We start from the raw sequence: 57,671 nt of genomic DNA on the forward strand, positions 1-57,671 counted from the left end.
CCCCCACCAATCAATAGAATGAACATGGGCCATTCTGTGTAAGGTAAAAGGGAGGATATAAAATCGTTGATTGCGTCCATAAAGTCAAAACGCCGAATTTATGGATTTTGCTCGGTTTAGTCCCTAGTGAAAAAGGAATATTAAGTTTAGTTTGGAAAAGAAGTAAAAAGGGTTGTATATTTGCCGTCCACATCGCGGGGTAGAGCAGTAGGTAGCTCGTCGGGCTCATAACCCGAAGGTCGCTGGTTCGAGTCCAGTCCCCGCTACTACATCAGAAGCCATTCACCTGAAAAACAGATGAATGGCTTTTTTTATACCTGACCGGGAAGGGTCGACCGTAGTGTCCGACACGCTATTTGGGGACTAAATCCAAATCACGCATTCACAGGATGATGTTTTTCCTTTACGATTTTTTCCTGGATGTTTCCTGGAACGGGCTCAAATGCCGAAAAGGTAGCCTGGAATGTGGCTTTGCCCTGTGTAAGCGACCTTAGCTCGGTAGAATATCCGTAAAGTTCCGCTTCAGGAACGGTACACCGTAGAATCTGATATTGATCGGCACTTTCAATTCCCAAAATAACGGCCCGACGCGATTGCAGATCGGTCATGACCTGCCCAACAGCATCTTCCGGAACTTTTACATTAAGGTTACGGATGGGTTCCAGAAGTTTGGGTCTTGCATTCAAAAAGGCGGCCTTGAAAGCGTGGGCTCCCGCGATCTTGAAAGCAATGTCATTGGAATCGACCGTGTGCATCTTGCCATCGTAGACCATGACACGAACGTCACGGATATAGGATTCGGTCAAAGGACCGGATTCCATCACTTCCAAAATTCCCTTTTTTATCGAAGGTAAAAACCGCAGATCGATAACACCGCCAACAATACAGTTATAAAAGACCAATTTACCGCCCCAAGGTAGTTCCACCTCTTCTTTTCCCCTTATATTAAAGCCCTCGGGCTCGGCCATATCCTGGTACCAGGGTTCGATCTTCATATGTACCTGCGCAAACTGACCAGCCCCGCCCGATTGTTTCTTATGGCGATAGCTAGCCGTAGCAGGCTGGGTTATGGTTTCGCGGTACGCAATACGGGGTCGCGAAAAATTGGCCTTGACTCCATACCCGTTTTCTAAGGTCCATTTGATAACGGATAGTTGTAACTCGCCTTGACAGGCCAAGATCTGCTGTTTTAACTCATTGGAATAAGAAACCACCACCGTGGGATCTTCGCTGTGTATTTTTTTAAGGGCCTCCATCATTTTTTCCTCATCATGCTTTTCAACAGCGGCCACCGCCCTCCGGGCACGGGCCTCGGGATATTGAATAGGCTTGATGGTTACCGGATGTCCTTCGGTGTGCAAAGTATCGTTGGTTTCGGTATGTTTTAGTTTGAGCGAGGCACCGATATCACCGGCGCTCAATTTTGAAACTGGCCGGCGCTCCTTGCCGTCCATGATAAACAATTGATTGAATGTCTCCGTTTCATCGTTCCGGGCATTGACCAGCTTGTCGTTTGTTTTGAGTTCTCCGGATTTTACCTTAAAAAATGTAATCTGGCCCACATTTGGCAAAAATTCCGTCTTAAATACGAAAAGCACAGTAGGTTCCGTAGGCAATGGCTTTACGGTTTTACCCTCGACGCTCTGCTCCGGTTTCATATCGCCCGCGGCCGGGGCAACATTATCTATAAAGCCCATAAGTCGGCCGCTGCCCATATCCTGAAGGGCCGAAACGCAGAAAACGGGAAAGAGTTCATGATTGAGCATGCCTAGTTTAATGCCTTGTCGCAGTTCTTCTTCGCTCAACGTTCCCTTCTCCACAAAGAGTTCCAATAGGTCCATGTCGTTTTCGGCGGCCTTTTCGACCAATTCGTTGTGCAATTGGTTTGCCAGTTCTTTTTGGTTATCGGGGATCGGCAATTTTTCGGGTTTTCCGCCGTCGGGACCAAATTTGTAAAGCTTCATTTTAAGTACGTCCACAATACACTGCGCCCCATCGATGATCAATGGATATTGAATTTTTACGGCATTGGATCCGACAAGGGAGCGGATTCCTTTAAAACTATTCTCGAAATCCGCATTGGGATGATCAATCTGATTGATGACAAATATGGTGGGTTTGTTGTAGCGGGCAATATAGTTCCAAATGATCTCTGTGCCTATCTCCGCACCATACCGAGCATTAATAACGGTCACGATAGAATCGGCCACACGAATGGAAGAAAGGATCTCTCCGATAAAATCGTCAAGTCCGGGGGTGTCGATAATGTTGATCTTGTAGTTGCGCCACTCGGTATGCAGTGGGGTGGCAAGGACCGATGTCCCGCGTTCGTGTTCTATGTCATGGTGATCCGATACGGTATTCTTGCTTTCTACCGTTCCACGGCGGTTGATCAGGCCAGCCTCGAACAGCATGGTTTCGGCGAGTGTGGTTTTACCGCTTCCATGGGCACCTACGAATACCACATTCTTGATATGTTTGTCATCGTAAACTTTCATGATTGTTATTTGTTTTTTCAGTTCGCATCTTTAAAAATAAAGGTGCGGATTTAAAAAAAACATGACTTTTATCCATGTTGATCAATAAAAAAAGAGGCTTGGTGAACAAAACAGATATTAATTGCCATGAAAATATAAATCCAATAGCTATTCTTTAGACATGTACCCAAAGCGTTTTGGCCTGAAATAAGGAAGCTAATAAGGAGTTTACTGAAAAACGAACAGATAAAGGTGTCCATAGTTTTATAGATACCCATATTAAAGGCAGACCATTGGATTGACACCAAATTATAAAGGTGTTTTGAAGATGCTGTAAGTAACATATGATTTAGTGTTTCAACATCTAATATTGATTATTTTTAAAAGTTCAAATAAACGATGTGATTCAGGTCATTGTTTTTTGTAAGCTCCGAAAATATTTTTATCAAATAATAACGGTAAAATGTCTCGGAGGTTTTTCACATACATGGCTGTAGCATTCATAGCCTTATTCGCCTTTTCCAATTGTAGTGGCGATGACTCATTTGAATTTTCACCAGACCCTACATGTGGCCGAAACATCAACTTCATTGTTGAAGTAATACCCCAAGGAGCTGGAATTGTCACTAGATCGGAATATGTCAATTCATTTGGGCTTAACGGGTTAATGCCTTTTCAGGTTATCGAATACTTTGCCATTCCTGCAGATGGGTATCAGTTCATAAAATGGGACTTGGCCCCAATAGCGGATAGAGAAGAAAATCCCATTTCCTTGATTCCATGTGATATAAATCCTGTTTATACCACCGTAAGAATCAAGGCCATTTTTGAAATACGGGAAGAATAGTGAATCCCCTGTAGTTGTAAAAATAATTTGGGAACGGTGTCGTCTATTCCAAATTTGCAAAAACTCAATTACCTTCTTTGGGATGTAGGATACTAAAGCGTCAAAGTTCGAATAAACGATGATTTGGATGAAATTTTAGAAAAATCTATGTAGGGGAAGCTTACAATTCATTGTAATGAGTTCCACAATCAAACTTTAAATTAAGTACCCTTTGAATTGTTATGTAATGCGACCCTGTTTTTTATCGAAAAAAGAGCTCGTACAGTATACCTATTTCCAAAAGGAATCACTTATAAATTTTAAGCCCACTGGCAAAGACTCACGCCAAAAAGGCCAAGTGTGTGCACCATCCCGGACCCTGTATTCATGAGGTATTTGCCTAACTACCAGCTCTTTGTGCAATTGGGCATTTCCGAGCGTAAGAAAATCGTCATCCCCACAATCAAAATATATTTTAACTGTTTTTAAACGTTCCGGATCCTTGTTTTTCACCAACTGAATCACATCATATTCCCTATAGCTTTCACCTAATCTTTTTTTACCCTTGGTGCCTACCATATCGGGCATTGCTTTTGAAATATACCCATCCATGGCTTCTTGGTCGGAAGCAGTAACGGATTCCTCCGTAAATATAGCAGAGCTATATGCGGCACATGCCCCAAAATGTTCGTCATATTTCAATGCCAGTTTTAAGGAACCGGCCCCGCCCATGGAAAGGCCGCTAATCCCCGTATATCGTTTTCCTGTACGAATACGGTAATTGTTTTGAATATAGGGGAGCAATTCCTTCATAAACATATCCTCATATGGGTAAGTGCCGTCCGATCTGTTCATGTAGAGTCTGTCATCCCCATCCGGCATTACAATCACCATTTTTTGGATATTTCCCTGTTCTATTTCACGATCAACTATCCATTGCATTGCTCCAGATTCAATCCAACTTGTTTCGTCACCTGTATAACCGTTCAATAGATAAACTACGGGATAATAGCGTTCGGAATTTTCATAGCCATCCGGTAAGTAAATGGAATATCTGACCTCTGTCTTTAAAAGGGCACTCTTCATAACCTGGCTTTCCATGACCTTACTTTGACCAAATAGCGTGCTATTGATAACAAGCCAAAGAAGAAGCAGTGAGTATTTTTGCATAAATATTGATATTTTCAATTAAAGTACCCGATCTAATATAAGGTGTACTTAGGCCATTCATCACAAATCCATTTTTGAAAGATAACAAAAAACGATAAATAATATTCATTAATGATTTAATCCCAATGTTCAAATAAACGATTGCCAAACACCCCAAAAAACCTTACCCTTAATTTATTTAGCCACCCTAATTTCATAAAAATCATATCTTTAGAGAAACCAACCTCTAATGATCAAGTTCTTTAGAAAAATTAGACAAAAGTTACTTTCTGATAACAAAATCAGCAAGTATCTGATTTATGCTATCGGTGAGATCATTCTTGTGGTAATCGGTATTCTAATAGCCATTCAGCTAAACGATTTTAACGGAGATAGAAAAGAACGTGAAAAGGAACTATCCTTTCTTCAAAAACTGAAAGATGATATCAATTTGGATATACAGGATTTAACGTTGAGAGATTCCATTTTAGCTGTTTATCAATCCAATCAAGAAAAAGGGTGGGAATTATTACTTGAAGCAAAATCAGTAAAGGACATTTTAACCCTTGATTCCCTCATTCAATTCCGTTGGCAAAGTTTTGCAGTAAGTAGAAAGACCTATGATGAAATGATTAATACCAGTGGTATTTACATTATTACGAACAGGGTTTTGCTAAATGATTTGAGTGATCATTATGCTTTGATAGAATTGTATCAACAAAACTTTAGAGAGATCAATGAAGATTCACGGGAGTATTATAAAGCCTCCAATTTAGACCATTTTGATTTTATAAAGAGGCACTACAGAGACGAATCATTCGATATTACAAGTATTGATACCACTTGGATCAGCAATCATAATTCACCTACCTATTTAGCCTTATCCAGATTCTATGGTCATGTGATAAACGCTGTTAATGGAGTCCAGCGAAGGTACATCACAGAAATACTTGCAAATAGCAAAGAATTGGTAGCTGAAATAGACCTGGAATTAAGAAAAAATAATATCAGAAATTAACGAAAGTACAACAATGTATATGCGGAGTGCGACCGCATTAACTTTACGTTGCCAAAGTTCAAATAAACGATGCTAAAACTGGATTAATCCTGATTATGAACTTAATCCATATACTCCTTTAGAAGGTTTATTTTTGAAGATTTACGTAATCTTTTCAATGCTTCTATTTTAATCTGCCTAACCCTTTCTGTTGTTAGGTCCAAATCATTGGCAATTTGCTCTATTCCCACAGGATTTTCCCCGCAAATTCCATACAGCATCTTAATCACATAAGCCTCTTTATTGGACAGTAATTCCAAAATTCCGCCAACTTCTATCTGTAATGAAGTATTAACCAAGTTTTGATCTGGACTATTAAAACCATCGGATTCAATAATATCGTATAAACTATAGCCTTCCTCTTCAGGTCGCAGGGACTTATCCATGGAGATTGGCCAAGAAGAATGTTCCAAACAAAGTTGGATTTCAGAAAGCGAAAAATCAATCAATTCTGAAATTTCATCAGCAGTTGGAGGTCTTTGGTGCGATTGCTCAAACTTTGTTGTTACCTCATTTATTTTATTTATGACATTTATTTTGTTCAAGGGTAACCGGACCATTCTAGATTTATCTGAAACGGCATGAATAATGCCTTGGCGAATCCACCATACGGCATAGGATATAAACTTAAACCCCCTGGTCTCATCATATTTGGAGGCAGCCTTTACCAATCCATGATTGCCTTCCATGATAAGGTCATGTAAAGTGAGGCCTCGAGACTGATACTGTTTTGCAACGGATACCACAAACCTCAGGTTTGAAACAATAAGTTTCTCCAATGCCTTGGCATCACCATTCCTAATCCGAACGGCTAGTTCCACCTCTTCTTCCGCAGTAATCAACGGAATTCGACTTATATCATTGAGATATTTTGACAGGATATGATTTTCCCTGTTGGTAATCTGTTTGGATATGGTAAGTGCTCTCATAAATTAAATTTTAAACCAATGACTTTACATAAATCAGGTTACCATTGCCCTTGGGATTTTTTCGTGTTTCAATTTGAATTTGGTTGATGGATTTTACAAGCGGAGTCAGTTTTCTAAACCCAAAATTCCGAGCATCGAAATTGGGTTGTTTTTTTTGTAATAGGGCACCTACCTCTCCTAAAAAGGCCCAGCCATCTTCATCCTCCAAATCCGAAATAGTGGCAAGAATCAAATGGATGACCTGTTGGGTTATTTTATCAACAGGATCAATTTTCGCCTTTTTAATTGTCTGGAATTCATCAGTAGTGCTTTTATGTAAGATTTCAAGATATATGAACTTATCACACGAAACTATGAAAGGGTCAGGTGTCTTGCGTTCACCTATTCCAAAAACGGTCATTCCTGCCTCCCTCAATCGAATGGCCAATCGAGTGAAGTCACTATCACTAGAGACCAAGGAAAACCCATTGACTTTCCCAGAGTAAAGTATATCCATGGCATCAATGATCATCGCACTGTCAGTGGCATTCTTACCAGTGGTGTATCCGTACTGTTGAACAGGTGTAATGGCATTTTTAAGGAGTACATCCTTCCATTTCACCAGACTTGGTTTTGTCCAATCACCATAAATCCTTTTGATACTAGGGTTGCCATATTTTGCGATCTCCTCCAACATTTCCTTGACATATCTCGATGGAATATTATCGCCATCTATTAAAACAGCCAAGTTTAAATCCTTTTCCATCAATCTATTCCTCCTCCTTTAGTTTATATTCATTGAGGTAAACCGCTTTGGCCATCTGTTCCCTTTTCTCCTTTGATTTTTTTGTAAACTCTTTATTGTCCCGAATTTGTTTTAGCTGTTTGGTATTTCGAACCTTCTTCCGATATCTTTTGAGAGCCCTATCAATATTCTCTCCAGGTACAATTTTAATTTTAAGCATATAGCATATTTTAGAAATGATGTACAAACCATTATGAAGCTGAAAGCAAAAAAGAGTCCAGTATAGGTTTGGAACTTTAAGGTGGATAACAACTATAATTTCGTTGAACGGCCTAACAGCCTACGAAATTCGAATATTGGTACAAGCGAAAAATAATTAAGAAGTGGCCCTTTATGAATTAAGGTGATATGTTGGGCAGTCTTTTTTATTTAAGGACAGGTATAATTTTCGTCCATAATTTTATTGTGGCGTAAAGTAACGGATTTAAATCGGATTTAAGTTATTTAAAATCAAATAAATGTATCCAATCAGATCATAGTTGGATATTACGGCAACACTATTTAATTGATAAGGAATTGAGAAAAGAGGTTAATACTTTACTACCTTGAAGATAACAAAACCATCTCTTACCTTTAAGCCAAGTACGGTCCAGTTTTAATTGAAGGTTGATATACCACAGATGTGAAAGATGGTAATGATTTCGTGGAGAAATACAAAAGCCGATTTAATCTAAAGTTCAAATAAACGATTACTTTTTGGTGGGTTCATCCATGATCAAAGTTTTGGCGGTTTTCTGTGATGGGTACCCTGCTCATAGGAGTAGGCCAGTTTTATCAAAACAGGTTCGGCGTACATCCTTCCCAAAAACTGGATGCCCGCAGGCAAATTGCCACTTGTGTATCCCATGGGCACCGTAAAGGCAGGTTGACCGGTATGGGGTGAGATGACCTGATTGTTGTCGCCCCTATACTCTTCCTGAAACTTGTCTATATGTGCTGGCTTGTTGTTCCACGAAGGGTAAACCACGGCATCCAGTTTCAAGGAGTCCATGGCGTTTTCCATGGCTTTCCTAAAAGCGATTCTTTTAATATCGTGATACGCATCTCCACAAGGCACATCCGAATCGCCCCATCTACCATCATGGTCTTTTTGTGAGGATAGCCGTTGTTTGGCAAATTCAGATTTGGTACCTATCCGAACAATGTCTTCCAAGGTTTGTATGGTATCCCGTTTTACATAGGTGGCCAAAAAATGCTCCAAATCCTTCTTGAAAGTTGCGCACCATTGATCTTGACGCAAGGTGTCAAAACCAGGCACATCAAAGGGATCCACAATTTCTGCTCCCAAAGAATCCAAATCCAGTAGCGCCTGTTCAAACAAGGCTTTTATCTCTGGGTCCACCTCATGTTCGCTCAATTCACGCAGCACCCCTATTCGTGCTCCCTTGAGCCCATCTTTCACAAGAAATTGCCGGTAGTCGGTATATGTTTTTCCTCTGGAATGCTCGGTAATGGGATCCTCTGGGTCAACCCCGACCATAACCTCCATAACCCTTGTGGCATCTTCCACGGTACGGCACATGGGCCCCACCACATCGTTTCTTAGGTACAGGGGAACTATTCCTGTCCTGCTGATCAATCCAAGGGTGGTCCTAAACCCGACCAAGGCGTTGTGGGAAGATGGTCCGCGAATAGAGTTTCCTGTATCCGTTCCCAAACCGGCCGTCCCGAAATTGGACGCCACCGAAGCTCCCGTACCGCCACTGGATCCCGCCGGAACGTAATCCAGATTGTATGGGTTGCGTGTAGTCCCGTGTGTGGAACTTTCCGAGTGCATGGGCGAAAAGGCCCACTCGGCCATATTGGACTTTGCCAAAACAATGGCACCTGCTTGTTTCAGTTTTTTGATGATGGGAGCATCCTCTTCAGGAAAGTAATCGGCAAGAGCCAAGGAACCCGCCGTGGTAGGCATTCCCTCTGTGTTTATGTTGTCCTTTACAATGATCGGAATACCCTGTAGGGGGCGCAGGACACCTGTTTTCTCAAATTCGGCATCCAACTGTTTGGCAATGTCAAGTGCCTCTGGGTTAATGGTGGTCAATGCATTGGTATTGCTATCCAGCAGAGCAATGCGCTCCAAATAGGCCTTGGTCAATTGCTGTGCAGTGAAAGTGCCGCTTTTATAAGCGTCGTGAATCTCTGAAATGGTCAGTTCCGTAACATCGATCGGTTCGGCGGGTTCACTGGTTTTACATCCGAGCAAAGTGACAAGCAGCAACAGGAAAACAAGAGGGTTACGAATCATAGGGGATGGTTGGTTTTATATTTTTCTATTGTTCTTTTTTAGGATGTCAAGGTTCCCTTTTTCGCAATAAAAGCAATATTGGGATTCATTTTTCTTGTGAGCAAGGTTTGTCCTTGACCTTAAAAAGGTACAACATTCGAAACATTGCCGCCATCCATTTCCCATAATGTTTTTTTGTATGGACATTTTGGAATTGAATAAAATCCGAAACCGACAGTCGTTTTGGACCGTTGTCAATGTTCCATTTTCGAGAAATATAAGGTGCAATTCGCTTTTACCGAACTTATACACCGATCTTCTAATTTTATAAATATCATATCTTTAGGGAAACCAACCTCCAGTGATAAAATTCTTTAGAAGAATAAGACAACCCTTGTTGGCTGAAAACAAATTCAGCGGATATCTGATTTATGCTATTAGCGAAATTGTTCTTGTGTTCATTGGGATTTTATTGGCGCCACAAACCAATACATCGAATATACATCAGTTTGGAAATGTTCAAACAGTACATACAACGCAATGAACATATTAGAAATGATCAAACCTAACTTCAATTTATAAAGCATATGATTAAGAACTATTTAAAAATTTTAGTGGTAGCTGTACTTTTTTGTAGTTGTGACAACGACAAAAGGTCAAACGCAGACATCGTTGAGGTTGACCAAACTACGATTGGTAAACAGATTGAACGTCTGGCATCGGATGAATTTCTAGGGAGAAAACCATTTACCGAAGGTGAAGTGAAGACCGTGAACTATTTAAGGGACGAATTTGAAAAATTAGGCCTTTTACCCGGTAATGGCAATAGCTTTTCTCAAGATGTTCCCATGGTGGAAATAACAGGAACACCCTCCGAGAACATGGTGATTTCAGGTAAAAATGGAAATATCAATCTGGAATACTTAAAAGATTTTGTGGCCACAACAAACAAACCCGAAACTGAAGTCGGCCTTGACAATTCAGAGCTTGTTTTTGCAGGTTATGGGGTTGTTGCCCCCGAATATGGATGGAATGATTATGAAGGTATCGACTGGAAGGGTAAAACGGCTGTGGTGCTGATAAACGACCCAGGTTTTAAATCTGGGGATTCAACCCTGTTCAAAGGCAATGAAATGACGTATTACGGACGTTGGACATATAAATATGAGGAAGCTGCCAGGCAAGGTGCTGATGGACTTATCATTATACACGATACCGAACCGGCCGCTTATGGATGGAATGTGATAGAATCTGGCTGGAGCGGTGCTCGGTTGACCATAGAAAGTGATATGCCTCTTTTAAATGTCGAATCCTGGATAAGTGGGGAAAGTGCCGAAAAAATGTTCAATGCCTCCTCCATGAAGGGTCAGGATTACAAAACCCTGGCCAGGAACAAGGACTTTAAACCGATTCCGTTGGATCTGAGTGTTACGGTGGACATTAAAAATGAAATCAAAAAAGATAACTCTAAAAATGTAGTGGCACTTATACCGGGAACCGAAAGAAAGGACGAATATATTATCTACTCCGCGCATTGGGATCATTTTGGTATTGGTAAGGCCATTGATGGCGATTCAATCTATAATGGTGCTGTGGACAATGCATCCGGTACTGCAGGTTTATTGGCTATAGCAGAAGCGTTCAAGAAAAATGGCCCTACAAAACGTTCCATTGTCTTTATTGCCGTTACTGGAGAGGAACAAGGGCTGTTAGGCTCCGCCTATTATGCCGAAAACCCCATTTACGACCCCAAGAAAACAGTGGCGGACATTAATATTGACGCTCTGGACAGTCCGGGAAAAATGAAAGACTTGACCATTACCGGTTATGGTCACTCTGAAATGGATGAATATGCCAAGGAAGCTGCCGAAAAACAAGATAGGTACGTTATTCCAGATCCAGAGGCGGAAAAGGGATACTTCTTTAGATCGGACCATTTTAATTTTGCCAAAATCGGAATCCCGGCCTTGTATGCAAGTGGTGCTTATGAAGGATTTGATATTAGCATTGATGACATCAAAAAGTATAATGATAATTATCGTTTGCACAAGTACCATCAGCCATCTGATGAATACGATGCTGAAACCACGGAATTAAGTGGAGTGCGATTGGACCTTCAGTTACTTTTTGAGGTCGGATTGAAATTGGCCAACGATGATTATTTTCCAAAATGGTACGATGGCAGTGAGTTTAAAGCGGCGCGTGAATAAAGGGTGGCCATTGCTTGGAACCAAAAAGTTCAAATAAACAATTGCCACAATCCAAACTTTTACTAGCCAGAAAGAAAGCCATCAGCGCAGGTTCACGGCTTTTTCCTTTATAGAAAATCCTAACCAGCAAATAAGCCATTTTTTATTTTTTACATTTATAAGGAATGTAAATGCATTGATTTTGCACCAATTGGTGTATAATCGATTAAAATTTCAATCAAATCCTCACACAAACCGGTACTTTGAAAATTGTAGGCTTACAAATAAAAGTAAAAACACTGTTCCCACTATTGCTTTTGTTTTGCTGCAATGTCATGTTTTCACAAGAACAGTCGGGCGAACAACTATTCACCCTAAACGAATATAAAGCCGCCTCCAAGGCCATATTCACCTCTGTATTTTTTCTAGGGGCCTTTTTGGTTATGGGGGTTTATATGCTGCTTTTGTATATCCAAAACAAGAAAAAAGATTACCTATACTACGCAGTTTACCTCATAATTTTCACCATTTACTTTTTCCTGAGAACAGATTCGGTTGTAAAGTTTGATTTGTTCAATTTAGGGCAATCTTATTACTACTATTTACTCACGCCTTTGCTATTGGTCATTACCGGGGTGTATGTAAAGTTCATCAACATTTTTGCGGAGATTGAAAAATATGACAGGGCGTTCGCATCCAGGCTCAATATATTTTCCAAGCTACTGTACATGATTGCCGGACTCATTTTTTTGTTTACCCTTTTTACCGATCAATTGGAGGTCGTGGAACGGTACCAACATTTTGTGATGATACCCATGCACCTTTATACTTTAATGGCATTGATCAGGGCATTTTTGGTGATCAAGTCAAATTTGAGGTATTATGTGCTCTTTGCCAACCTATTTCTATTTGCCTTTTCAATTTTAGGAGTTTATGCCGCACAAGGACATAATTTCTCGGAAAACGTTACCTCTCATCATCTTTTGGGCTTTTACACTTTTAATGCCTCCCAATTGGGTACATTTTTGGAAATGATATGTTTTTCCTTAGGGCTCGGATACAAGTTTAGCCTAATTGAAAAAGAAAAGGATGAGGTAAAGCAAAAATATATTGAGCAGCTTAAGGAGAATGAAGAGGTCTCCAAAAAATTAAACGAGGAACTCTCCGAACTCGTAGCCGAAAGGACAAAAGAACTGGAAAAGAAAACCTCTTTATTGGAGAAGGAACAACAATTAAAATCCAAGCTCTATGTAGATATTTCCCACGAGTTTAGAACCCCTTTGACATTGATTTCGGGACCGACCGAAGCAAAATTGAGAGAAGGCAATCTATCTGATGCCGATTACAATTTGTTTTCCATGATAAAACGTAATGCCAGTCGTCTTTTGTCCTTGGTAAATCAACTGCTCGATCTTGCAAAACTCGACAAGGGAAGGTTAAAGTTAAAGGTCAACCAGGGCCACTTAGGTCTTCTCATAAACTTTATAGCCAGCTCTTTTGAATTCAAGACAAGTGCTAAAAAAATACAGTATTCCTACAATATTCAATCCATCCCAAAGGCATGGTTTGATGAGGATATCATAGAAAAAATTGTTACCAATTTACTTTCCAATGCACTCAAGTATTGCCCTGAAAATGGCATCTGTGAACTGGATGCATTGAAAAAGGACAAGAAACTGTTTCTTAAAATCCGAAATTCGGTAGATGATATTTCCGAAATACCCCTGGATAAGTTATTCAACAGGTTCTACCAAAACAATGAGTACGCTGAGGGAGCCGGAATTGGGTTATCATTGGTCAAGGAACTGGTGCAATTACACAAAGGAAGTATTGATGTTTCGGCCAAAGAAGACAATACCATTGAGTTTACCGTTCAGATTCCCATAAGCAAAACATCGTTCTCACCGAATGATTTTGTAGCTGTTCCCCAAAAGACTCCAAAATTAATGGTGGAAAATAATGGGTCAGTAGAAAATCGGTCTTCCCATTTGGAGGAAACCAAGGATGGACTCCCTATTTTACTTGTGGTCGAGGACAATAAAGATGTACGGGATTTTATAAGGTCCTCGCTTAAGACCAACTATTCCATTTATGAAGCTAAAAATGGTCAACTTGGAATCGAAGAAGCATTACGGTTGATACCCGATGTAATTTTATCCGATATTAAAATGCCGGTAATGGATGGGATCACGATGTGCAATCAACTAAAACAGGACCAAAGAACGAGTCATATCCCAATTGTCTTGCTTACGGCAGGAGTAGGCGAAGAACAGGAGCTTAAAAGCTTAAAATCCGGGGCGGACGATTTTATAGTCAAACCTTTCAAATTGCCCATTTTGGAAAAACGGTTGGCTAACCTTATTGAAGTAAGAAAAGCTCTTCGTGATAGATACAGTAAGGAGTTGGTTTTAAAACCAAATGACATTTCCATAACCTCTGCAGAGGAGGCCTTTTTGAACAAAATTCAAAAGATTTTGGACAAAGAACTTTCCAATTCAGATTTTAATGCGGCCAAACTAAGTGAAATGCTTGGAATCAGCCGAATGCAGTTGCATCGGAAATTATTGGCCTATACCAACCTATCGACTTCCAACTTTATAAGATCACAAAGATTGAAACAAGCCTTGGCCATGTTGGAGAATTCAAAAGCCAATATAAATGAGATTGCTTACTCCGTTGGCTTTAACACCCCTTCCTATTTTATAAAATGTTTTAAGGAGACTTACAACAAAACACCATTGGAGTACAGCCAATCCATTCATAATCAATAACAAACCATTGTTACATTTCTTCCATCAATTGTTACATATTGCATATCACTAATGGGTAATGGTGCTTATTATTGTAGTAAGCCATTGACTATAAAAATATATAGTAATCTAAATACATTGATGTTTCGAACAGCCTCCAATCCTACCAAACAAACACAATAGTAAACCGTTGACCATGCGATTTTTCAAAGAGTCATAATTTCAATTTTTGATTTATGGTGTCTCCAAATACTCTTGAAATTTCGCGAAGGGTCACGGTTATAAGAACAAATCAGACTTTAGTACTTACACGAACCTGATCGCTTAATGGGAGGCTAATGCAAATGGATACCTGTTTGTTTTTAATCCTTTGATGGTGAAAAAATTATTCATACTCCTGTAATCGAAAAATGCAGGGAACACTAAAAATTAAAACCTCAGAACAATGAACACTAAGAAAGTAATTTATTCAATCTTGATTGTATTATTTGTTGCACAAGGAGCTAACGCACAATTCTTTAAAAAACTAAAGAAAAAAGTTTCGGATAGAGTTGAGCGGACCGTAACGGATAAGGTTGCCGATAAGGCTGCCCAAAAGGCCAGTAAGGCAATGGACAAAATGTTGGATCCCGAATTCAACAAAAACAGCCCGGTCCCAATAGGTGGAGAAATGGGAAACATGGATGATGTTCCCGATGAATACCAATTTGAGTGGGTATATAAAATGAAAATTGATGCGGCCAGGTCCAAAAGCGAAATGGACATTGCATATTACCTGAAAAAAGATGCGCCATACTGGGGTGCAAAAATGAACCAAGGCATGGATATGTTCATGATCTATGATATGTCCAAGCTCTTAACGGTCATTTTTATGGACAACGATGGGAATAAATTTGCCTCCGTGACAAAAATCCCTGATGATATCAATGTAGAAGAAATGAACGAGGATATGGACATTTCCAATTACACCATGACCGAAATAGCGGGCAAAACAGTACTGGGGTACGACTGTAAAGGCTATGTAATGGAAAATGACAAATACAAGTTTACCCTTTACAATACTTTTGATACCGAAGTAAGCTTTATCGACATATACGGTAAAAGCAATCAGATGCCCAAGGGCTTCCAAGTAGATTGGTTAAAAGAAGGTGACAATGAAGGCTTGGTCATGGAAATGATCATGGAGGACAAGGAGAATGACAAAAACAACATGACGATGACCTGCGTGCAATTGGAAGAGCAACCATTCTCTATTAAAAAAGCTGATTATTCCACGTTTGGTAATCAATAATCAGAAAACCTCTCAAACAATTCTATTTACAACACCTTAATGAATATGAAAAAAACAGCCTTGTTATTGCCACTCCTACTGATCGGCCAATTCGTTTTGGCCCAACAAGATTTTACAGGAACAATTCCCGATTGGGAAGTTGGCTCTGGGGACATTATAACTGGTCTGATGCAACCAAAAGTAATCGGTTCCGTTGATGATCAAGGTAACTTTAAAATTCCTTTAAACCCCAATTTTTTGGATTATGTAAAAAAGGAACTCGAAGAAGAGAACAAAAAGGATAACGATGGTTGGACTGCATCTTTAATGACCGTCGACAAGTTGTTCAACTGCTTTGGAGATTCCCTAATGGTGGAAAACGGTAACCAACCCATTTCCAGATTATCCCAAATGGGAGCGTTTATGTTGGTGAATATGAGTGAGAAAAAACGATTGGGTTACTTCTTTGCGGTCAACTCAGCTGAGTTTGCAAAATCTTTAATGAACATTGGCACCTATGCCTTTACACCAGGATATTATGTGGACTGGTATTTTGTGGATCGTCCAGGGGCTGTTAAAGGCAACTGTAAACAAAAAGCTTACGCACTTAACCAAGAGGAATTTTATGAGAAGAACACAACCTATAATCTGGAGTTTAAAGAAGGTTGGAATATTGTAAAATATGAAATCAAAAAAGTTTTTAAAGATAAAGAAGGTAAGACCTATCCTCAGGAAATTGAATATATAACACTGCCCGAAATTCCTAAAAACATCACCTATTCATTTATTAAGGATGATTGAGATTTTATAAAAAACCATCTTGAAAGAGCTGAGAAGATTTTTTCAGCTTTTTTATGGGTTACCCTAGAAAACCTTGCTGTTACTCATGTTTGAAAGGTAAACTTTTATCGGGGCTTACCCAGTTTAATAGTTTGTTAACGTTTTTAACGTCTTATTTTCATAAATTGTTAATGCCTAATTCATCATCAATCAAAAATGAGACAATTAACCAACTATATTGTCTTACTATTTCTGTGGCTAAACTCCATGTTAGCCTTTGGCATTACCGTTAGCAGTGGTTATGCAGGCATACCTACGCCTACCGCCGAAACTTTTAAGGATTCCCTGGATTGGGCCGACTACTATTTCAATATCCATCGTTTTGAAGAAGCAGTTCCCATATACAAAAAGAACCTTGAGGCAACCAATGAGGAAGAAAAAATCCACATTCTAAAAAAGTTGGCGCTTAGTGAGGCCGCATTGGACAATACAGAAGAGTCCATCTCTTACATTTACGACTATTTTAAAATAGATTTTCAGCCCACATTTTTGTTGCATGAGGATTTTGATGGTATCCGAAGAGAACAAAGCTTCGCCAAACTATCCGGAACAGTATTGCCGAAATTCACAGGTTGGTCCATTTTTTACCTTTTTGTTTGCTTAATTGGTTTTTATGTCACTTTTGTCCTGTTGATCAATAAAAAGATCGACAAGCAGGCCAGGATTCTTATTGCAACTTTTGTCTTTATTCACTCTCTGTTTATTTTAAACATATGTGTCAACCAAACCAATTATGTGTTCGAGTTCCCACATACCTACCTCATGTCCACTTGGTCCTCCTTTTTATACGGCCCGCTCCTTTTTTTATATTACAAAAGGGTATCCAAATCAAGCGACCTTAACAAAAAAGATCTTTGGCACTTTTTACCTACCGTTGTGCTTACCATATATTTATTTTTCACAGTTTATGGCTTTTCCGGTGCCCAAAAGGTAACACAAATGTTGCAGCGACTGGAAGAAGGCTTAAACCCAGGAGACTCGACCAAACTATTGTTATTGGTTTCTCTAAAAGCAATTTCGTTGGGGGTCTATGCTTTATTTGTGCATTGGATTCTGACCAGAAACAAAGAAGGTTTGAATAAAAAAACCAGGATTTGGCAAAAAAACATCTACTTGATCCATGTTAGCTATGTAGCGGTGTATCTAGTTTATGGAGCGTATATTATTGCTGGTATAAACAGTGGTATATTCTATCATGCACCCATAGTTCTGATGAGCACTATGGTCCTTTATATTGGGTACGCAGCAAACGTGCAACCCGACGTATTTAGCGGACGTTACTCCTATACCAACCGATTATTCCCAAAATACGTGAAATCCGGTCTCACGGAGAGCCTTTCCCAAGAACTTAAACAAAACTTAAGCGACCTTTTCCAAAAGGAAAAATTATATCGGAACAACGACATCAACTTGGATATGGTAGCCGATAAACTGGATACCACCCGCCATAATGCATCTCAGTTGATCAATGAACACTTTAATATGAGCTTTAGGGAGTTTGTAAACTCCCATCGTATTCAAGAGGCCAAAGAACTTCTTGAAAAAGAACACGAACTCAACATTATTGACATTGCCTATGAAGTTGGGTACAACAACAAAGTGTCTTTCAACAAAGCTTTTAAAAAGGATACCCAACTTACCCCAAGCGAATACCTCAACAACCTAAAACAGGGGTAAATTCTTATCGGGAACACCGAAAAACAAGGGTTTTATAGCTAACTAGTAGTCATCAATCAAAAATCATCAATCATATGAAACGACTACTAGAACAATTCGTTTTTAAGTACAAGGGGCGGGAGGGCCAGACACTCAACCCCGTAAACAGTCATGAAAAGTACAAGAAGTCTGGATTAACGGAAGAAGAAGCCTTGGTAATTCGCAGTAAAATCAAAAAAGCCTTTGAGGAAGATAAGATTTACAGGAACAATACCATTTGTTTGGATATCCTTTCGGACCATATTCAAGACAATAGATATAAGGTATCCCAAGTGATCAACACCTATTTCTCCAAAAACTTTTATTCTTTTTTAAATGAATATAGAATAAGGGAGGCAAAAAAGCTATTGGTTTCTGAACCCTCTTTAAGCGTAAAGGCCATTATGTACGAAGTAGGTTTTAACAGTAAAAACAGCTTTTACAGTGCCTTTAAGAAAATCACAGGGCTTAGTCCCAACGATTACAGAGCTGCTACAAATATTGGATTCGTCAGGCAACACGAAGTACAGGTGGCGTAGCAGTGCCCAAATAGTTTAAGCTATTTGCAAAAACCTCTTGGAATTCCAAGAGGTTTTTTTACACCTATTATCAAATGGTCACCATATCCATCCGTATCTGTTAAAAAAGGTACTTCCCTATGGGCATCCCTTTTTTTAAGGTTCTCGCCGTTTAAAAAGTACCCGGCACAATGCACTTATAGGTTGTTTTGTTATGCAATTGTAAAGGTAGGGCGGTGAGAGGCTCTACTTCTTAAAAAACAAAATCCATTGAGTTTTGTTCACTTCCCAGAAGTATTATTTGAATTAGCTATCATTTTCCTAGCGCCGCCCACCTTTCTCAGTTGCCCTAACTCATGTCAAATTACTAACAAAACTTTATTCGTATGAAAGTAAAGAAACTGTTTGGAGCGCTGTTGGCCATGTGTCTATCGATAGCATTTGCCCATGCTCAAGAAAAAACGGTTACCGGAACGGTCACCGACCAAGAAGGGGTACCCTTGCCCGGTGTAAACATTATTGTAAAGGGTACCGTACGGGGTACACAATCCGATTTTGATGGAAACTATGCCATTGAAGCCAATGAGGGAGATGTACTCGTATTTTCCTATTTGGGACAAAGAACACAGGAAATAAGTGTTGGCGCAGCAAGCACATTGGACGTGCAAATGCAAGAAGACGCTTCCCAACTTGAAGAAGTAGTGGTAACCGCACAGGGTATTGTTAGGGAGAAACGCTCCCTGGGATATTCGGTGACCACAGTGGAATCCGAAAAAGTGGAATCGAGACCAGAAGCTGATGTAGCTCGTGTTTTGAACGGAAAAGTTGCCGGGGTTAACATTACCTCCAACAACGGTATGTCCGGTTCAGGTACCAACATCATTATTCGAGGTTATTCTTCCGCAACACAATCCAACCAACCGCTGTTTATTGTGGACGGTATTCCATTTGATTCCGGAACCAACACACAAACCAATTTTTTGGATGGAAATACAGAATCCAGTAGATTCTTGGACCTCGACCCAAACAATATAGAAAGTGTAAGTGTCCTAAAAGGACTAAGTGCCACGGTATTATATGGTAACCGAGGACGAAACGGGGTGATTTTAATCACCACCAAAGGTGCGGCCTCTGGAGATGCCCCCTCTAAAACCGAGGTATCCGTCACCCAATCAGTATTTATGTCCAATGCCGTGCTTCCAAAATTCCAAGATAATTACGGAGGAGGGTTCCACCAAGGTTTCGGATTTTTCTTTAGTAACTGGGGACCGCGTTTTGATCGTACCGATGATGACGGAATAGCCCAAGCGGGACAATTTATTCGTACTGGGGCTAACGGTGTAGCACTTCTAAGACACCCGTTCAACTATATTGCAGACCCAACTTTAATTGCCGGCTACGAAGACCTTTTGGATACTGAATACCCGTATAAACCCTATAATGGTGTAGAGGAATTCTTTAGGACAGGTTATGTGTACAGCACATCTGTAAATGTTCGAGGAGGTTCAGAAAAAGTAAATTATAACGCCAACTATGGACGCACAGAAGACATAGGGGTTACACCGGGCAACAGATTGCTCCGTAACAACTTTAGTTTAGGTGGTAATGCTACCTTATCAAATAACTTTACCGTATCTGGAGTCTTTAATTTTGCAAGAACAGGGTATAAATCCCCTCCCAATGCTGTAAGTACAGGTAGTGGTGCTGCTTTTAATGGTTCCGCCATATTCGGTGATGTCCTATATACGCCAAGAAGTGTGGATTTGACCAATATTCCGTTTCAAGCAGCGGATGGTAGAAGTCTTTACTACAGATCTGGAAACGACATCCAAAATCCGTATTGGACCGTAGCCAACTCAAAAACGTCTCAGGAAACCGACCGCTTTACCGGTAACGTTTCCATGAGCTACGCAATAAACGACTGGATGAACCTTACCTACCGTGTTGGTTTGGATACTTATACCGAGTTGAACTTCTACGGACAGAACAGAGGTGGTGTCGACGGACCTACATTGGGTATTTTGAGAACAACCTCCGTAAGAAATTCCATTTGGAACCACGACCTTATCTTGAGTGCAGAAAAAAGTCTTTCCGAAGATTTGAATCTAACCGCAACATTTGGCGCCAATAGTCGAAGGGACACCTATGCACAAGATGGTATAGAAAGTCAGGGACAATTGGTTTTTGGAGTTCTGGAGCACTTTAACTTTACAACCCCTTCATCGGTCAACTCCTTTTCGGGCAGCAACCTGAACCAGAATTTTGAAGAAAACTTGGTCGGTGTTTATTTGGATGCCACATTATCCTATAAAGATTTGCTCTATTTAAATGTTGTGGGAAGAAACGATTGGTCCTCCACATTGGAAAGGGAAAACAATTCGTTGTTCTATCCTGGAGCCAGCCTTTCCTTTATTCCGACAACAGCATTTCCCGCCTTGCAGGGCAATGTACTGAACTATGCCAAACTTAGGGTGGGTTATGGATCCTCTGCAGGTTTCCCAACCCCTTTCAACACAAGGGATGTACTATCGTTGGGTGCAAGAACATTTGTGGACCTCAACGGAAATGTTGTTTCCGGAAATACCGTTTCCGATGTGCTGGGTAACAGGGATTTATCTCCAGAGCGAGTACAGGAGTTGGAAATTGGTTTGGATACACGTTTGTTCAACAGACTTAATTTTAATCTGAGTTTGTACCAAAAATCGACTACAGACCTTATCACCAACCGTACTTTGGATAGTTCGACCGGTTTCCGTTCCACTTTTGTGAACATAGGTGAAGTAGAAACCAAAGGTATCGAGGCCGACTATGATCTGAATATTCTTAGAGAAAGTGAAGCTGGTATTGGATTTAACCTTGCTGGAAACTTTACCGCCAGTGAAACCACCGTAACCGACCTGGCCGAAGGCACAAACAACATTCTTTTGACATTTGCCGTTTCCGGTGAAGCAGCAAACTATGCTGTGGAAGGTAGGCCATTTGGCGTACTGTTGGGAAGCACCATTCAAAGAGATGACAATGGAAATAAAGTGGTAGGCAGCAACGGGCGCTATTTAGTGGACAACAACATCACCGAAATAGGTGACCCCAACCCCGATTGGACCACAGCCCTTATCCCAACGATAACGTTCAAGAACTTCACCCTATCGGCTAACCTACAGTATCGTCACGGAGGTGATGTCTATTCCGTTACCACAGCAGGTTTGATTGGTCGTGGAGTAGTTGATGCCGATGACCCAATTCACAGGGAGTCCAATTATGTGTTACCTGGGGTTTTTGCCGATGGTACACCGAACGACGTTGCCATATCCTCCACCGAGTTTGGGTTCAATACCTTTTTCGCCGGTAGTATAAACGAGGTAAATATTTTTGACGGAACAACCATTCGTTTACAGGAAGCCTCTTTAGGATACTCCATTCCAAAGAAAATGTTGGATAAAACACCTTTTGGCAGCTTATCCTTAACACTATCCGGTTCCAACCTATGGTACAAAGCGGTGAACTTCCCGGATGATATCCGCTACGACACCAACTCATCTAGTACCGGTGTAGGTAACGGACAAGGGATTGATTTCTTCACTGGACCATCTACAAGAAGATATGGTCTTACCGTAAGAGCATCATTTTAATAGCAGCTAACAGAATCAAAAAATATATTATGAAAAAAATATCAAATATACTAAGTCTCCTAATCGCTGCACTGACAGTTATGTTGGGCTGTGAGACAACTTCTTTGGATGTTGTGGAGAGTCCTAATGCATTAAATCCGTCGCAGGCGAGCGTTGATTTCTTTTTGAATCAAATACAGCTGATGACAGCACAGATCCACTCTGGTGAAGAGGGGCGTGCGGAAAACGGCCTCAGCCAGTTTGGTATGGAGCCGGTGAGAATGCAGCACGGTTTTGGACCGACCTACCGTGAGAATTACGACCCATCGGATTTTGATAGGGTTTGGGACAACGTTTATGCACGAGCATTGATCGATATCAGAACCATGAATCCCTTGGCTGAAGAAGCGGGGCAATATACCCATATCGCCATCGGTCAAATTTTGGAGGCGTACATTATGATGTCCATGGTGGACTTCTTCGGAGATGTACCTTACTCAGAAGCAGTGGCAGGTGGCGAAGGCATACTAAATCCCTCGTTGGATTCAGGAGCTTCCATTTATCAGGCAGCAGACCAACTTTTGGTTGATGCCATAGCCAATCTCAACAAAGATGAAACTTCATTGCCATTGGATGATCTTTTCTACAATGGTAACGAAGGACAATGGAAGAAAGTGGCCAATACCATGCGCCTTAAACTTTACTTGCAAACTCGTTTGGCCAGTGCCGAAGGTTTTGGGGCATCGGTCTCCACTTCTCGAATCAACGAGTTGATCAGTGGTAACCAACTGATTTTAGATGCTTCCGATGATTTCTTCTTCCAGTGGGGCACCAACAATGCCTCACCAGATAGTAGACATCCTTATTTTGATGCCAATTATGATGGTGCCGGGCCAAGTTCCGACTTTTACACTTCCAACTACTATATGGATTTGATGGCCAATCAGTACAGTGAGCCCGACCCAAGAATCAGGTATTACTTCTACAGACAACAATCGGATTTTTCGGGTGCAGATGTAGTCACCAAAGAATGTGTTACCGAAATATCCCTTCCAGCGTGGTGGGACCCTACCCAACCTTATTGTTTGGTACCCTCTACCAATGGCTTGAGCGGATATTGGGGAAGAAACCACTTGGATGACGATGGTATTCCACCAGATGATGCCTTTAGAACATTACATGGCACATATCCCGTTGGAGGTCCTTTTGACGATAACTCCTTTAGAAATGTATCCGGTTCCAGCGCAGTTAACGAAGGCTTGGCAGGCGCAGGTATTTCACCTATCCTAATGTCTTCCTACACCTATTTCATGTTGGCGGAAGCATCATTGACATTGAATACAACAGGAAATGCAAGGGACTACCTAGAAACAGGAATCAGACAATCCATGGGTACCGTAGCAAACTTCGGAGCACCGTTGGCCAGTGGCACGGGGTACGAGGCAAACGCAACGGCAATCGATAATCATGTTGCTGAAATACTGGCCAATTACGATGCTGGGGACAATACGGACAAACTCCGCATTATTGTAGAGCAATATTTTATAGCACTGTGGTGCAATGGTATAGAAGCTTACAACACTTACCGAAGAACCGGTCAACCGGACAATCTCACCCCTGCATTTACCACACCTGACCCAGGAACGTTCCTAAGATCTATGTGGTACTCACAGACAGCAGCGGACAGTAACACGAACATCACACAGAAAAGTACTCCAAGTACCCCAGTGTTCTGGGACACAAACCCTGAAGGATTCGTTGATTGATTTCTAACTAAAAAACAATACAGATGAAAAGTAACTTTAAATATATATTCGGTCTTGTTCTCCTAGTTTTGGGAATTGCAGCATGCGAGGACAGTGACAAAAATCCCCTCAATGTGTTCGAACTCGATGATTCGGCAGCACCGTATGTGCGAATCCTTTTGGACGAGACCATTGTGGCCAAAGGCGACCTTGCCTCTTCCACTTTTTCAGGGACCGTTGACGACCCAAGCGATAACGTCGCTTCCTGGGAGTTGAGCGTAACCTTGGAATCAGGAGGTGTCTCCACAGATACGGTACAACTAGCGACGATTACGGAGTTTCCTAGTGATATCTCCATCCCTTATACGGACATAGCAAGTGCTTTGGGCATAACGGTAGATGACATTTCTGGAGGTGATTTTATCCGGTTTTTAGGGAAATCGACAGGGGTTGACGGCACAGAGACCACTGTAGAAAATTACAGTGCCACCGTAACGGGCCAACCAGAGCAACTCCAAGCGTTTAACTTTATCGTTTTGGTAAAGTGCTCCCCTATTTCAGGAACCACAGTACCCGGCACATGGATTATAGAAATGCAAGACCTTTTTGGTGATGGCTGGGATGGTGCCTTTGTGACTTTCGAAATCGACGGCGTAGCCACGGATTACACCTTTACTGCCGGTGATGCAGCAACGTTCAATGTTGATGTTCCAGAAGGCACAAGTGAATTGGTAATTTCATACACGAGTGGAGCTTTTGAAGAAGAACACGTTTACACTATTGAAACACCGGAGGGTGAAGTACTGGGTCCTTTTGGCCCTAACCCATCTCCATGTATCAATTGATTTTTACATTTTGTTCAAAAGAAAGACCCGTTCCAATTGGAGCGGGTCTTTTGTTTGGTCGTAAAAATGGTTCTTATCGGTCGGGATTAGTACTAGTTGTTGAGGATTTCCGAAAAAAACCGGGTGTTGATGTAGTTTAGAGGTAACTAAAAAAACAATCTTCAAAACAGCCTTGAAACCCAAAATATCTTTTCAAAAGTATTTGTTTCATTTTTTGAATGTATTTGAATTAGTCCAATCCTCAAGGCTGTTTTTTCTTTTTTCTAGGAGGTAATTCAAAATAGAATTAAGCAAAAATTCTTGCATCACTTTCAATTCTTAGGGCTTACCTTTGCACCTTAAGAAAACAAGCTTGGACAATACCCCTCAATCTACCAATAAAAAAGCCCTTTTATCTCTAGCCATAGGGGGGTTCGGAATAGGTCTAACTGAATTTGTGATCATGGGGATTCTGCCCAACATTGCGGATTCGTTGGACATATCAATTCCCAAAGCAGGCCATTTTATTGCCATTTATGCCTTAGGTGTGGTTATAGGTGCTCCTGTAATGGCACGTATCACCAACAGCTTGAACCCCAAAAAAACATTGTTGTTTCTAATGCTTTGGTTTACGCTGTTCAATACGCTGTCTGCTTTTTCCGGCAACTATTGGACAATGATGTTATTCCGCTTTTTATCGGGTATGCCCCACGGTGCTTTTTTTGGTATTGGAGCAGTGGTTTCTGGCTACTTGGCCAAACCTGGAAAGTCCGCACAAGCTATGGCCATTATGTTTTCCGGATTGACCGTGGCCAATATTCTGGGTGTGCCCTTGGGTACCTATATTGGTCAAGAATTACATTGGAGCTATTCGTTTATGCTTGTTGGGATTGCAGGAATCGCAACTTTGTCCAGTCTCTATTTTTGGATGCCGCAAAAGGAATTGGAAGAGGCGGACAATCCCAAATCACAAAGTCCATCGCCAGGACTGCGCAATAAAAAACTATGGGCATTGATCGTTTTGACAACAGTTGGTACGGGAGGCTTCTTTGCCTGGTATAGCTACATTGCACCGTTGGTGATCAATGTAACTAAACTTCCAGAAGCAAATGTTGGGTACATTATGATAGTGGCGGGGGTAGGAATGTTCCTTGGCAACTTTTTGGGTGCACGAATGGTAGAAATCTTCAACCCTGTAAAATCAGTGGTCATTAGTATGCTAAGTATGACCACTATACTCTTCTTAAACTCCATTTTTGCCAGTAACCAGATTGCCATATTTGTGCTAAGCTTTATTGTTGGGGTTATTACCTTCTCCATTACGGCCCCTATACAAATCGCGATCATTAAAGCGGCCAAAGGTGCGGAGAAACTGGGTTCGTCCATGAACCAAAGTGCTTTTAACATGGGGAATGCCTCAGGTGCTTATTTAGGGGGGCTGCCCATGGTATTTGGGCTTGGATTCAACTATGCGAGTGTTGTTGGAAGTATTTTGGCATGTATTGGTGCCTGCATCGGGATGGCGATTTTGTACACCCAAAAAAGTAAAAAGAATTAGGGATTCAACCGGTATTGGGAACAATCTCCCTTTTTCACCTACTTCCCGTAAACCATTGAAGAAACCTATCCCATCAACCTCGCTGCCCAAACTTTGAATTCCATGTAAAATACTTTGTATATTGTAAAAACACCAATATTAAAATAGTGCTTAAATTTATGTTTTTGGTGTACAATTAAACTAATCCATATTGAGGCCATATATTTTTTATTTACTGGTTTTGCTTTGCTCAACAACGCTGGGTCAAGAACTGCCTCCCATAAAAAATTATACCACAAAAGAATACAATGGTGAGTTTCAGAACTGGGCAATAACACAATCACCATCAAAAAATATTTATGTAGCCAACCATACCAGTCTTTTGGAGTTCGATGGCAGTAAATGGCATCAGTACAAACTGCCTACTTCTCCCATAATAAGGTCGGTAAAAGCAGCTGGAGATAAAATTTACACAGGCTCCTATCGCGAATTCGGTTATTGGACCAAAGAGGAAAATGGTGAACTTGTTTACACCTCATTGTCCCAAAAAATGGAAATACCCATGGCCGAAGACGAAGAGTTTTGGGATATTTTGGAGTTGGAGCAATGGGTGCTCTTCCAATCTTTGGACAGAATTTATATATATGATCATGCCGAAGATACTTTCAAAGTTATTGAAGCGAATTCCGATAAGGCCAACCTAAGTTTAGTTAACGACAACGTATATTTTCAAATTGCCAGAAAAGGGCTTTTCACCATTCAAAATGGCGAATCTGCATTAGTGAGCGATGACCCCGTTTTTACCGATGAACCCATTGTTGGACTCTATGGGATAGACAATGATATTCTAGTGATAACGGAAGGTTCCCGTTTTTACAAATACGATTCAGAGTCCCTAGAACCATGGCAAACGGCGATGGATACCATAAACATCAAACTCTACAGTAGTATTCAACTCAATGATGGTTCTTTTGTATTGGGAAGCATTTCCAACGGCTTTTACCATCTCTCACAAAATGGAGATTCCATCATTGAAAATATTGATCAGGAGAAAGGCCTTAACAATAATACCGTATTATCACTTTTTGAAGATTCCGATAATAACCTATGGCTAGGATTGGACAATGGCCTAAGCATCATAAATCTATACGCTCCTTTTAATGAGTATGTTGACAAACTTGGGAATTTGGGCCTAGTATATGCTGCCTTGAGCCATAAGGGATACCTCTACCTAGGTACCAACCAAGGATTGTTCTACAGAAAAACAGAGTCTTCAAATCCATTCCGAATGATTGATGGGACGGAAGGTCAGGTCTGGAACCTACAACTTTTGGACTCCACGGTTTTTTGCGGACACAACAACGGAACCTTTGTTGTAAAAAATGATGAGGCCGAACTTATTTCGGATTTTCCAGGTACTTGGGGCATAAAACCAATACAAAACCATGACAACCTTTTATTGCAGGGCAATTATAACGGACTAAGTATCCTAGAAAAGAAAAAAGGTTCTTGGACTTTTCGAAACTCCATTGAAGGGTTTACGGTTTCCAGTAGGTTTTTTGAATTAGATTCTTTGGAAGTGGTTGTAAACCATGAACAAAAGGGGTTATATTTTATTGAATTACAATCCGACTTTAGGAAAACAAAGCAAGTTATAAACAAGGAAGGATTTGGCCATAGTTCCAACATTTTCAGTTTTCAGGACCAGATACATTACAAAACCAACTCGGGGATCTATACCATAAAAAACGAAAATGATATTAAAATTGATAGTACATTGACCCAAATGGTTCTTGCAAACAATAACGGTCAGGTAAGTATCATAATTCCCGAAAACTCAGAACAGCGTTTGTGGTTCTTCACAAATAGTGGTATCCAATATGTTTCCCAAAGCACTTTGAGCAACAAATTAAATTCCTCCAACATTTCCATACCTAGCGATATTCGGGCGAATTTGGGAGTTTCTGGATTTGAAAATATTTCCAAAATTGCTGAGTCCAAATATTTGATCGGAAGTTCCAACGGCTATGTATCGCTCGACTTGACCAAAGTAGAATCATCCGACAAGGAAATACATATAAACTCCATTTATTATGGTGGATATCAAGAATTGTCCTCAAAGGCACCCATAAACAGTACTAATGAACAATTGAAATACTCCAACAACAACGTAAGATTCGAATTCAGTGTTCCCGAGTACGATAAATATACCGAGGTAAAGTACCAGTATAAAATGGAGAATCTCTACAATGGATGGAGCGAATGGTCCGAATCTTCCGAGGCTATATTCAAAAATTTAGCATTTGGCGACTACACTTTTACGGTAAGGGCGATGGTCGGCAACAGCATTAGCGAAAACACGGCTTCGTACAGTTTCACCATATTACGTCCTTGGTATCTTTCCAACCTTGCTCTAGCACTATACACGATTGGTTTATTCCTACTGTTTGTTTTGATACATAGACTTTACAAGAATTATTATAAGAGAAAGCAAGAGTCGTTGATAAAACGAAATAAAAAAGAGTTGGAACGCAGGGAGCTTGAAGAAAAAGAGCGTATAGCCAAACTACAGACCGAGAAACTCCAAAACGAAATAGAAAACAAAAACCGGGAGCTGGCCATTTCCACCATGAGCCTTGTAAAAAAGAACAAGTTCCTTTCTTCGTTGAAATCCCAACTTAAGGAAGTCCCAAATAAGGATCGAAGTATAAAATCCGTAATCAAGGAAATAGACAACAATATAAACAGTGAGGACGACTGGAAATTTTTTGAAGATGCATTCAATAATGCGGACAGGGACTTTTTAAAAAGAATAAAAGCAAAACACGACAGCCTTACCAACAACGATCTTCGTTTATGTGCCTATTTAAGACTCAACCTATCCTCAAAAGAAATAGCCCCGCTGCTTAACATTTCTGTAAAAAGTGTGGAAATGAAACGGTATAGACTGCGGAAAAAATTCGACTTGCCCCACCACGATAACCTTATAGACTACATTTTAAACTTTTAGGCAACTCTACGTTTGCCCATCATCACCCTACAAATCTTAAAATTACCCCTACAATAACCCTACGATCGGACAAAAAACGACAGTTCACCCCTATACTCAACTTTATCTCTATATCAACAAATATTTTCAAATTCTCATATTTTACAGGGTTTAAGTGATAAAAAGCCAATTTTAACACTATTAAATTGAAAATGTAGGTTTTTTATAGAGGTGGTTCATTTGTTAAGAATACGTTAAGCCCACTACATTTATCTCAAATCAAATTCACTCAAAATGAGATATGGCATTTTAACCTTATTGGTACTTTTATGTACCTCCTATGGGTATTCACAAACAAAAACCGTTACCGGTACCGTCTCTGACAATATGGGACCCATGCCAGGTGTTAACGTACTCGTAAAAGGAACCACCAATGGTGTGGTAACCAACTTTGATGGTGTATTTACCATCGATGACGTTTCCAATGATGACACTTTGGTTTTTAGCTATGTGGGATTCTTGACCCAAGAAGTTCCAGTTGGCGACCAAGAAGAAATCAATGTTGTTTTAGAGGAAGATACTCAGGCCCTGGACGAGGTTGTTGTTGTTGGATATGGTACACAAAAGAAAAGTAACGTAATAGGGTCGGTGGCCAGTGTAGAAGTTGAAGAAGCCACCAACGTTCCCACGACAAACGTATCTGAAATGTTGCGAGGTAGAGCTGCCGGTGTCCAAGTAAACTTGGGCGACGCCAGACCAGGTGGTAACTCCAATATCGTAATCCGTGGTAATGTATCCGTTGCACCGGGCGGAAACTCCCCATTGATCATTGTGGACGGATTACCTTTTGACAACTTGAATGATGTTGCTCCGGACGATATCGCCAACATTGAAATTTTAAAAGACGCCTCATCAACAGCCATTTATGGGTCACGAGCCTCCAATGGTGTAATATTGGTGACCACCAAGAGAGGTAAAGTTGGGAAAGCATCTATAGACTACCACGGATATACTACTGTACAGACCCTTACCAAAAACTTTAACCAATATACCGGGCAGCAATTCATAGACCTAAGAAGAGAGGCCAATAGGAACAGGTTCACAGGCGCCTACTTAAATGATGAAAACATTTTTTCTCCTTTTGAGCTCGAAGCCATAGAAAACAAAAACTTCGTGGATTGGGAAGACTTGGTATTACAGGATGCGATAATCCAAAGCCACGCCCTTAGCTTTTCTGCCGGTAGTGAAAAAACAAAGGTCTTCTCTAGTGTGAACTATTTTTCACAAGAAGGTATTATTCCAAATTCAGGTTTTGACAGAGGCACATTCAAACTAAACTTAGAGCAAAAACTTACGGATAAATTGATGTTCCGAGGAATCATCAACTATCAAAATGCAAAACAAGACCGTGAAACAGGCGGAATCAATTTTACCACAATAACTCCGTTGGCACAACCATACACGGCAGATGGTGAGCTTCAGAAATTTTATTTGGGCCCATCAAATACAGCAGTTAACCCACTGTGGGACCAGAGAGAGTCCGTGGATGAGACCAAAATCAATCTCACGGATGTTAATCTGAGCCTCATTTATGATATTTCACCAAACCTAAGCTATACCCTTAAAACTTTTTTAAGGAACCGTAACACTAACCAAGGTGTATATAGGTCATCCCTTCATTCCGTAGGAGATGAAGGGATCAATGGAATCGGGGTTTTATCCAACACACTCTTTAAGCAAGTGCTTGTGGAAAACATCCTGAACTATACGCCTCAAATAAATGATGACCATAGCTTGGACCTGACCGCAGTGCAAGCCTTCGATGAGCAGAGGACGGAATACACGCAATTGGACAAATCCGGCTTTACCAACGATGCATTGCGATTTAACGGAAATGCCACCAATTTACTGAACAACGTTAGAAACGTATCTCAACGGAGATTACTCTCTTTCTTGGGAAGGCTCCGTTATGGTTATTTGGATAGATACCTTTTGGAAGCCACTGCCCGTGCCGATGGTGCATCGGTTTTTGCAGAGAACAACAAGTGGGGCTTTTTTCCGGCAGTTTCGGTAGCATGGAAAATGCACAACGAACCCTTTATGGAAAATGTGGATGCCATAAACGAAATGAAATTGAGGGTTAGTTATGGTGCAACAGGAAACCAAGGGATCAATCCATTGGAATCTCTGGGTGTTGCGGACAACCTACCCTACATTTTTGGAGATCAAACAGTGTCCGGCGCAACGGCATCATCGCGATTGCCGAACCCCGACCTAAAATGGGAAACCACGACCACCTTGAACGCAGGTGTGGACTTTAGGTTGTTCAACAACTTTTTCGAAGGAACCTTTGAGTACTACAAGGCCAATACAACCGACCTTTTGTTGGACAGGTCCATTGCAGGAACCACTGGTTTCAATGTAATTCGATTTAACTCCGGTGAACTACAGAACCAAGGTGTCGAAGCTTCTTTGACCTCTAACATTATCCGCAAGGAAAACTTCCGTTGGTCCTTGGGATTGGTATTCTCCAGAAATAGAAATAAAGTAATTTCATTGACCGGGGAATTGGATGACAATGGCAACCCGATCGACATTACCGATACTTCTGGAAGAAGATTGTCCGTAGGTGAATCCATCAACAATATTTGGTTGCCCAAATATGATGGGATTTATCAAGTAGGCGATGATATCGAAGGCTCTGGAAACCCATTGGCCCAACCAGGAGATGTTCGTGTAATCGACCAAGATGGAAACGGACAGATAGATGACCGCGACAATATCTTTACCAATACGGATCCAGAGTGGTACGGTTCCATTACCAACACGATCACTTACAAGAACTTCGACCTGTTCGCCGATATCTATATTGTACAAGGAGCAACAAAGTTGAATCCGGTTCTTGCCAATGGAGAACTTTGGAAAGGTGCCATCAATGGTATTAGGACAAAATATTACACCCCTGAGTTCCCTTCTACCGAGTACCCAAGACCAAAACCGGACACACACCTGCACTTGTTCCCTTTTGCAGTAAGAGATGCTTCTTACCTAAGATTAAGAACGTTGACATTAGGATACAACATTCCTAAAGATGCTTTTTCCAAACTCGGATTACAGAGGGCAAAAGTATATGTAACCGGAACCAACCTGTTCACATTTACCGATTTTAAATCATATAGCCCGGAACAAACACCTTTGGCAAACAACCAAGGATCTGCGTTCCCAGAAACAAGAAACATAACCCTAGGTGTAAAATTAGGATTCTAAAAAAATTGTCATGAAAACCATATTTCACTATTTAACATCAAAAAAAGCACTGACAATATTGCTTGTTATTGCAACGCTCACCTCGTGTGAAAAAGATCTGTTGGAAGACGAATTATTATCGGATACCTCGGTTGATTTTCTTTACACTACTCCCGAGGGATTGGAAAATGCCGTTGTTGGCCTTTACACCCTAAACAGAAACATCTATCAAGATTTGAGCTTGAACGGGACCATTCCACTTATTCTACAGGCCAAGAGCGATCTTGGAGTTGGAATCACAGGAGAGGTTTCCCTTTATAGCCGTTTGTTGTGGGGTGCCAGTTTGGGCGATTACGGAACCGCTTCTGGCATCAATGCCTATTGGGTCCATTTTTATAGAATAGTTGACCGGGCCAATGCCGTAATCCAAGGAGCAGAAAACTTGGAAGGAATAGAGGAAGGTAGAAAGAATCAAATTATCGCAGAGGCCAAATGTATGAGGGCCAATGCATACTTTACTCTTTATCGACTTTTCAATAACATCTTTATCACAACGGAACCCACTACTCCAGAAAATGCATTCGATGTACCTCAGGACAGGTCCTCTGTGGATGAGATATTCTCTCTCCTCCGCTCCGACTTGGACTTTGCAATTGCCAATTTGGGTTACGCCCCAGAACAATTTGGAAGATGGGGACAGGGAGCAGCGAGGCACCTTAGAGCCAAAGTAGCCATGTGGGAAAACGACTGGACCGAAGCCGCTGCCCAATCCGACGCAGTGATCACAAGTGGAAGTCACAGCTTGACAGCTTCTACGGCAGAAGTGTTCGCGGGAGAGCTCAATCACCCAGAAACCCTTTTTGCCATCAATTTTGAAAGAGAGACCATTGGTGGGGGAAGCCCGCATATTATGAACTGGAACATGGTATCCTCTTACGCGGATGCTCCAGGTCTTGTACAATCTATCGAAAATGGTGGTGCAGGTGCAGGGTTTATTTCATTGAACCAATACACCATAGACTTACTGAATGAAGATCCCAATGACGATAGAAAAAACAATACATACTACATTTTTGAGTATGCATATAATGATGAAACTGCCCTGCCCGAAGGAAAAGAGTTGGGTGACCCTCTTGACCTGTATGAAAACAGCGAGACGGACCAAAATGAGTTTATGCTATACTATAGAAGGCAAAACCCCGGTGTAATCAAGTTTTTTGATGAAAACGTTGAGCCAACAGATAGGAATCACTTCAAAAATATCATGATCTACAGATTGGCCGAAACCTATTTGGTTGGAGCTGAAGCGCACATGATGCTGGGCAACTCCTCCAAAGCATTGGAATACTTAAATGCGGTAAGAACAAGGGCCAACGCTGCTCCTGTAAACAGCATTGACCTTCAGACCATTCTGGATGAAAGGGCAAGGGAGTTGGCATTCGAAGGTCAACGCTGGTATACCTTGAAAAGGACCGGACTACTTTACGATTTCTTATTGGATCATATGAACAATGACAATATGAACGAGTCCTACCCAGAAGGAAACCCAAAAGACATCTTAAGGGAATATATGCAAAACTGGCCCATTCCACAGCAACAGATGGACCTTTTAGGACCTAATTACCCGCAGAACGATGGGTATAACTAAACAAGTGCAAACTAGAATTAACTTATAACATTGAAAAATGAAAAAGTATAACAACAACAAGAACCACAACAATACAAGATTACCCATCTTGTTCCTGTTGATGGCCATAGGTATTTTGGGCACAATTATTTCTTGCGAAACCGAGGACGATCTACCCCCGCCCTCAGCCTATGTTCCGCCAGAACCGGAGCCAGAGCCGGAGCCAGGTGATGGTTGCACGTTTTCAACCATAGTGCCCGAGTTGGCAGATGGGCTGGATTTTGAATGTGGTGGACCAGAAGTATCCTTTTTTGGGGAAATTGAGGGATCACTTGCACTGGAATACGTGGAAAACCCCGATCCTTCGGGCATCAATACTTCTGAGACCGTTGTGGCGTATACACAAACACCTAGTATTGAGCCTTGGTCCGGTTTCTTTTTTGATTTAGCGAGCAAAGTGGACTTTACGGTAATGCAGACCGTTAAAATAAAAGTATACTCACCAGCCGCAGATCAAATTGTACTCTTAAAATTTGAGGATAGCACCGATGGTTCAATCTCAAAAGAAGTACAGGCAACCACTACTGTGTCGGGAGAATGGGAGGAATTGTCGTTTGTTTTTTCACCTAGCGATTCCGATAAATTCGACAGATTGGTATTGTTCTTTGATTTTAATGGGGAAAAGAGTTCAGCAAGCACCCACTATTTTGATGATATCGTGATGAGTGAAGGTGGTGAGGTCGAGGAACCCGTTGAAACTGGCGAACCTACTGTTCCTGCTCCGGACCCGACGATAGATCCAGCAGAAGTCATCTCTTTATTTAGCGATACATATACCAATGTAACAGTGGATACGTGGAGAACCGATTGGTCCGATGCCATATTGGAAGACATAGAAATTCAGGGCAACGCGGTCAAGAAATATAGTGAACTGAGCTTTGTGGGCGTAGAAGCAGTATCCGCTCCTATCGATGCCAGTGGCATGACCCACTTCCGAACCGATATATGGACAGGCGATGCCACAGAATTTAGAATAAAATTGGTTGATTTTGGAGCTGATGGCGCTTTCGATGGTGGAGATGATGTAGAGCACGAATTGGTGTTCGAAGCTCCAGCTCAGCAAGAATGGGTGACACTCGATATACCTCTTTCCGATTTCACAGGTTTGACCACAAGAGGACATATTGCCCAATTGATTTTTGTTGGAGCGCCCTCCAAAGCAAACACTGTGTTTGTAGACAATGTATTCTTCTACAATGAGGCAGGGGTTTCCAGCGAACCAATATCAGGAGCTCCCGCACCAACAGTAGCAGAAGCTAATGTAATTTCGGTATTCAGTGATGCCTATACCAATGTGGACGGTACGGATTTTAACCCGAATTGGGGCCAGGCGACTGTAGTTACGCAGGAATTAATCGATGGAAACAATACTTTAAAGTATGAAAACCTTAATTATCAAGGAACTCAGTTTGCAGCTCCATTGGATCTATCTGGAATGACAATGATGCACGTTGATTACTGGACAGCCGATTCCTCCGAACTCAATGGGTATCTTATAAGCTCTGGTCCCGCTGAAACTGCACACTCCTTTGAGATAACAAATGGAGAATGGGTGAGCGTGGATATCCCATTGACCGAATTCTCCGATATTGTAGATTTAACTGATGTAATCCAACTAAAGTTTGATGGTAACGGAACCATTTATTTGGACAACATTTATTTCTATGCACCACCAGCAACAGAGCCAACGGCTGCTGCAACAGCTCCTACAGTAGCAGAGGCAGATGTGATATCGCTCTTCAGTAATGCTTACACCAACGTTCCTGTGGATACTTGGAGAACCGATTGGTCTGCTGCGGTACTGGAAGACATCATCGTGGATGGAGACGATGTTAAAAAGTATAGCGAGTTGAATTTTGTAGGGATTGAAACCGTCGCCAACCAAATAGATGCAACGGATATGACCCATTTCCATACTGATGTTTGGACAGCAGACGCTACCGAAATCAGAATAAAACTTGTAGATTTTGGTGCAGACGGGGCCTTTGGTGGCGATGATGATGTGGAACATGAAATTACCATAGCCAACCCGGAACAAAGTACTTGGATTTCATTGGACATTCCGCTTTCAGACTTTACGGGACTAACTACAAAAGCAAATATTGCTCAACTGATTTACGCAGGTCAACCCGCAGGATCTATGACCATATTTGTAGATAATGTGTATTTCCACAAATAATAAAATAGAAAACAAATCTTAAATTTATTTGAGTTTAGTTAATTAATGGATGGGCTCCTTTCTTTTTAAGAAAGGAGCATTAATCCTTCTTTCTATGAAAAATAACAGAAACATCTTTCAACTATTTAAAATGAGCATTTTCAATATATCCGTATTATCCTTGGTATTTGTGCTTTCCTGCAGTTCTGGAGACTCCGATTCCAACGATGTTCCCACCAATTTAAATGTGGATATCTCCATTATCGGCTCCGATACAAATAATCCAAACGGAAATGGTTCAGGTACTGTTGTGGTCTCCGCATCTGCCAACAATGCTGTTCGGTATGCATTTCGTTTTGGAAATGGTGACCAAATTTCTAGTGAAACAGGAACAACGGAACACACTTTTCTACAAAACGGAACAAATACTTACAATATAGCTGTATGGGCCTATTCGCAATCCGGAGCGTTCATAAATGAGAGTTATTCAGTGGATGTGTTTAAGTCTGATGAAGCTTTTGCCACCTTAGTGTTTTCAGATGAATTTGAATATGAAGGTAGCCCAGACAATCAAAAGTGGCACCATCAAATAATTCCACCGAATAATGGGAGTTGGCATAATGGGGAATTACAGCACTACACGGATAGAGAGGAAAATTCATTTGTTAGCGATGGGTCCTTGAAAATCAAAGCCATCAAGGAACAATATTCCTACAACGGAAGCACCAAAGAATACACTTCGGCCAGGCTTAATGGAAAGGTTGCCTTTACCTATGGTCGTGTAGAGGTTCGCGCAAAACTGCCCAGTACGGCAGGTACTTGGCCAGCTATTTGGACCCTAGGTGCCAATGTAGATGAAACCGGAAACTATTTTGGGGACCAATATGGTAGTGTTGGCTGGCCTTTGTGCGGGGAAATAGATATTATGGAACAAACCGGCTGGAACAAAAACCAAACAATATCCCACTTCCACTGGGGTGACCTCAACACCGAAGAATATATGGACACAGGGGGAGAAACCGCTGTTGCCCAAGCATCATCGGAATACCATATTTATGCCATGGAATGGGATAGTGAAAGCATTAAAACCTATGTGGACGACACTTTGGTATTTGAATTGCCAAACTCAACCAACAAACCCTATAATCACGAGCATTATTTAATCTTGAACATTGCTTTAGGGGGTAACCTTGGTGGCGATGTGCCAACAAATTTTACAGAAGATATTTTTGAAATCGATTACGTAAGGATTTATCAGTAATGCCCAATATTAAGTCAAAGAAATAGATTACTGATGTAAAACAATTTCAAGATTTTGGAAAAATTACATAGACTTAAGCCGGAGCCTTGTGCCTTCGGCTTTTTTTATTGCCCTAGTTCCTTGGTATCAAAATAAACAAGTTCCTGATTATTGAACTTGGCCGTTGCCTCTATAGGGTTACAGCATACCTCACAATCCTCCACATAGGTCTGCTGGGGCACTGAACTATCCAATAAAAAAGATATTTCTTCCCAACAGTAAGGGCATTGAAAAAAATGCTCGTACATGGCTTAAAAATTCACATTGAGCAATTGGCCGCTAATCTGAAGCATTTGAAGTTCGGCCAATTTCGCATTGTATTTGGCTTGGCTTTTGGCCAATTCCGCATTCAGTAGGTTTAACTGGGCCTGTCTAAACTCAATGGAAGTTACCTGTCCAAGTTTGTAGCGCTCATCTGTTCTCTTGAAGTTGTTTTGATTCGTCTGCAAGTTTTTCTCTTGCACCTCCAACACATATAATGCGTTGGTATAACTGTCCCAAGCGTTACGTATATCCCTTTCCACCTCCAATTGAATCTGCTTTTTGGCAATCTCTTGGTTTTTATAGGCAATTTTGGCATTTTTTATACCTGTGATGGTAGTTCCGCCATCGAATAAATTCCACGTAAGATTAACTGTTCCCGTTACACCTGTGGACGTATTTTGCAACACAAAGGCCAGCGGACTGTTGTTATTGGACTCGTTCCAACCGTAAGTTCCCGTAAGACCAATGGTAGGCAAGTAACCGCTTTTGGCCACCCTAATATCGTTGAGTCCCATATTAAGGTCCTTTTCTACGATCTGAAGCCTTACATTGTTCAATTTGGCCTCATTGTACATGCTTTCCATTTGAAGTTCAGAAACAAAAGCAATAGTAGTATCTGCGGCAAATTGTGCGGAAAGATCCCGATTCAAGATCAAGTTCAGGTCCCGCATGGTGTTTCTCAGTTGTTGACGTGAATTCAATAAATTGATGCTGTCCGTATTAATATCCACTTCGGCATTCAATACATCCAAACCTGTATTCTGTCCAAACTCAAATTGATACTCTGCTCTTTTTAGCCTATCCTTGGAAATTTCCAATGCCTGCTCCAAGGTATTTGTATTTTCGGTAAGACGGGCCACTTCATAATACACGGTAAACAATTGCAAAATGGTAGTTTCTATAGTCTGCCTTACCTCAAGTTCCGACTGTTGAGAGCGTTCCTTGAAATTTTTATAATTGTAATATCTGCCAAGTCCGTCGAACAAAGTGTAATTAACGTTTACAGCGGCACTATACCTTCTGGTCTCGGCTCCCTCGGCTGTTCTAGTATCACCATTGCCCAAAACCCCTTCGGAATTTTGTTTATCTATACTCCCGCTGGCATTCCCTGTCACCGATGGTAAATAACCAGAATTTAAAATATCTGCGTTGTTATCGTCAATCAATTTGGTATTCCGCGCGACTTGGATATCCAAGTTGTTCTCCAGGACCAAATCAATGGCTTCTTCTTTACTTAGGACCTGGTCTTGGGCATTGGCTAAAGGGCCAACCAAAACCAATGTTAAGAATAGGGTATAAAAAATACTTTTCATTATGTGGTCTCTTCTTCTACAACTTTTGAGGTTTCTTCCCCATTATGGGGAATATTTTTAGTGCCGGTTCCATTTAAAGCAAAGCTATCCGCTTCCATTTCCTCTTCTTCATGCTGTTCGCGAATGGCTCGTTCCACTTCTTCTTTGGTAACGTTTTCTCCACTCCACAACCTTTTGGCCAAAACCTTCACATTGTTACCGAAAGATAACAGCAACGGTAGCATGAGCAATGTCAATATAGTAGCAAAACCAATCCCATAAGCAATGGAAATAGCCATGGGTTTAAGGAATTGTGCCTGACGGCTTTTTTCCAAAAGCAATGGTGCCAAACCAGCAATTGTAGTAACGGAAGTCAAAAATATAGCTCTAAAACGGGAGCGGCCGGCTTCATATAGTGCATCATCAAACGTCATCCCACTGCGCAGATTAATGTTAAATTTACCTATGAGCACCAACCCATCGTTTACCATAATCCCGATCAAGGCAATGATTCCCAACATGGAAAGTACATTGATAGGGAATCCATGTATCCAATGCCCCCATGCCACAGCAGTTAGACTAAATGGCACCATAAAAATCAACAACAACGGCTGACTGATACTTCTAAAGGTGAATGCGATCACTATAAAAATCAGGAATATTACGATTGGCCCAACAAAACCTAAAGAACCGATAAGTTTATTGGCTTCCCTGTTCTGCCCTTCGTAAGAAGGTGTAATGGAAGGGTATTTCGACAAAATATCCGGCAAAACTTCGTTTCGTATCCATAACATGGCATCCGTTCCACTGGTGGTCTCAGGGTCCGTTAAATCAGATGATACTTGGATTTCCCTTCTTCCCTCAAGGTGATTGATGGCCACATCTCCTCTTTCAATAGTATAGGTTGCAATTTCCTTTAGCGGTATACGATCTCCACTTGGTGCCAATATTCTCATTTCATCCAAATCTGAAATTGAAGATCTATTCTCTCTATCGTATCGGACCCAAACTCGTATCTCATCTTGGCCTCGCTGAAAACGTTGTGCTTGCGCTCCGAAGAACCCACCTCTTACTTGGTTCATCACCGTTCTAAGGTCCAATCCTAACAAATAGGCATTTTCCTTTAGTTGTAACCTTATCTCCTTGATACCGGCAGGGTCGTTATCGGTAACGTCCTTTAAATTGGCGTTGGCTTCCATTGCCTGTTTCAGCTCTTCCTTCGCAGCTTTTAACTCAGCAATGTTATTTCCCAATAAGGATACGGAAACCGGACTGCCGCCGAAATTGCCACCAGAACCATAAATCAAACTTTCAACACCGATCACAGGTCCAACGAGTTCCCTTAATCTAGTGGTCACCATATCTGAACGGATACCATCTGGTCGTTCTTCTCCTGGCAAAAGGTTGATTTCCAAACTGGCCGAGGAGGATCCCGGGCCCAGGTTTTTAATCATATTCACAAAGAGCATTGTATCCATACCTTGTAAATACTTATCCGTAAGCTCTTGGTTTACTATATGGGCCTTTTCTTGGATAAGGCTTATAATGGAGTCCGTAACTTTTTCATTGGTACCGTTGGGCATGGTAAGCTCAATGGACACCTGATCACTGGCAACCCTGGGGAAAAATGATGTCCTGACAATACCTCCACCTATGGAACCAAGGGTTAGGGCCAATGCCATAAAAAACAAGGCAAAGGTCAATATTTTGTAGTTCATCATGAATCGAAGTGCGGGGCTGTACCATTTATCGCGCATATAGTTCATGATTCTGTCACCAATCTTGTTGATGACCCGTAGCTCTGCGAAAACCTTTGCAATACCAGTTTTGGGTTTATTACTTTGTGGATGCAATGCTTTGGAATGCGCCAAGTGGGCAGGTAATATGATCAATGCTTCTACCAAAGAAACCACCAAAGTCAGAATCACAATAACAGAAACTTCGCTGAAAAATTCACCAATACGGCTATCCAAGAACAAGAATATGGAAAAGGCCAAAACGGTAGTGATAATTGCCGAGATAATAGGTGGCAACACCTCCATAGTTCCATCTATAGCGGCTTTTACCGGTGGTTTTCCATCTTCGTAATGCTGGTAAATGTTCTCGGCAATCACAATTCCATCATCCACCAAAATACCAATAACAATGATCATCCCGAACAGGGACAATACATTTATGGTCACATTGAACATTGGGGCAAAAATGAACATTCCCAAAAATGCAATCGGAAGTCCAAAAGCTACCCAAAAGGCCAATCGGGTATTAAGGAAAAGTGACAAAAATATCAGAACCAAAATCATACCCACAATGGCATTTTCTGTCAAGAGCTGGGTACGCTGTGTCAATGTTATTGATCGATCATCGATCACATCGAGTTGAACATTGGTATATTTTTCGTTGAAATCCTTAATGTACTGCCTTACATTCTCGGCAGAACCCATTAAATCTTCTGTATTGGTACTGGTAATTGTAATATTTACCGCCAACTGCTCATTGAAATAGGATGCATTGGGCGTTTCAGAAAACCTGTCCCTGATGGTAGCGACATCTTTCAGTCTTACCGCTCGTCCCGCAGCGTCTCCCCTAACAACAATATTGGAGAGTTCATCTCCGTAATATGATCTATTATTTGCCCGAATAAGGTATTCCTCGGTAACGGTTTTGATATTACCTCCCGTCACTAGGATATTTGCATTGGAAACGGCTTGTGCTACCTCGTTAAAGGATAGGTTATAGGCAAGAAGGCTGTTCTCATCCACTGCAATCTCAATTTCTTCATCTGGATAACCGGATATTGAAATTTGGGATATTCCATCAATTGCCCTTAAATCGTTTTCTATTTGACGTCCTATTTGCTTTAAAGTGGCCAAGGGAATATCCTTACCACTTACAGCAAAGCTTATCGTTGGTCTTACAGGTTCTTGTTTGGCAACAATCAACGGTTCCATTCCAGTGGGGAAAGTAGGCACCCTATCCACTGCATTTTTCACCTCCAGCAGCATAAAGTCAACATTCCTTTCCTTTTCAATCTCCACATTGATGGTACCGCTGTTCTCCCTTGAGGTAGAAGTTACCCGTTCCACACCCTCTAAACCTTTGAGATTATCCTCAATTTTAAGAACAATCCCTTCTTCGATTTCTTGCGGAGAGGCTCCTGGATAGGTAATATTTATCGTGATATTCCGAGCTTCGTTAAGCGGAAAAAAGGATGATTTTAAGGAAAGAATCCCAACAACCCCAAAAACAAAAAATGCCAAAATAAAGACATTTACTGCCATGTGGTATTTAATAAAATACGAGATGATTTTTCTCATGGCCGAGGAGGTTAGGATTTACTTTCATCAAATATTTTGACCAACATGCCCGCATAGGCACCGGTCATTGGTTTGGCAACGATCACTTCGCCATCTGGTACGTTTTTGAGCACTACGGTCTTGTCAGTAAAAAATATGGGCTGTACTGCCATTAAATCCAAAATAGAATCCTTTACAACAAAAATTTGATCGTTCTCCAACAGTAAAGACCTGTTAATTTCTATGGCGTCCGTTTCTTCTTTTGCCTCTAAATTGGCTTCAAGATATTGGCCTTCCTTTAAATTATCGCCACTTACCTCGATATATGCAGTTATAGTCTGGGAGTTCTGATCGACCCTTCCATTGACCCGGGCTACCTCACCAACAAAAGTTTGGGTCTTCTCTAAATTGAAAAGCTCCACTTTTTTCCCTACCCTCAAAAAGTCACCATAAGTCTTACTCACGGAAACTTCCAATTCGTACAGTCCCGTGTTGATGAACTCTCCAAGTTTTTGTCCAGACCTGATCAAAGTTCCTTCGGTTACCAAAGCTTCTGTCAATACTCCTGTAAAAGGAGCGGTAATGGTATATTTGGATAGGCGTTGCTCCAAATTCTTCACATTGTAATATGTTGTGATAATCTCTCTACCGGTTATGAAGAATTTTTCCTTTTCGGAATCCATCTTCGGTAGTTCGGGAGTGGTCTTTTCCAAATCAAATCCATTGAGGTATTGCTGCCATTTTGGATATATTTCAGGATAATCCAGTCGCAGATCGGGCATTATGGAAGTAAGCAAGTTGTATAAATTACTCTTGGCCGATTGTACTGTAGCGTAGTATTCGCTGGCATCTATTCTTATAAGCGTTTGACCGGCCGCATACTCTTGTCCTGTACGGAACAATTTACTTCCCGGTCTAAATACACCTTGCACTTCTGAATAAAGTTCTACACGCTTTTTTGCCCTAAGGTTACCATTGGCGGGCACCATGATAGGCACAGTTGTGTTTTTTACCGTATCAACAAAAACGGTCTTTACCACCTTTTGGGAAGGCGGTCTTCTGTTATCCTTACTACCTGCGATCATACCCGCAAAATATAAGGAGGCAAAAATTATGATTCCACCGGCAACTGCCGATATAATAAGCTTTCGCATGCGCTAGTTGGTTTAATCAATGCAAATCTATTCCCTACATTTTTTACAATGGTTAAATATTTCATAAAATGCGTTTTGAACCCGGTCAAATGCAAAAAGGGGACCCCAAACGGCATCCCCAAACCAAACAAACTAAAGTAATAACTAACTACTCGTTTTCGTTTTCGTCCTCGAATTTGGTATCTGCCATCCGAGTACGCTCAAATTGAACATCTTTAAACCTAGGGTTCAGGCTTTTATCATCGGTATCCAAAACCAAAAACTGTTTTGTGCCCATGTTATGAAGAACATTGAAAGAATCGAACTGATTATTTTGAAGTTGCAATATTTCCAAACTTGCCAATTTACCAAACTCCTCAGGTATTTCACCACCTAGGTGATTATTGGACAAAACCAACTCTTTCAACTGAACCAAATTTCCTATTTCTGCTGGTATTTCCCCCTCTAGTCTATTCTCAAAAAGACCCAATGCTTTTAGATTGGAAAGGTTTCCTATAGATTTTGGTATAATACCTTTTAAATTATTACTGGAAAGGTTTAATTCTTCCAGGTTCTCTAATTCTCCAAAAGTTTCGGGGATAGGTCCCGTCAAGAAATTATTGAACATGGAAAAAACCTCTAAATCGTTAAAATTGCCAACACCTGTTGGAATAGCTCCTTTAATCCGGTTCATCTCCAAACGAAAAACCTTAAGCTTTTTAAGCTTTACTATGTCCTTGGGCAATACTCCGGTAATCTGATTGAAAGCAAGATTCAATTCAGTGATATATTTTAAGTCACCAATACTTTCTGGAAGTGTACCATTTAAATTGTTCATGAACAGCGTTAAACCCACTACATGTCCATCTTTGACATCTACCCCCTTCCAAGTATCAATAGGTGCTTCTAAATCCCAAGAAGCGTTCCATTCATCACCATTGGTACTGTTGTACAAATCCACCAAAGCAGATTTCTCTCTGGGGGAAACCTGTCCGCTGGCGAAAGAAACACTAGTGGAAAAAATCAAGCAAAAGAAAAAAATGGCTACTCGAATCATTTATTACTTATTTATTCAGGAAGAATTTACTTACAAAGTAATAAAAATGAGAAACATCCTACAAAAATAATCACTGAATACACACTAATATGTTGTGAATTCGCTAAAAAATGTGGTGAGAAAATAATTTAATCGTTAATCCAGAGCTTCCAGTTTGTGGGACAATTGTTCCCAATCCTCCATTAAAGACTCCAAATCCTTCTTTTTACCCTCATAATTATCAAAAAATTCCGGTTTTGAAATGGTAGCATCGTAGTCCATTAAAAGATTGTGGTCAATATCGGCGATTTCTTTTTCCAATTTGGTAATCTTCTTTTCTACCCCGCTGAGTTTATTTTTCAAGGATTTTTGTTTTTTCTGGGTGTGATAATCATTCTCCTTGGGTTTTTCTTGGTTTTTTTCTTCTTTCTTTTGATCGCCTTTTTCCACGCTTCGGAAATCCTCCATCTTACGTTGCTCCAAATAAAAGTCGATATCTCCCAAGTACTCCTTTATACCTCCGTCCTTAAATTCGTAGACCCTATCGGTCAACCCTTGAAGAAAATCACGGTCGTGAGAAACCAGAATCAATGTTCCCTCAAAATTTTGGAGGGCCTGCTTTAATACATTCTTTGATTTAATGTCCAAGTGGTTGGTAGGCTCATCCATCACGAGCACGTTAAAGGGCTGCAAAAGCATCTTGGCCAGTGCCAAACGGTTTCGTTCCCCTCCGGATAATACTTTCACGTATTTGTCCACATCATCTCCCCTGAACAAAAAAGAGCCCAGAATATCCCTTACGCTACTACGGTTCTTCTCATTGGCGGCATCTATCATGGTATCCAGAATGGTTTTGTTTCCATCCAGATATTCAGCTTGGTTCTGCGCAAAGTAGCCCAATTGTACATTGTGCCCAATCTTTAAATCGCCCTGATAATCCAGTTCCCCTACAATAATCTTGGCAAGGGTTGTTTTTCCTTGTCCATTTTGTCCCACAAAGGCCGTTTTGCTCCCGCGGTCCACCATTAGGTCAATCCCCTCCAATACCTTTTTTGGCCCATAGCTTTTGGAAATACCGTTCAACTCTGCTACCACCTTACCTGGGTTAACGGAAATGGGGAAACGAAGGTTCATCACACTGTTATCCTCTTCATCAACCTCAATACGGTCCATTTTATCCAGTTTTTTGATCAAGGATTGCGCCATGGAGGCTTTGCTCGATTTTGCCCTGAACTTTTCGATGAGTCGTTCGGTCTGCTGAATCTGTTTTTCTTGATTTTTTTGGGCGCTCAATTGCTGTTCCTTGATTTCTTTCCTATGAACCAAGAACTGTGAGTAAGGTTTATTGTAATCGTAAATCCTTCCCAAAGAAATCTCAATGGTGCGATTGGTAACATTGTCCAAAAACATCTTATCGTGGGAAACAATAACAACGGCTCCCGTAAAGTTTCGAAGGAATTGCTCCAACCAAATAATGGATTCGATATCCAAGTGGTTGGTAGGCTCATCCAACAGCAGCACATCGTTATTTTGCAGTAATAGTTTAGCCAATTCTATACGCATCCGCCACCCTCCTGAAAATGTATCGGTGAGCTTATTAAAATCTTCCCGCTTAAAACCTAATCCAAGAAGGACCTTTTCCGTATCGCCTTGGTAATTGTACCCTCCCAATATTTCGTAACGGTGGGTGACATCGTTCAGATCTACCATAAGCTGGTGATAACCATCGCTTTCGTAATCGGTCCGTTCGGCCAATGCCTTATTGATCTCATCTAGCTTGAGCTCCATCTCCTTGATTTCGGAAAAAGCCTGATAGGATTCTTCCAAAACGGTTCTTCCTTCTTCAAAATCAATGTCCTGTTTTAGAAACCCAATTTTAATATTCTTTTCAGTGGCTATAGCACCTTCATCCAAGGGCATTTCTTTGGCCAATAGTTTGAGCATCGTGGATTTCCCTGCTCCGTTCTTCCCAATGAGGCCTACACGATCTCCGCCATTAAGACGAAACGAAATTTCCTCGAACAGATATTCTCCTCCAAAGGCTACGGAAAGATTATGGACATTTAGCATTTTTATGTGACCTTATTTACAAAACTTTAGTTGTCGAATGTATATTTTTGTGCAAAAACCCTGCAAATGTTAAAAAAAGGAACCAAAATGTACAGCATTTTAACAGGAAACTGTCCAAGATGCCATGAAGAGAGCATGTACGAGAACTCCAATCCGTACGCGTTGTCCAAAATTTTCAGCATGAACGAAAGATGCTCCCATTGTGGTTTAAAATACAAGATCGAACCTTCCTTTTTTTACGGTGCAATGTATGTGAGCTACGCCGTAGGTATTGCCTTTGCGGTGGCGGCCTTTGTTATCTCCTTTTTGTTCCTTGGGACTTCGTTACCAACAACTTTTATTGCAATTGTGGGTACTTTGGTAGTATTTATGCCCGTGATCATACGGTTATCCAGAAACATTTGGATCAACTTTTTTGTGAAGTACGACCCTACTGCAGTCGAAAAGCACAAATCAGTTAAGGGCTAATTTGAGTAGTATTTTTTTGTAAATCGTTGTATATCCATTTCTGGGTCCAGTTCCGACTGCTTTTCTATGTAATCGAACAATTGTTTAGAAGCATACGGCCCTATCAACACTCCCCTGGAACCAAATCCGTTCAGCACATAAAGGTTTTCATGTTCTGGGTGCCTGCCCACCAAAGGTCTGCGGTCTGCAACCGTTGGGCGAATACCTGCAACATGATCCACAACCTCAAAATCACATGTTAAAAAAGTCATGAGTTTTTCCAAAAGTTCATTCTTGGACTCCTCGGTGGGTTCGTTGGTCTTATCCTTCCATTTATAAGTGGCCCCTACCAAATACTTATCATTTTTCATGGGAATGGTAAAAACGGAAGATTTGATGACGTTTTCCTCTTTGTAATCGGGGGCATGGATAATGAGCAATTCGCCTTTGGTCCCGTTCAAAGGCAGATATCCGAAGTATGGATTTTGCTTGAGACCATATCCGCAGGCAAAGACTATTTTTTTGGCCGTAATGGATTTATATGATATGCTTTCTTGTGATACGGACAACTCATCAAAATCAAAGGATTCTTCCATTAGGGAATCGGAATTCTTAAGATAGTTTTTGTAGCTTCGAACCAAAGCACCGGTATCTATTCTGCCTGTATATTTGACTTCGCCGAAGCCATGTGGAGCATCAATCACAGGATTTTTGTTCGGTAGAATTTTTGTTGACAGGAAATAATCCAAATCTGGACGGTCGGCCGCCTCAAACCACAGGTTTTGTTCTTCAATTGAGGCAAACTTCCTTAGTACCGGGAGTTCATGATCCAACGTTACCCCTAATTTTTCCTCTAATCCTTTGTAAAACGGCTTGGCTCCAAGTAGCTGTTGTTTTGCTTTCCAAGCCATGGTAAACCGTTTTAAGATCACAGGATTGTACAAACCTCCCGCCACTTGTGACGCTTGCTGTGATTCATCGGTAATCACCCTAAAAGATTTGCCTTCTTTCTCCAATACCTCGCAAATGGAAATTCCCGCTAAACCAAGACCTACTACTAAATAATCCAACATACTGCAAAATTAGACATCTGATTGATCAATCAATCATTCAAACTTTAGTTTAATGAAAAAAAAACGCCACACTAAGTGCGGCGTTTTGCTTTATAGAATTGGAATTATTCTATGGGCTTAATATGCCCACATATCTTGCTCTCTGTCTCTTATGCCTTCTTTGATTCTTTGGGCTTCCAAGAGCTGGAACAATGCATTATCAAAAATGTAGTCGCTTATTTCACGATCTTCGTGAACGTTTTCCTCTTTGTAGATAACAGCATTGAATCGACGTGCGTTCAACAACATATCAAAGGTAATTGGCCTTGACGAGTTACGTTGGTTGTACACCTTGGCATCGTGCAAAATTTGCCTTGCCGCAGGGTACCATACCCAGAACAATTCTACTTTGTTCTGTCCTGGATCTATAGACTCATCATCGATGAAGTTAACATCCGGGGCAACCGGTGCAATGCCCAATAAGCGATACTTAAGCTCACCTTGGCGCTTGTCGAAATACCACATACCTTTTATGCGATACTCCTCAATATCCGCTGCGTTCAGGTCCCTTTTGTTGATAAACTCCGGGGAAACCTGCTCACCAGCATTTACTTGCTCGTATCCTAGGTCCGTGGTATCCACTTTGCTCAAAGTGGCCGAAAGGTCTTCCAACTTTCTCTTTTCAGTAAAGTAGGAGTCTGTATACACCTCGGTAAGGTTTCCATTTTTGATGTTCTTCATCAAAACATGGTACAGCGACCTTCTATCCTTTCCAATACCTATGGTATCGGTCGGGTAATATAGTGGAAAGTTCACTCTTTCGTCAAGATCGATGATTTCCCAAACGGTCTTGGACCAAAGGATATCCCTATCATCCACATAACCGTACTCTAAAGGCTCATCAGCATCTTGCTCTATCTGAGCTTGGGTTTTCTTACCTATATCCTCGGGCAACTTGGCATTTAAAATATTTGCCTGCGCCATGATTGATACCGGCAATATGCCCAACAATCCAATTAATAATGCGTTCTTCCAATTCATGATCACTTGTATACTTTTTATACTTCTTAGTTAGTAAGCTCAACCACTACAGGAGATACTTTTTTCAACTTGTAGCTCTTGTTGTTTGTGATATAAGCTTGGATATCGAATATCTGGACAGACTCTCCTCTACCTGCTCTCTTCAAGACAGATTTAGCTCTGCTATCCAATTTGTTTCCGTTTACAACTACTGTTGGCTGACCTGGAACTTTGAACTTAAACTGACTTACAGCAAGGTTCAAATCAAAGTCAAAGTCTTCCAACATAGCGCTAACAGTGGATATTTCCAGGTTGTTTCTTGGCATTTTCACGCTTCCTGACTCTCCACGAACAGTACCGCTTGGTCTAGGAATATCCTTGATACGGAACTCATTCTTACTAGATACCGGCTTACCATCAGGCAATGTACCTGAAGCTGTAATGGTCACAGACCTACCCGTACCTGGGTTCATAACATAGCTACTTCCACTTCTTCTGCTCAAACCAGGGGCTGATGCAGTCACTTTGTTATCAGGAATACCAGGGATGGAGATGGTCATTGGGTTAGCAACACCACGGTATACCACGTTCATTTTATCTGCAGAAATAACTGCTGCATTAGGCATGGAAATCGTAGCAAAAGTATTGTTCACTTCTACTGGCACTTCTTCACCATCCTGCATAAAAGTCATGGTTCCTTTAATGGTATGATCACCTGGAGTACCGGCACTGATCAACATTTTGATACCACCAGCTTCCAATTCGTAATCCTTACCTTCTGTCAATGGTCTTCCGTCCAAAGTCAATTCAGCTTTTACAGGAGTGGAAGTCTTGTCAGTTTTGCTAACAATGATCTTACCATCATATTTTTCCCCTGAGTAGTATGCTGTTTTAGGAGCATTCAAAGAACTTGCAAAGTTGGTCAAGGATACAGCCTCCGTCAACTCACCTTCCAATAGGGTTTTCAATACCTCTTGCTCGGTAGTTTTGATATCGGCCTGCAACTGGGTCATCTTTGTCAAAGAGGCTACCAATGGAAACCCTTCGTAGTGATAGTTGATCCAGTCTTGACGTGTACCGTCTCTCTTCTCCACCTTACCGTCCTCACCACCAGTGGCAAAACGTGCTTTAACAGCTGATTTCAAAGATTCGAATCCTTCTTCCGGCAAAGCGTTGATAACACCTTCGCGGTAAGTTTCAATCTGCTCCATGAACTTCTTACCTTCTGGGCCCAAATTGTCGCCCTGAAAGAATTTTTGGTCCAAGTAGTCAGACTTGTCCATAACCACATAGTCTTTGTCATCTTCCAAATCTGCGGTCATTTCTTTTTTCAATCCTTCCAAATAACTGTAGTAAGAATCTGAAAGTTGTTTGATCTGCTGAGCATCTTCGTACAGTTCGCCGTACTCTTCTTCGTTTTCGGAAGCTTTGGTTTCCAAGCTTGCAAAAAAGCTTTTATTATTGGCGTCCATGTTTGTGTTGGAAGTCTCTAGCTTTTCGTTCATTAGTCCGAAAGCGGCAAGTACTTCCTTGCTCATATTAAGTGCCAACATCGCGATGAAGATCAAATACATAAGGTTGATCATCTTCTGACGTGGTGTTTGTTTTCCTCCTGCCATGTTTTTCTAATTAGATTTAATAATTAATTTGATTTGGTTTGTTTTCTGTTGATCAAACTCTAATTAGTTTTTTCCTCCCATGGCGGTAAGCATACCTCCGTATACTCCGTTCAAAGATGAAAGGTTAGTGGCCAAAGACTCCATTTGGTCTTTCAGGGCACCAGCATTCTGAACTACTTCTTCGTTGATGGAAGCTTGTCTGCTTGCGCTTTCCAACTGTACTTTGTACAAGCTGTTCAAAGATTCCATTTGAGCTGCAGCGTGAGACAATTCCTCGGAGTACTTTTTAGTGTGCTGAATAGCATCTGTTGTAGGAGTGATATTCTTGGCGGCACCTTCAAAACTCTTAATACTTTCACCCAAGTTGGAGAAAAGCTCGGAATCGATTTTAGCTTCTTTAAGAAGACTATCCAATTTCTTGGAAAGAAGTCCTTCGGCTTCTTGAGCATCCTTAGCTTGTTGTTTTCTGGAAGCATCTGCTTCTCCACCGGCCAATTCCGGGTATACCAAAGACCAATCGAATTCATCATCTACTGGTTCAAATGCAGAGATTGCAAAGATCAATGCTTCAGTAATAAGTCCGATCGCAAGAAGAAGTCCACCCGTCAGTGGTCCAAACTCCCAGTGAAGGATCTTGAACAATGCACCAATAATTACTACCGATGCTCCAAGCCCGTAGGCCATGTTAAACAGCTTTTTTGTTGATTTTGACTGTGCCATAATTCTAGTTTTAATTAAGTTATATAAATAAGTATTTGGTTACTACTCTTACTTGTTATTTATATAATGTTCTCTCGTTGTTTTTTTATAGTCCGCTTCTTCCGTCGGTAGAATCTTCTTCTCCCATATAATCTTGAACCGTTCTGAAACCAATATAGCTTCTAGCGGAATCTTGATATTCATAATCTCTCGTACTCACCTGAAGGAAGTACGCTACATCTTTCCAGGAACCTCCTCGGATCACTTTACGTTGATTGTCCTGTGAACCAATGTTCGGGTTCATGGTGGACAGATATTCGTAAGCACCTGGGTCAAAACTGGAGTTGGTCCATTCGGATACGTTACCAGCCATGTTATACAAGTTGTAATCGTTTGGTTCAAAGGATTTTGCCTCTACAGTATATAAGGCCGCATCGGCTGCATAATCGCCACGTTGCGGTTTAAAGTTGGCCATGAAACATCCTGTGTCGCTGATCACATAAGGACCACCCCAAGGATAAGTACCACCTTCGATTCCTCCTCTGGCGGCATATTCCCATTCTGCTTCAGTTGGCAACCTAAATTGGTTCACGAACTGCTTTCCACGACTTTTTTGATCGTCGTTCTTGAATTTTGTTCTCCAGTTACAGAAAGCTTTTGCCTGCATCCAGTTTACTCCCACTACAGGATAATCGCTGTATGCATCGTGCCAGAAGTAATCGTTGTGCATTGGCTCGTTGTAACTATATTCGAAATCTCGAATCCACACGGTAGTATCCGGATAAATCTCCAGTTCCTCGTGCTTTATAAAATCTTTTCTGCTACCGGACCTAGCACGTGCAGCAGCTTCAATATCCATCCAGCTGTATTTGTATTTCAATTTGGTGACATCTATACTTCTAACACCATTATAACTCTCTTCTTCAGGAAGATAGATGGAATCCATTATCTCAGCATAGTATTCATCCGGGTATTCGGAAGTATCCCATACCAAATCAACATCTTTATTCAATGCCCTACCTTCATATCCGGTATCTCCAAGACCCGCATAGTTGTCGAGCATATACTTGTCATAAACGGATAGTTCCGTAGTGTCGGTATCCTTAAAAGCATACTCACCAATACCTTCATCCTCAGGACTAATACCTAACTCATCGGCCAAAATGGCCAACTTGGTTCTTACAATGGAATCCTTGACCCACTCCACAAACTGTCGGTACTCACTATTAGTGATTTCCGTATCGTCCATATAAAAGGAACGTACGGTAACCGTTCTTGTGGGAGCATTCAATACTTTTGCCTGATCCTCATCGGCTTTACCCATTACAAAGGCGCCTCTGGGAATCAGTTCCATTCCATAGGGTTTTTCTGGATGCCATTTTTTTCCCTTTACCCCAACTAGTTCACCTTTTGACCTTGATTTAGAGCCACAACTGGTAAGCAAAAAAACAAGTGCTATAGATGAAAAGAATAGCTTTCTCATACTTTAGGTTAAATTGTTCGATTCAAGATTTAATAACTGTGATACACAGATTCATTATTCTCAAAACTGATTTTTGAATGAATTATTGTGTAAAAACAATTAATGATCAAAATTTAATTTATTTAGTTCAGGCCTTTTCTATAGGCTTTAAACCACCTTTCGGGAATGTTCTGGTTGCAAGCATCCAAATAGTCCTCTTCGGTGCATGGTAATAACGCCACCGAATTTGTTTTAGTATGTTCAGCTAAAATTGTTGGTACTTCTACCCACCATCTTTCTGTGACATGGCTTTTAAAGAAGATCAATTCCTCCGTGTCCGTGGGTACAGTGAACTTTGTGAAGTCTTCGCTCTTAGAGCTCGGGTATTCTTTTATTCTATAACTCAAGCCCTCTATAAAATACCAAATGATCTGTGCTATCATCTGAAAAGCCTGGTGGGAGTTTTCCCCTTCGTAGATACCAAATAGGGAAACCTTGTCGCTGATGCCTGCATAGCGGGCAATGGCACATATTTCCCTTCCCGTAAAACCATTGGGAGAAAAATTTCGGGTCATGCCCATTTCGCTGGCACGAATTGCCCGTAGATCTAAACTAACAATATCGCTACTGCGCAAAACGGGTTCCGCCAATTCTATATTGGCGGCAATCTCACCCAAACGATAGGCATCAAAAAAAAGACGCTCCATCAAATCCTTTTCTTCCTGGGCGTTGAAATAACTCTGGTATCCTATATTGGAAAAGTTGAAAAGATTATTGGGCTTGTCCGTTATGATCTTGCTCATATAAGAATGTGATGAGATCAGTTCATCGTCCTCACCAAAGTCGAAACGACTATCAATGGAGACCAGGTTCACCATATTCTTTATTTTATCAAAAGCACGGTAGGTAGGAAATGTAATATCCTGAGTAAGCCCTAATACTATAGGTATGATATTTTCTTCGAGAAGCCCTGCAACAATTTCCTTCACTACAAAGTAGGTATCCTCTACAGTATCGCCTTCCTCCACATCCCCTATATCTATGATGGTAGAGTTCCAATTGCCCATCATTAATCGATACAGCTGGATACGAACTTCGTCCAAATCGAGTTTCTCTGGTTTTTTCTCGAAAGCGTTCCTGGATTCCAATACCCCGAAAATGGCAACATCGGCATGGGCGAATACCGGAAGTCCGTCTTTTTCCGTGTGCATGTGGATATTTTTGCCCAATGCTTGTTCTGGCAGCAATTCGGAATGTGCCAATACCTTGTCCTTAACCGGAACCAGAAAATCGAAGGCCATACTATTTCTTAGCTTTTGCTTTTGTCTTGGCTTTTTTCTTTGGTGCTTTCTTTTCCAATAGGGCCTGTGCTTCTTCCAAGGTCACTTTTGTGGCATCCACATCCTTGGAGAGTTCTACCTTGACCCTACCTTTTATTATATTATGTCTTCCCCAACGGGCTTTCTCGATCCTGATTTTTTCTTCAGGCCATTCTTGAACGAGCTTTTCAGCTTCCTTTTTCTTTTTGGCCTCGATCAATTCAGCGATATCCCCATCGGAAAGGTTATCAAAATCATATTTCTTGTTCACATTGATGAACATGCCATCCCATTTAATAAAAGGCCCAAACCTACCTTTACCTTTGGTAACGTCCTTTCCTTCATAGGTGGCGATCGGCGCATCGGCCTTTTGCTTTTCTTTGATCAGTTCAATGGCGCGGTCCATATCCACATCAAAAGCGCTTTCACCCTTGGCGAGGGAAATAAACTTTTTCCCGAACCTTACGTAAGGTCCATAACGACCTACATTGGCCTCTACTTCTTCGCCTTCGTAAACTCCCAATTTTCGTGGAAGCTCAAAAAGTGTCATCGCTTCCTCGAACGTAATGGTTCCAATGGATTGATCGGGCAACAAACTGGCGAACTCGGGTTTTTCCTCATCGTCCACAGTACCTATTTGAACCATCGGTCCAAAACGGCCCAATCTTACGGAAACCTGTCTGCCCGATTTGGGGTCCGTACCCAACACACGTTCTCCGCTGGCACGTTCGGCATTTTCCTCGACCTCCAGCACATTGGGATGGAAATCCTTGTAGAAATTTTTCATCATTTCCTGCCAATCTTCATCACCTGATGCGATTTCATCAAAATCCTCTTCTACTTGCGCGGTGAAATTGTAATCGAGAATTTGCGTGAAGTGTGTCACCAAAAAGTCGTTTACGATCATCCCGATATCCGTTGGAACTATCTTTCCTTTCTCGGAACCTACGGTCTCTGTTAGTTGGCTATCGGATACTTTTCCGTTTTCCAATACCAATTGCGCATATTTGCGCTCGGTTCCCTCAACGGTACCTTTTTCCACGTAGCCCCTATTTTGAATAGTGGATATCGTTGGTGCATAAGTAGATGGCCTACCAATGCCCAACTCTTCCAATTTCTTCACCAAAGAAGCTTCGGTAAATCGGTATGGGGGTCTTGTAAATCTTTCCGTGGCGGAAATATATACGTTTTGCAAAGGGTCCCCAACATTCATGGCCGGCAACATTCCTTCTTGCTCCTCGCCATCTTCGTCATCGGTTCCTTCCAGATATACTTTTAGAAATCCATCAAATTTCACTACCTCCCCGTTTGCAGAGAATTCCTCGTTATGGGTGCTCGCTTTTATTTTTACATTGGTCCGTTCCAACTGGGCATCGCTCATTTGCGAAGCAAGCGTACGTTTCCAAATAAGTTCGTACAACTTAGCTTGGTCGCGCTCCAACTGGGGCGACTGTAGTTTCATATCGGTCGGGCGAATTGCCTCGTGAGCTTCTTGTGCTCCCTTGGACTTGCCCGTAAAGTTCCTGGTTTGACTGTATTCCTTGCCATAATTGTCCAAAATGGCATCTTTTGCAGCTGCAATTGCTTCGTTGGACAGGTTGACACTATCTGTTCTCATATATGTAATAAGCCCTGCCTCGTACAAACGCTGCGCCACTTGCATGGTTCGGCTTACCGAAAAATAAAGCTTTCTGGACGCTTCCTGTTGCAAGGTGGATGTGGTAAATGGTGCTGCCGGTGATTTCTTTGCTGGCTTTTTTGCCAAATCGGAAACCGAAAAATCTGCTCCAATATTTTCTTCAAGAAATTTTTCAGCAGCTTCCTTGGTAGGAAATGTTTTGTTCAGCTTGGCCGCAAAAACATTGCCTCCATCTGTTTTAAATTCCGCTTTTATTCGGAAAGATGCCTCCGGAGTAAAACCTTCAATCTCGCGTTCACGTTCCACGATCAAGCGAACCGCTACGGATTGCACCCTACCTGCGGAAAGTCCCGGTTTAATTTTTTTCCAAAGTACCGGTGATAGTTCATACCCAACCAAACGGTCCAACACTCTGCGTGCCTGTTGCGCGTTGACCAAGTTGTAGTTAATGTCTCTTGGGTTTTCAATCGCCTTTTGGATAGCCGATTTTGTAATGGAGTTGAATACGATTCGTTTGGTCTTGTTTTTGTCCAACCCCAACTCTTCTGCCAAGTGCCAAGATATAGCTTCTCCTTCACGGTCCTCATCACTTGCAAGCCATATGGTTTCCGCTTTTTTGGCCAAATCCTTGAGTTTTTTCACCAAGGCTTTTTTCTCCTTGTCCACCGTATACTTAGGCTTAAAATCGTTCTCCACATCTACGCCTAGCTCCTTTGATGGAAGGTCGGCAATGTGTCCGAAACTGGACTCTACTTGAAATTCTTTTCCTAGAAATCGTTCAATGGTCTTCGCCTTTGCGGGGGACTCTACAATAACTAAATTCTTTGGCATGCACTGGGTTTTGTCTCAACAAAAGTATATTAAAATTTAAACTTCGGCATTTACCAACATTGATTTAGCCCTAAAATCCAAAAAAATCCTGGTTCAAATTCGTAAATCCCATATTAATATGAGTTCGTTGATGACACTGGTTAAAATAATTGTTATTTTTAGAAGTCTAACTCAATAACCCAACTAAAATGACCAACCGCTTTTTGATCATAGCCCTTGCCTTGCTATGTTTCTATCCCTCGAACGCTCAACGCAAAAAGAACAAAAACAATTCACCACAATTTAAGGAGTCCCTTTACAACGGCATGGAATATCGTATGGTGGGGCCACATAGGGGTGGTCGAGCCGGAACTGTGACCGGTGTTGCCAACGACCCTAACCTCTATTATATGGGTACAGCTGGTGGTGGCGTCTGGAAAACCACGGATGCCGGTAATTCATGGGAATGTATTTCCGATGGTTACTTTGGTGGTTCCATAGGGGCCGTTGCCGTTGCCGAATCCGACCCAAACATTATTTATGTAGGCGAAGGAGAACAAACACTTCGAGGAAACGTTTCCTCGGGCAAAGGACTATGGAAAAGTATGGATGCCGGTGAGACCTGGGAATTCATCGGATTGAAAGATTCCGAACACATCGCGCGTATTCGTATCCATCCAAAAAATCCGGACATTGTTTACGTTGCTGCCATTG

39 protein-coding genes and 1 tRNA gene (2 of these 40 cut by a window edge) are annotated in these 57,671 nt (G+C 41.3%); 20 read left to right on the forward strand and 20 right to left on the reverse strand.

Annotated features, from left to right (window positions below; translation table 11 throughout):
• Positions 1 to 80: the start of an alanine/glycine:cation symporter family protein gene (locus tag J0X13_RS07660; RefSeq protein ID WP_207070880.1), read on the reverse strand. 1,285 nt of this gene lie to the left of the window's left edge; the window shows 80 of its 1,365 coding nt (coding positions 1–80); it begins with the start codon at positions 78 to 80; its stop codon lies beyond the left edge, outside the window.
• A gap of 113 nt (positions 81 to 193) precedes the next feature.
• Here J0X13_RS07660 and J0X13_RS07665 point away from each other — a divergent pair.
• Positions 194 to 266, forward strand: a tRNA-Met gene (locus J0X13_RS07665).
• Positions 267 to 374: 108 nt separating this feature from the next.
• Here J0X13_RS07665 and J0X13_RS07670 read toward each other — a convergent pair.
• The gene (locus tag J0X13_RS07670; RefSeq protein ID WP_207070881.1) at positions 375 to 2,498 is read right to left on the reverse strand and encodes an elongation factor G; all 2,124 of its coding nucleotides are present in this window, start codon (positions 2,496 to 2,498) and stop codon (positions 375 to 377) included.
• Positions 2,499 to 2,964: 466 nt separating this feature from the next.
• Here J0X13_RS07670 and J0X13_RS07675 point away from each other — a divergent pair, with 466 nt between their 5' ends.
• A complete protein-coding gene (locus tag J0X13_RS07675; RefSeq protein ID WP_207070882.1) occupies positions 2,965 to 3,324 on the forward strand; it encodes a hypothetical protein in 360 nt (119 codons plus the stop codon).
• Positions 3,325 to 3,594: 270 nt separating this feature from the next.
• Here the strand turns inward: J0X13_RS07675 and J0X13_RS07680 are convergent, their stop codons facing one another.
• Entirely contained in the window at positions 3,595 to 4,473 is an 879-nt protein-coding gene (locus tag J0X13_RS07680; RefSeq protein WP_207070883.1) for an alpha/beta hydrolase, read from the reverse strand.
• Between the two features lie 229 nt (positions 4,474 to 4,702).
• Between J0X13_RS07680 and J0X13_RS07685 the strand changes: the two genes are divergently transcribed.
• Positions 4,703 to 5,470, forward strand: a complete 768-nt coding sequence (locus J0X13_RS07685) for a DUF6090 family protein (RefSeq protein WP_207070884.1) — start codon at positions 4,703 to 4,705, stop codon at positions 5,468 to 5,470.
• 101 nt (positions 5,471 to 5,571) lie between these two features.
• Here the strand turns inward: J0X13_RS07685 and J0X13_RS07690 are convergent, their stop codons facing one another.
• The 4 genes from J0X13_RS07690 to J0X13_RS07705 all read right to left on the reverse strand — a co-directional run bounded on the left by J0X13_RS07690 (position 5,572) and on the right by J0X13_RS07705 (position 9,467).
• Positions 5,572 to 6,438, reverse strand: coding sequence for a sigma-70 family RNA polymerase sigma factor (locus J0X13_RS07690; protein WP_207070885.1), 867 nt, complete (start codon positions 6,436 to 6,438; stop codon positions 5,572 to 5,574).
• Positions 6,439 to 6,448: 10 nt separating this feature from the next.
• On the reverse strand, positions 6,449 to 7,183 hold the full coding sequence (locus J0X13_RS07695) for an NYN domain-containing protein (RefSeq protein WP_207070886.1): 735 nt from the start codon (positions 7,181 to 7,183) through the stop codon (positions 6,449 to 6,451).
• 4 nt (positions 7,184 to 7,187) lie between these two features.
• Positions 7,188 to 7,382 (reverse strand): small ribosomal subunit protein bS21, encoded by a 195-nt coding sequence (locus J0X13_RS07700; RefSeq protein ID WP_207070887.1) that lies wholly within the window; start codon positions 7,380 to 7,382, stop codon positions 7,188 to 7,190.
• Positions 7,383 to 7,937: 555 nt separating this feature from the next.
• Entirely contained in the window at positions 7,938 to 9,467 is a 1,530-nt protein-coding gene (locus tag J0X13_RS07705; RefSeq protein WP_207070888.1) for an amidase, read from the reverse strand.
• 566 nt (positions 9,468 to 10,033) lie between these two features.
• On the opposite strand from J0X13_RS07705, the gene J0X13_RS07710 reads away from it, so the two are divergent.
• The 15 genes from J0X13_RS07710 to J0X13_RS07780 all read left to right on the forward strand — a co-directional run bounded on the left by J0X13_RS07710 (position 10,034) and on the right by J0X13_RS07780 (position 37,763).
• A complete protein-coding gene (locus tag J0X13_RS07710; protein ID WP_207070889.1) occupies positions 10,034 to 11,656 on the forward strand; it encodes a M28 family metallopeptidase in 1,623 nt (540 codons plus the stop codon).
• Positions 11,657 to 11,970: 314 nt separating this feature from the next.
• Complete coding sequence (locus J0X13_RS07715) at positions 11,971 to 14,406, forward strand: response regulator (protein ID WP_207070890.1); 2,436 nt, start codon at positions 11,971 to 11,973, stop codon at positions 14,404 to 14,406.
• A 424-nt stretch (positions 14,407 to 14,830) separates the two neighbouring features.
• Positions 14,831 to 15,676 (forward strand): DUF4412 domain-containing protein, encoded by an 846-nt coding sequence (locus J0X13_RS07720; RefSeq protein WP_207070891.1) that lies wholly within the window; start codon positions 14,831 to 14,833, stop codon positions 15,674 to 15,676.
• 45 nt (positions 15,677 to 15,721) lie between these two features.
• Positions 15,722 to 16,456 carry a hypothetical protein gene (locus tag J0X13_RS07725; protein ID WP_207070892.1) on the forward strand — a complete coding sequence of 245 codons (735 nt, stop codon included), beginning with the start codon at positions 15,722 to 15,724 and terminating at the stop codon, positions 16,454 to 16,456.
• 246 nt (positions 16,457 to 16,702) lie between these two features.
• Positions 16,703 to 18,172, forward strand: a complete 1,470-nt coding sequence (locus tag J0X13_RS07730) for a helix-turn-helix domain-containing protein (RefSeq protein ID WP_242535671.1) — start codon at positions 16,703 to 16,705, stop codon at positions 18,170 to 18,172.
• A 74-nt stretch (positions 18,173 to 18,246) separates the two neighbouring features.
• Positions 18,247 to 18,729, forward strand: coding sequence for a helix-turn-helix domain-containing protein (locus tag J0X13_RS07735; protein WP_207070894.1), 483 nt, complete (start codon positions 18,247 to 18,249; stop codon positions 18,727 to 18,729).
• A gap of 365 nt (positions 18,730 to 19,094) precedes the next feature.
• The gene (locus tag J0X13_RS07740) at positions 19,095 to 22,337 is read left to right on the forward strand and encodes a SusC/RagA family TonB-linked outer membrane protein (protein ID WP_207070895.1); all 3,243 of its coding nucleotides are present in this window, start codon (positions 19,095 to 19,097) and stop codon (positions 22,335 to 22,337) included.
• Between the two features lie 29 nt (positions 22,338 to 22,366).
• Positions 22,367 to 24,082, forward strand: coding sequence for a SusD/RagB family nutrient-binding outer membrane lipoprotein (locus tag J0X13_RS07745; protein ID WP_207070896.1), 1,716 nt, complete (start codon positions 22,367 to 22,369; stop codon positions 24,080 to 24,082).
• Between the two features lie 23 nt (positions 24,083 to 24,105).
• Positions 24,106 to 24,906 carry a hypothetical protein gene (locus J0X13_RS07750; protein ID WP_207030065.1) on the forward strand — a complete coding sequence of 267 codons (801 nt, stop codon included), beginning with the start codon at positions 24,106 to 24,108 and terminating at the stop codon, positions 24,904 to 24,906.
• 352 nt (positions 24,907 to 25,258) lie between these two features.
• Positions 25,259 to 26,443 (forward strand): MFS transporter, encoded by a 1,185-nt coding sequence (locus tag J0X13_RS07755; protein ID WP_207070897.1) that lies wholly within the window; start codon positions 25,259 to 25,261, stop codon positions 26,441 to 26,443.
• A 190-nt stretch (positions 26,444 to 26,633) separates the two neighbouring features.
• The gene (locus tag J0X13_RS07760) at positions 26,634 to 29,432 is read left to right on the forward strand and encodes a helix-turn-helix and ligand-binding sensor domain-containing protein (RefSeq protein ID WP_242535672.1); all 2,799 of its coding nucleotides are present in this window, start codon (positions 26,634 to 26,636) and stop codon (positions 29,430 to 29,432) included.
• A 273-nt stretch (positions 29,433 to 29,705) separates the two neighbouring features.
• A complete protein-coding gene (locus tag J0X13_RS07765; protein WP_207070898.1) occupies positions 29,706 to 32,678 on the forward strand; it encodes a SusC/RagA family TonB-linked outer membrane protein in 2,973 nt (990 codons plus the stop codon).
• Positions 32,679 to 32,688: 10 nt separating this feature from the next.
• Complete coding sequence (locus tag J0X13_RS07770) at positions 32,689 to 34,305, forward strand: RagB/SusD family nutrient uptake outer membrane protein (protein ID WP_207070899.1); 1,617 nt, start codon at positions 32,689 to 32,691, stop codon at positions 34,303 to 34,305.
• A 37-nt stretch (positions 34,306 to 34,342) separates the two neighbouring features.
• Positions 34,343 to 36,523, forward strand: coding sequence for a hypothetical protein (locus J0X13_RS07775; RefSeq protein WP_207070900.1), 2,181 nt, complete (start codon positions 34,343 to 34,345; stop codon positions 36,521 to 36,523).
• 94 nt (positions 36,524 to 36,617) lie between these two features.
• Positions 36,618 to 37,763, forward strand: a complete 1,146-nt coding sequence (locus J0X13_RS07780; RefSeq protein WP_242535673.1) for a glycoside hydrolase family 16 protein — start codon at positions 36,618 to 36,620, stop codon at positions 37,761 to 37,763.
• Positions 37,764 to 37,867: 104 nt separating this feature from the next.
• On the opposite strand, the gene J0X13_RS07785 is transcribed toward J0X13_RS07780, so the two are convergent.
• The 6 genes from J0X13_RS07785 to J0X13_RS07810 all read right to left on the reverse strand — a co-directional run bounded on the left by J0X13_RS07785 (position 37,868) and on the right by J0X13_RS07810 (position 46,890).
• A complete protein-coding gene (locus tag J0X13_RS07785; protein ID WP_207070901.1) occupies positions 37,868 to 38,050 on the reverse strand; it encodes a CPXCG motif-containing cysteine-rich protein in 183 nt (60 codons plus the stop codon).
• A 3-nt stretch (positions 38,051 to 38,053) separates the two neighbouring features.
• A complete protein-coding gene (locus J0X13_RS07790) occupies positions 38,054 to 39,379 on the reverse strand; it encodes a TolC family protein (protein WP_207070902.1) in 1,326 nt (441 codons plus the stop codon).
• Complete coding sequence (locus J0X13_RS07795; protein ID WP_207070903.1) at positions 39,379 to 42,672, reverse strand: efflux RND transporter permease subunit; 3,294 nt, start codon at positions 42,670 to 42,672, stop codon at positions 39,379 to 39,381. The genes J0X13_RS07790 and J0X13_RS07795 overlap by 1 nt, the downstream gene beginning before the upstream one ends.
• Before the next feature lie 11 nt (positions 42,673 to 42,683).
• Positions 42,684 to 43,805, reverse strand: a complete 1,122-nt coding sequence (locus J0X13_RS07800; RefSeq protein ID WP_207070904.1) for an efflux RND transporter periplasmic adaptor subunit — start codon at positions 43,803 to 43,805, stop codon at positions 42,684 to 42,686.
• A 148-nt stretch (positions 43,806 to 43,953) separates the two neighbouring features.
• Positions 43,954 to 44,841 carry a leucine-rich repeat domain-containing protein gene (locus J0X13_RS07805; protein ID WP_207070905.1) on the reverse strand — a complete coding sequence of 296 codons (888 nt, stop codon included), beginning with the start codon at positions 44,839 to 44,841 and terminating at the stop codon, positions 43,954 to 43,956.
• A 135-nt stretch (positions 44,842 to 44,976) separates the two neighbouring features.
• A complete protein-coding gene (locus J0X13_RS07810) occupies positions 44,977 to 46,890 on the reverse strand; it encodes an ABC-F family ATP-binding cassette domain-containing protein (protein WP_207070906.1) in 1,914 nt (637 codons plus the stop codon).
• 66 nt (positions 46,891 to 46,956) lie between these two features.
• Between J0X13_RS07810 and J0X13_RS07815 the strand changes: the two genes are divergently transcribed.
• Complete coding sequence (locus J0X13_RS07815; protein WP_207070907.1) at positions 46,957 to 47,358, forward strand: DUF983 domain-containing protein; 402 nt, start codon at positions 46,957 to 46,959, stop codon at positions 47,356 to 47,358.
• Here the strand turns inward: J0X13_RS07815 and J0X13_RS07820 are convergent.
• The 7 genes from J0X13_RS07820 to topA form a co-directional block, all read right to left on the reverse strand.
• Positions 47,355 to 48,410: an NAD(P)/FAD-dependent oxidoreductase gene (locus J0X13_RS07820; protein ID WP_207070908.1), complete on the reverse strand. Its 1,056-nt coding sequence runs from the start codon at positions 48,408 to 48,410 to the stop codon at positions 47,355 to 47,357. The genes J0X13_RS07815 and J0X13_RS07820 overlap by 4 nt on opposite strands.
• A 117-nt stretch (positions 48,411 to 48,527) precedes the next feature.
• Entirely contained in the window at positions 48,528 to 49,430 is a 903-nt protein-coding gene (gene porN, locus J0X13_RS07825) for a type IX secretion system ring subunit PorN/GldN (protein WP_207070909.1), read from the reverse strand.
• A gap of 26 nt (positions 49,431 to 49,456) precedes the next feature.
• On the reverse strand, positions 49,457 to 51,028 hold the full coding sequence (porM, locus tag J0X13_RS07830) for a type IX secretion system motor protein PorM/GldM (RefSeq protein WP_207070910.1): 1,572 nt from the start codon (positions 51,026 to 51,028) through the stop codon (positions 49,457 to 49,459).
• A gap of 63 nt (positions 51,029 to 51,091) precedes the next feature.
• On the reverse strand, positions 51,092 to 51,748 hold the full coding sequence (gene porL / locus J0X13_RS07835) for a type IX secretion system motor protein PorL/GldL (protein WP_207030081.1): 657 nt from the start codon (positions 51,746 to 51,748) through the stop codon (positions 51,092 to 51,094).
• 85 nt (positions 51,749 to 51,833) lie between these two features.
• On the reverse strand, positions 51,834 to 53,210 hold the full coding sequence (gene porK, locus J0X13_RS07840; protein ID WP_207070911.1) for a T9SS ring complex lipoprotein PorK/GldK: 1,377 nt from the start codon (positions 53,208 to 53,210) through the stop codon (positions 51,834 to 51,836).
• A gap of 122 nt (positions 53,211 to 53,332) precedes the next feature.
• On the reverse strand, positions 53,333 to 54,490 hold the full coding sequence (locus J0X13_RS07845) for a formimidoylglutamase (RefSeq protein WP_207070912.1): 1,158 nt from the start codon (positions 54,488 to 54,490) through the stop codon (positions 53,333 to 53,335).
• A gap of 1 nt (position 54,491) precedes the next feature.
• The gene (gene topA, locus J0X13_RS07850) at positions 54,492 to 56,978 is read right to left on the reverse strand and encodes a type I DNA topoisomerase (RefSeq protein WP_207070913.1); all 2,487 of its coding nucleotides are present in this window, start codon (positions 56,976 to 56,978) and stop codon (positions 54,492 to 54,494) included.
• 188 nt (positions 56,979 to 57,166) lie between these two features.
• On the opposite strand from topA, the gene J0X13_RS07855 reads away from it, so the two are divergent.
• On the forward strand, positions 57,167 to 57,671 hold the start of the coding sequence (locus J0X13_RS07855) for a WD40/YVTN/BNR-like repeat-containing protein (protein WP_207070914.1). Its footprint extends 2,633 nt past the window's final position; 505 of the gene's 3,138 nt are visible here — the first part of the coding sequence; it begins with the start codon at positions 57,167 to 57,169; its stop codon lies beyond the right edge, outside the window.

Source organism: [Muricauda] lutisoli (nom. illeg.), from assembly GCF_017313105.1.
Lineage (GTDB): Bacteria > Bacteroidota > Bacteroidia > Flavobacteriales > Flavobacteriaceae > Flagellimonas > Flagellimonas lutisoli.

Coding starts and splice junctions, on each gene's coding strand:
- J0X13_RS07725 (WP_207070892.1), top strand. CDS start 15,722: ATGAAAAAAACAGCCTTGTTATTGCCACTCCTACTGATCGGCCAATTC.
- J0X13_RS07680 (WP_207070883.1), bottom strand. CDS start 4,473: ATGCAAAAATACTCACTGCTTCTTCTTTGGCTTGTTATCAATAGCACG.
- J0X13_RS07675 (WP_207070882.1), top strand. CDS start 2,965: ATGGCTGTAGCATTCATAGCCTTATTCGCCTTTTCCAATTGTAGTGGC.
- J0X13_RS07730 (WP_242535671.1), top strand. CDS start 16,703: ATGTTAGCCTTTGGCATTACCGTTAGCAGTGGTTATGCAGGCATACCT.
- J0X13_RS07820 (WP_207070908.1), bottom strand. CDS start 48,410: ATGTTGGATTATTTAGTAGTAGGTCTTGGTTTAGCGGGAATTTCCATT.
- J0X13_RS07770 (WP_207070899.1), top strand. CDS start 32,689: ATGAAAACCATATTTCACTATTTAACATCAAAAAAAGCACTGACAATA.
- J0X13_RS07750 (WP_207030065.1), top strand. CDS start 24,106: ATGAAAAGTAACTTTAAATATATATTCGGTCTTGTTCTCCTAGTTTTG.
- porK (WP_207070911.1), bottom strand. CDS start 53,210: ATGAGAAAGCTATTCTTTTCATCTATAGCACTTGTTTTTTTGCTTACC.
- J0X13_RS07805 (WP_207070905.1), bottom strand. CDS start 44,841: ATGATTCGAGTAGCCATTTTTTTCTTTTGCTTGATTTTTTCCACTAGT.
- J0X13_RS07810 (WP_207070906.1), bottom strand. CDS start 46,890: ATGCTAAATGTCCATAATCTTTCCGTAGCCTTTGGAGGAGAATATCTG.
- J0X13_RS07685 (WP_207070884.1), top strand. CDS start 4,703: ATGATCAAGTTCTTTAGAAAAATTAGACAAAAGTTACTTTCTGATAAC.
- J0X13_RS07670 (WP_207070881.1), bottom strand. CDS start 2,498: ATGAAAGTTTACGATGACAAACATATCAAGAATGTGGTATTCGTAGGT.
- J0X13_RS07790 (WP_207070902.1), bottom strand. CDS start 39,379: ATGAAAAGTATTTTTTATACCCTATTCTTAACATTGGTTTTGGTTGGC.
- J0X13_RS07780 (WP_242535673.1), top strand. CDS start 36,618: ATGAAAAATAACAGAAACATCTTTCAACTATTTAAAATGAGCATTTTC.
- porN (WP_207070909.1), bottom strand. CDS start 49,430: ATGAATTGGAAGAACGCATTATTAATTGGATTGTTGGGCATATTGCCG.
- J0X13_RS07705 (WP_207070888.1), bottom strand. CDS start 9,467: ATGATTCGTAACCCTCTTGTTTTCCTGTTGCTGCTTGTCACTTTGCTC.
- porL (WP_207030081.1), bottom strand. CDS start 51,748: ATGGCACAGTCAAAATCAACAAAAAAGCTGTTTAACATGGCCTACGGG.
- porM (WP_207070910.1), bottom strand. CDS start 51,028: ATGGCAGGAGGAAAACAAACACCACGTCAGAAGATGATCAACCTTATG.
- J0X13_RS07745 (WP_207070896.1), top strand. CDS start 22,367: ATGAAAAAAATATCAAATATACTAAGTCTCCTAATCGCTGCACTGACA.
- J0X13_RS07795 (WP_207070903.1), bottom strand. CDS start 42,672: ATGAGAAAAATCATCTCGTATTTTATTAAATACCACATGGCAGTAAAT.
- J0X13_RS07775 (WP_207070900.1), top strand. CDS start 34,343: ATGAAAAAGTATAACAACAACAAGAACCACAACAATACAAGATTACCC.
- J0X13_RS07700 (WP_207070887.1), bottom strand. CDS start 7,382: ATGCTTAAAATTAAAATTGTACCTGGAGAGAATATTGATAGGGCTCTC.
- J0X13_RS07785 (WP_207070901.1), bottom strand. CDS start 38,050: ATGTACGAGCATTTTTTTCAATGCCCTTACTGTTGGGAAGAAATATCT.
- J0X13_RS07720 (WP_207070891.1), top strand. CDS start 14,831: ATGAACACTAAGAAAGTAATTTATTCAATCTTGATTGTATTATTTGTT.
- J0X13_RS07715 (WP_207070890.1), top strand. CDS start 11,971: ATGTTTTCACAAGAACAGTCGGGCGAACAACTATTCACCCTAAACGAA.
- J0X13_RS07815 (WP_207070907.1), top strand. CDS start 46,957: ATGTTAAAAAAAGGAACCAAAATGTACAGCATTTTAACAGGAAACTGT.
- J0X13_RS07845 (WP_207070912.1), bottom strand. CDS start 54,490: ATGGCCTTCGATTTTCTGGTTCCGGTTAAGGACAAGGTATTGGCACAT.
- J0X13_RS07740 (WP_207070895.1), top strand. CDS start 19,095: ATGAAAGTAAAGAAACTGTTTGGAGCGCTGTTGGCCATGTGTCTATCG.
- topA (WP_207070913.1), bottom strand. CDS start 56,978: ATGCCAAAGAATTTAGTTATTGTAGAGTCCCCCGCAAAGGCGAAGACC.
- J0X13_RS07690 (WP_207070885.1), bottom strand. CDS start 6,438: ATGAGAGCACTTACCATATCCAAACAGATTACCAACAGGGAAAATCAT.
- J0X13_RS07765 (WP_207070898.1), top strand. CDS start 29,706: ATGAGATATGGCATTTTAACCTTATTGGTACTTTTATGTACCTCCTAT.
- J0X13_RS07710 (WP_207070889.1), top strand. CDS start 10,034: ATGATTAAGAACTATTTAAAAATTTTAGTGGTAGCTGTACTTTTTTGT.
- J0X13_RS07800 (WP_207070904.1), bottom strand. CDS start 43,805: ATGCGAAAGCTTATTATATCGGCAGTTGCCGGTGGAATCATAATTTTT.
- J0X13_RS07695 (WP_207070886.1), bottom strand. CDS start 7,183: ATGGAAAAGGATTTAAACTTGGCTGTTTTAATAGATGGCGATAATATT.
- J0X13_RS07735 (WP_207070894.1), top strand. CDS start 18,247: ATGAAACGACTACTAGAACAATTCGTTTTTAAGTACAAGGGGCGGGAG.